The organism is Hyphomonas polymorpha PS728, from assembly GCF_000685315.1.
Taxonomy (GTDB): Bacteria; Pseudomonadota; Alphaproteobacteria; order Caulobacterales; family Hyphomonadaceae; genus Hyphomonas; species Hyphomonas polymorpha.
The window spans coordinates 52431-106531 of sequence record NZ_ARYM01000001.1 but is presented as its reverse complement, the minus strand read 5'-3'; the positions used below and the strand labels follow the sequence as shown (position 1 = coordinate 106531).

The window sequence follows — 54101 nt, the reverse complement described above, 5'->3', positions numbered from 1 at the left end:
TTTCGGAGCAGATGTGCCAGAAGTTCCATTATTGCGTGGAAGTGGCCGAAGCCGCCGGTGCTGGCGCAGCCGCTGCAGAAGAAGTGTTCGACCTGGGCGCGGCCCTAGCCAGCGCGGACCTGACGCGCGGCGAGCGCCTGTTCGCCAGCCAGTGCTCCACCTGCCACACCATCAACCAGGGCGGCGCAAACGGCACTGGCCCCAATCTTTACAACACTGTAGGCGCCGACAAGGCCCACATCCCCGGCTTCGCCTATTCGGGCGCCATGAACAATGCCGAGGGTACCTGGACCTATGAGAACCTCGACGAGTGGATCAAGAACCCGGCCGCCTATCTGCGCGGTACGTCGATGTCCTTTGCCGGTATCCGCCGTGACAATGACCGCGCTGCCGTGATTGCCTATCTGGCCGCCAATACCGCAAACCCGCCTGCCTTCCCGGAGCCGCTGCCGGTGGCTGATGAAGACATCGATGCTGTTCCGAGCGATGGCGAACTGATCGACGGGGAAGCTGTTCCTGTTGAAGGCGCTGTTGTTCCGGCCGAAGGCGAAGCGGCACCGGCTGAAGAGGGCGCCGCCCCTGCCGAAGCCCCGGTGGAACCGGCTCCGGTGGAAGAAGCCCCGGCCGAGTAATCTGGCCAGCCAATACCCCATCAAACGTCAAACCCCGGCCTTGGCCGGGGTTTTTCGTTTGGGAACAAGGGGATACACTTCAGTCTGCGAGCCAGGCCGGGCGTTTGCCGCGTTCGGCCGCCAGATCGATCCGCCGCACGCCGGTGACCGGGCCTGCGATCTTGCCAATTCGCTCAACGGCCTCGGCCAGGGGTTCTTCAGCAACGGCCATGTGATGGGCGTTGGCGTGCAGCAGCGTGTCAGGCGCGATCAGAATACCGGCATGGCCATCCCAAAACACGACATCGCCGCGACAGAGCCGGACATTTCCGGACACTTCGGTACCAACCCAGGCCCCCTGCATGTCAGAATCGCGCGGCAAGAGGACACCGCACGCCTCAAACGCCTGCTGGAGGAGCCCCGAACAATCGAGCCCCAGACTTTCCCGCCCGCCCCAGAGATAGGGCGCGCCGAGAAAGCGGAGGGCGACGGCGGCGGGGTCATCCTCAAAGCTGCCGGGACTGGCAAGATGCCGCTCATGGACCCAGCCGGCCCGGGCGCACTCCACCCAGGGGCCTTCCCGGCGGCCAGTGGCGGCGACCCGGGCGCCGAGGCTGAGCATGAAATGCGGGGCGGATTTGAGATCGGCCTGCGAGAAGGCATAGGTGCGCAGGGCAGAGACCTTATGGGTGACCGGGCGGATGGGCGCCGAAAGGGCCTCCATCAGCGCCCAGCCGACATACCTGTCCCGCTGGCACTGGACGAGGCCGAACTCGCCCTCTTCCCGGAACACCTCAACGGCTTCCCCATGCAGGGCGAAGGTGGAGACGAGGCCATCCGGGGCGGGCGTTTCGCGGAGGGCGAGCGCGCCGGCGGTGACCTGGAAGGGCGCCCCTTCCCCCTGGGGGCGGGCGAGGCGCTTGTCACTGAAAACCGGCATGGCGGGCGGCCTCCCTGAGGGGCAGCCCGGCCTCAGGCCACCGCAGAATTGCGGCGGGAGGGCTTGCCCGAGCCTGTTTCTTCGCCGGAAGCGGCCGCCAGCACAAGCCGGGCGAAGGCGCGCAGATAGCCCATGCCCTCAGGCGTACGCTCGACGAAGATCGAGCGCAGATCTGTGTCGTCCGGCAGGCGGCGGATGAAATCGAGGCGCTCCAGCGCATCGAGCGCGCGGGTGACCGCCGGCTTGGCAATGCCGAGATGTTCGGCAAGGCCGCGGACGGTGTGCGGGCCGGGGGTGAGCGCGATGGTCATCAGGACCGCCTGCTGGCGCGCGGTGAGATCGGGCGCATCCGACCGGACGGAGGCCGTGACCGCTTTGCGCCAGAGTTCCAGACCATCCCGCTCCGACAATTGCATCCCGGCCATGCCTCCACGCTACGATTATTCCGCTACGAGACAGAATCTCAGGTGATTTGCCGGTAGCGTCCAGTGCCTCTTGCGGTGTTCCCCCTTCACATTCGGCACAAAACACCAGACATTAGAGCCATGGCCCAGTCACACACTCATGATCATGCTTCCGCCAACACGCCCTGCGCCCCGCAGGATGTGGACGCCTTCCTGGCCGAGGCCGAAGCACTGGTGGTCCGCAAGGGCCAGCGGATGACACGCATCCGCCGCAAGGTGCTGCGCCTGCTGCTGGAGAATGAGGGGCCGGCAAAGGCCTATGACCTGCTGGCCAATCTGGACGGGGAAGGCGCGGCCAAGCCGCCGACCATCTACCGGGCGCTGGACTTCCTTCAGGAGACGGGCCTCGTCCACAAGATCGAAAGCCTCAACGCCTATGTGGCGTGCGGCCATACGAGCCATAATCATTCGGCGGTGTTCCTGATCTGCGATATCTGCCAGAACGCCGAGGAACTTCACGCCGTGGCCACCAGCCAGGCGCTCAAAAAAGAAACCGAAGCCGCCGGCTTCCAGATGACCCGCGCCGTGATCGAAGTGCGCGGGCGGTGCAGGAGATGTCACGCATGATCCCACTCTGGCAGGGTAGCTGTAACCAGTGGGATTGCGATGAGATGGGGCACATGAATGTGCGCATCTATGTCGAAAAACAGCTGGAGGGCCTTGTGGCCCTGGCCCATGAGCTGGGCCTGCCGGAGGCTTTCCGGCAGAATGCGCCCTCGACCATCATTCCCGTGGACCAGCATATCCGCTTTGTGCGCGAGGTGCTTCCGGGCAAGCCGATTTCGATGCGCGGCTGTATCCTGGAAATCGGGGAAAGCGACGCGGTGGTGTATCAGGAGCTGCGCCACTCGGACGGCGCGCTGGCGGCCTCTTTCCGCACGCGGATCCGCCATATCGATACGACCGAAGGCGAAGCCTTTCCCTGGACGCGCAAGACCCGCGCCCGGATGGAAGCCCTGAAGGGCGAGACGCCGGAAGAGGCCCTGCCCCGCAGTTTTGATCCCGATGCGCCGGGAATGCCGGTTTCGGAGATCACGCTGGATTATGCCAAATCCGTTGGCGCGCCGCGCATCGGCATGGGCGCCGTGCCGCCCGGCCATTGCGGCGTACACGGATGGATGGAACCTTCCTGGTTTATCGGGCGCCTGTCTGACATGGTGCCGAACCTGCTTTACGACTGGCGGATGCGCGTGGGCACGAGCAATGGCGGCAAGCGCATGGGCGCGGCCGTTCTGGAATACCGCCTGCGCTACCACCGCTATCCGCGCGCGGGCGACCTGTTTGTGGCGCACTCTTCCTTTGGCGGCGTGGTGGGCAAGACCCATTCCCTTGTTCACTGGGTGATGGACCCGGCCACCGGCGCCCCCTGGGCGACGAGCCAGGTGGTGGCCATCACGCTGGACCTCGACGCGCGCAAGGCCGTGGCCGCCCCGCCCGAGATGCTGGGCGAATTGGAGAAGATCGCGCCGAAGGGCCTGACGATCTGACCGCCCCAACGGCAGGGATTTACAAGCCCCGCCCTCTCCGCCGATGGTGCCGCCTGCACCAAAACGGGAGAGAAACGACATGGCCGCTTATGTAATCCTGATCCGCGAGAAACTGCGCGATGGCGAGGCGATGGCGCGCTATGGCAAGGCCGCCGCCGACGCGCGGGGCGATCACCAGATCACGCCGCTGGCCTTTTATGGCAAGCATGAAGTGACCGAAGGGGCCGATGCCGATGGCGTAGTGATCCTCTCCTTCCCGACCATGGCCGAAGCCAAGGCCTGGTATGAGAGCCCCGCCTATACGCAGGCGCGCGGCCACCGCTATCAGGCGGCGGACTATCGCGTGATCTTCGTCGAAGGCGTCTAAGGGCGCACCCCTTCCCCAATCCTCACAATCTCCGTGAGCAGAAGATCGAGATCGCTTTCCTGCGTGCGGTGATTGGTGAGGTTGATGCGGATGGCGAGGCGGCCCTTGAGCCGCGTGGTGGAAGGGGCCGCCACGCCGCTTTCCTGAAGGCGCAGCACGATTTCCTCGTTCAGCGCGTCCAGCGCGGCTTCCTCCAGCCCTTCCGGGCGCAGACGGAAGCAACAGATATTGAGCCGCGCCGGGGCGAGCAGTTCGAAGCGCGGATCAGCCGCGACCTTGCCTGAAAGATAAGCTGCCTGCGCGCAATTCGTCGCAATGGCGGCGCCAAGGCGCTCCGTGCCAAAGCCGGCAATCTGGGACCAGACCTTCAGGGCACGGAAGCCGCGCGACAGCTCCGGCCCATATTCCACCGGCCAGGGATTGCCCGCGGCGATGCCGCGTTCGGTGCCCTTCAAATAGTCTGGCCGATCCGAGAAGGCGTGGCGGTGATGGGCTTCCTCACGCACCAGAACGCAGCCGGCATCATAGTTTACATGCAGCCATTTATGGAAATCGAAGGCGATGGAATCAGCCTGGCTGATGGCGGCAAAGCGGCTGGCATGTTCGGGCGAGAGGCGGGCGAGCGCGCCGAAAGCGCCGTCAATATGGAACCAGAGACCTTCGGCCTTTGCGATGCCGGAAAGCTCCGCCAGCGGATCGGTTGAGCCGGTGTTGACGGTGCCGGCTGTGCCGATGATGAGGAAGGGCGTGAGGCCCGCGTCCCGGTCTGCCTGAATGGCGGCGCGCAGGGCGCCCGTATCCATCTCATAGGCATCGTTGACGGGAATACGGCGCAGCGCCTCTGTGCCCAGGCCCAGAACATCGAAGGCGCGCGGATTGCAGGCATGGGCCTCAGCCGAAGCATAGCCCACCAGCCTGTCGCCGCAGATACCTTCCTTCCGGCTACGGAAGTCCAGCGCTGCGTCGCGCGCGGTCTTTACCGCGATGACCGTGGCGAGCGATGTGCCCGAAACGATGAGGCCGCTGGCGGTTTCGGGAAAGCCGAACATCTCGCGGCACCAGGCGATGACCTGCCGCTCGACATAAATGGCGCCATGATCGCGCCCGCCGGCATTGGCGTTGAGGGCGCTGGCCACGATTTCGGCCAGCAGGTTCTGCGGCGTGCCCGAGCCATGCACCCAGCCGAAGAAGCGGGGATGGGTGTTGCCCACGCCATAGGGGAGTAGCGCGGCGAGCTGGCTGGCAAGCTCGGCCTCGCCCTGCCCTTCCTGCGGGAGCGGGCGCGCGAAGGCGGCCTTCATCTCCGGCGGAAACGGCGTCCAGACGCGGCCTTCGCGATTGGCGGTCATCTTGTCGATGGCGGCGTCGAGCAGCTCGTGCGCGGTCTGGCGGAAGGCGGCCCAGTCGGCAGGGTCGAGCCCCTGGCCGGGGGCGGGTGATTTGGGGTCGGTCATGGGAGGACAGGCCTTTGGAAACTGGGCGCTTACTGACTCGCCCAGAGGATGCGCGCAATCCAGGCAATCTCGGAGGGCCTGAATTCCCTCGGGTCATAGGCCGGGTTGAGGGAGGCGAGTTCGATGGTGCGGGCGTTGCGCTTGGCCAGCACCTTGGCCATCACTTCGCCGGAGGTGGTTTTGGCGACGACCCGGTCTCCGATCTTCACTTCCGCGCCGGGGGCGACGATGATCCGGTCGCCGGCGCGATAGGCTGGCTCCATCGAATCGCCACTGATTTCAAGGGCATAGACCGTCTCGGCGCCGAGGCCGGGGAAGCGGACTTCCTCCCAGCCGGCGCCGACGGGGAAGCCGGCATCGTCAAAGAAGCCATCCTGGCCGGCCTGGGCGAAGCCGATGAGGGGGGCCGAGCCCCCCCGGCGGCCTTCGACCAGGGCAGCGAAATCGTCAAAGCCGGCGCCGACCGCTTCGAGGGCGCGGGCGAGGCTTTCGGTGCTGGGCCAGCGGGGGCGGCCATCGGCGCCTTCGCGCTTGGACGGGTTGAAGCTGGTAGGGTCGAGCCCCGCCCGCCTGGCCAGGGCCGAGGGGGTGAGGCCGTGATGGGCGGCGAGCTGGTCAAGCCCCCGCCAGATGTCCTTGTGCTGCATCAGGATGCGCCATTTTGAAACGGTGGAATATATTCCTATTGCAGGAATTTTTCCCTATCGTCAACGGGTTGGGGGCGTCCAGTCGGACGGCGGCACATGGCGGCGGCGCAGGCGGATGGCGAGGCCGAGGGCGACGCCCACGCCAATGGCGATGGTGAGGTCAGCGGCGACCGTGAGCACCAGTGTCAGCAGCAGGAGCAGCCGGTCTTCCAGGGGGAGTTTTGCATAATCGCGCCATTTGTCCGGCTCGGACATGTTCCAGGCGGTGAGCAGCAAAAGCCCGGCCAGGGCGGGTAAAACCAGCTGCCCGGCAAGGCCAGAGAGGGACAGCATGATGACCAGCAGGGTCAAGGCATGGACAATTCCGGACACCGGCGTCTGCCCACCGGCCTTCACATTCGTGGCGGTGCGGGCAATCGCGCCGGTCGCGGGCAGACCGCCGAAAAGCCCCGATCCGAGATTGGCCGCGCCCTGGGCGATGAGTTCCGCATTGGGGCGATGGCGCCCACCGATCATCCGGTCTGCCACCATGGCAGAAAGGAGCGATTCGACCCCGGCCAGGAAGGCGATGATGAAGGCCGACGGCAGCAGCTCGCGCAGGCGGGCGAGCGTGATCTCCGGCAGGCCGGGCATGGGCAGGCTGGAAGGGAGATCGCCGAAGCGGCTGGCGATGGTATCGACGGGGAGATGGGCGAAGGCGGCGACTGCCGAGGTGAGCCCGACAGCGGCGATGAGGCCTGGCCAGCGGGGCGCGAGGCGCCGGAAGAGGACGATCAGCAGGATGGTGGAAAGGCCGATGCCGAGGGCGGCGGGATTGAAGCTTTCCCTGCCCTCCCAGAGGGCGGGCAGCTTGTGCAGGAAATCTGCGGGCAGATTATCAATCTGCAGCCCGAAGAGATCCTTGAGCTGGCTGGTGGCGATGATCAGGGCGATGCCGATGGTGAAGCCGTTGACCACCGCTTCGGGGATGAACTGGATGAGGTTGCCGAGCCGCAGGGCGCCGGCCAGCAGCAGGATGAGTCCGGCCATCAGCGTGGCCAGCACCAGCCCGTCAAAGCCGTGATGGGCGATGACGCCATAGACAACCACGATGAACGCCCCGGTTGGCCCGCCGATCTGCACCCGGCTGCCGCCGAGGGCAGAGATGAGGAAGCCGCCGATGATCGCCGTGACGAGGCCGACGCCGGGTTCCGCGCCCGAGGCGATGGCGATGGCGAGGCTGAGCGGGAGGGCGACCATGGCGACCGTGACACCGGCGAAGGCATCTGCCGCGAAGAGTTTAGGCGTGTAGGTCTTGAGGGTGGTAAGGAGTTTCGGGGTCACATCGCTGGCGGGCGCGAGGATTTGCGGGCGTCCGTACTTCAGGAAGATCTAAAGTAAGCCGGGGGCGCGCGCAACTGTGACGGTTATTCGCACCGAAACGGTCAGAGCCGCCAGCCGCCAGAGGCCGCGCCGCCGGGGCGGACATCCGGGATCAGATGTTTGCGGGGCAGCGAATAGACCCTTCCCTCCCCCATGGCAAAAGCCATGCAGCCTTCGGGGAAGACGGCAGAAAAGGCCGTATCCAGAATATTGAGGCCGCCGGCAAAGGCGCCCATGGCGGGCATGACGAGGCGGGCGCCGTCCGACGCGAAGCAGCGGCGGCGGACCGAGCGCCCGCGCCCGGAAACCTTCGCCACGGGGTGAAGGTGGCCGGCAACCTCGCCCGCCTCCCCTTCCGGCTCGTGCCGGAAGACGAGACCATCGAGGCGCAGCACCCTGGCCGCGCGCCCGCCGAGATGGGCCGGGGGATCGGGATCATGGTTGCCCTCGATCCACACCCAGTCATGCGCGGCCGTCAGCGCGCGGATGCGCTGGGCATAGGGCGGCGGCAGGCGATGTTCCGACTGGCGATCATGGAAACTGTCGCCCAGGGAAAGGATGGTTTCCGGCCGCAGGGCGGCGCAGAGGGCTTCGAGCCGCGTGAGGGTGGCGCCGGTATCATAAGGGGGCAGAAGCTGGCCGGCGGCCGCGTAGTTCGAGCCTTTTTCCAGATGCAGGTCTGACACCACCAGCAACCGCCGCGCGGCCCACCAGAGGCCGCCCTCCGGCAGCGGCGTCAGCAGCTCTCCGGCCAGATGGAGCAGCGTTTCACTGGGAAGGGCGCGGGCGGACGTCATGCAGAGGAGGATTGGCGCGGCGCGGGGGCCGGGTCAACAGGGCGGCGGCAGGAGGAACAGGGCAGGAAGATGCCACCCCGGAACAGGGGGGAGGCGCTGGCGAAGCTGGGGCCGGGGCATTAGGCGCAGCGCTTTTGGCCCGAGAGGCGGGGCCTTCGGGGGGTTTTGCTTCGGCGGTTAGGTGGTCCCGGCTCAATCGGCGGCTTTGCCGCCTTTGGCCGGGATAACAGGTTAGGAGGTATCCGTCTGCCAGCGGAGGGAATCCTGGGCGGCGAGGTTCATATCCTGAAGGACATTGCGGAAGGGCGCATAGAGATGGCGCGTGTCGCCGGGGATGCGCGTGAAGGCGAGGCGGTGGGGCGCCCTGCCATCTGCCTCGGCGCGGGCGCAGCGGCGCAGATACCGGCGTGCCTCGCGCCAGGGGTTCAGATAAGCCCGCTCCAGCGCGAAGAGGCGGCGCAGGAGACGGGTCTGGCTGGCAGTTTCAATTTCATCCGCTGACGGACGAGGCTTTGGCGCCGGGAGCGACGGCGTGGGCGTGTCCAGAAAAAGAATGCGGGGCAGCGCGGCCTCCGGCGCCGGGCGCGGGCGTCGGGCGCGCGGCTCTGCCTCTGTCAGGCAGAAGACCGGATAGCGGATGCCCGGCTGCGCCTTGGGCGGAGCTTTCGGCGCAGGGCGCGCAGAAGCGGCCGGGCGCAGGACAGGCTGGGGCAGCGTGCCGGCCAGCAGGAGGATCGCGCGGCGCACAGTCGCCTCGGCCGGCACCACGAACCGGCGCAGGATGAGCCGCGTATAGGCCGCCGGCGGGGGCGCAGCGCCAAACTGGGCAAGCGCCGCGCGCGCCATGGCCATGAGCCCCAGCGCCAGCCCGGTCGCGCGGCGCAGGAGGGCGGCGACGCCTGTTTCATCTTCCGTCTGCGGATCTGTCTCGCTCATGCGTGCAAGTATAGGCATGAGCGAGAGGGGGGTGGACAAGGGGTGGCCCATTTTCTGTCAGCTCCCTGTGTTTGAAAGATTTTTCACGAGCAAACCTGCGGGATAAGCTGGCCGGGGGTTGCCTGAAGGACGGGGGCTGGCTAGGCCTTGCGGCCAATGCCCTGCCCCGGAGGCCTCCTTGCTCGCGCGCCGTAATGATCTGTCTGCCCTGAAGGACCGCTTTGCCCGGACCAGCCGCGTGCTGGTGCCGGGGATTTTTGAGCCGGATTTTGCCAGATCGGTGCTGGACACGGCGAAGCAGCATGATGGCTGGCTGCTGGTGACCCGCATTCAGGGGCAGCACCGGGAGTTTGACGCCGCGCAGATGGCGGCGCTGCCGGCCGAGCGGCTGGCGCCGTTCGAGGAGCTGGTGGCGGCCGAGGCGCGGGCGGGGTTCCAGTACCGGTTTGAACGGCATCTGCTGTATGACAATCTGCGGGCCGGAAAGCTGCCCGATGGGCCCTTGCGGCAGATGGCCGAGACGCTGAACTCGGAAGCCTTCATTGCGCTGCTGCATGACATCATGGGCGCAGACTATGTGGCGGGCGAGACATTCTGCGATGGGCAGCTGACACGCTACCGCGCCGGGCATTTCCTGACTTCGCATGATGACGAGCTGCCCGAGTTCCGGCGGATTGCGGCGTTCGTGGTGAACCTGACGCCAGACTGGAACGCCGATATGGGCGGCCTGCTGATGTTTACCGGAAAGGACGGGCATGTGCAGGAGGCGTTCACGCCGATGTTCAACACGCTCTCCTTCTTCAAGGTGCCTCAGCAGCATGCGGTGAGCGCGGTGGCGCCCTTTGCCAAGGGCGCGCGCCAGGCAGTGACCGGATGGCTGCGGCAGGGGCCCCCGCCCGCCCCTACCCCATAGCGTCGCGGAGGATGGCTGATGCGCGGCGTATAAGCCCCCGGGCGGCGCGGAATTGACGCATTTTCAACCCCAGATGATTACCGGATGATCCTGCCAATAATGGGAACCGGCCATGCGCGACCATTTGACGACGGATCTTTATGTTTATGATGGCGAATGCGCGCTCTGCTCCCGCTTTGTGCGGTTTCTGGTGGCGCATGACCTGGAGGGGCGGTTTGCGCTGATGACGGCGCAATCAGAAGCGGGCCGGGCGATCTATCGCGCTGAGGGGCTTGATCCCGATGCGATGGAGACAGCCCTGCTGCGCATTGACGGGCGGATTTACCGCAATCTGGATGTGTTTACCGAGACGCTGGTGGCGATCGGCTGGCCCTGGAAGGCGGCGGGCCTTCTGCGCGCGCTGCCCCGGCCGGTTGCCGGCTGGCTATACCGGCGGGTGGCGAACAATCGCAAGCTGCTGCAGCGCGGGCAATGCCCCCTGCCCTCAGACGAGATCCGGGCGAGGCTGATTGAATAGGCGTATCCTCATCATCGGCGGATATGGCGTATTCGGCGGAAGGCTGGCCCGCGCGCTGGTCCGGGCCGGGTATACGGATGTTGTCGTCGCGGGACGGAATCTTGCGGCAGCCGAAGCGTTCTGCCGGGAGGCAGGCGGCACGCCCGCGCAACTGGATACGGACACGGAGGATTTTTCCGCGCAGGTGGCCGCGCTGGCGCCCGCCATTCTGATTGATGCGGCGGGCCCTTGGCAGGCCTATGGCAACGCGCCTTATGCCATTGCGCAGGCGGCGATCGCCTGCGGGGCGCATTATCTGGACCTCTCCGACGATGCCGCATTCACCGCAGGCATTGCCACGCTGGACGCGGATGCGGCCGCCAGGGGGCTCACGGTCCTGTCAGGCGTTTCCAGCGTGCCGGGCCTGTCTTCGGCGGCGGTGGAGGCGCTGGCTGCCGGACTGAGTGAAATTGCGCTGATCGACACGGTGATCCTGCCGGGCAACCGGGCGCCGAGGGGGAAATCCGTCATCCGGTCCATCCTCTCGCAAACCGGAAAGCCGTTGGAACAGCGGGAGGGAGATCAGTGGAAATCCGTAAACGGATGGGGGTCAATCCGGAGTGTGACGCTGGAGACGCCCGGCACCGCGCCCCTGAAAGGCAGGTGGGCCAGCCCGATCGGCGCGCCAGACCTGCGCCTGATGCCCGGCCGATATGGCGCAGCCAGTGTGCGCTTCAGCGCAGGGCTGGACCTCAAACTCATGCATGGCGGGCTGTGGGCGTTGGGGCAGCTCGTCTCGCTGAGACTGATCCGGTCTCTGGAAAGCTGGACGGGACTTCTGAAATGGGTGGCCGAACGCCTCGCTGCGTTTGGCAGCGACCGGGGCGGGATGGGCGTGGAGGTGACCGGCTTTACGGCGCAGGGAACGTGCGAGCGCAGAAGCTGGACCCTGATTGCCGAAGCAGGCGACGGGCCCGACATTCCGGCCGTCCCGGCACGGATCATGGCCGGGAAGATACTTGCGGGCGAGACATTGCCAGGCGCCAGGGCGTGCCTTGGCGCGTTTTCGCTGGCGGAAGCGGAGGCGGCCCTGAAGACGCTGCGCGTGACCACCGCGCAGACGGCGGCGGCGCAGCCGATGGTGTTTGCCGCAGCGATGGGGGATGAATTCGGGGCGCTGCCTGTGCCCCTCAAGACGCTACACCGCGTGGCGCATGTACATCACTGGCGGGGCGAGGCAGACATTACACGCGGCGGGGGTCTGCTCTCAAGAATGGCCGGCGCGCTGGCCGGATTCCCCCCGGCTGGGCGCGCGGTGCCCGTGCTGGTGACCATGCAACGGACCCGGACCGGCGAAACCTGGACGCGCCAGTTCGGAGCCCGAAAGTTCCGCTCTCACCTACGCCGGGCGACGACCGATCCGGCGGGCATGGTCCGTGAACGGTTTGGCGTAATGGAGTTTGCCATTCCGCTCACCCTGGAGGGCGCGCGGCTGGCATTTCCCGTGCACTCCGGGCGCGTATTTGGCGTGCCCCTGCCCCGCTTTCTGCTGCCAGTGAGCGAGACATATGAGAGCGTGACAGGGGACGGAGCCTGCCAGTTTGACGTATCGATCCGCCTGCCGATGATTGGCCTCGTGGCGCATTATCGCGGATGGCTGAAGCCTGCGCTCCCTACCCCATAGCGTCGCGGACGAGGTCTTCTTGGGCTTCGCGGAGGATGGCTTCCATGGCGGAGGCGCCGAAGACGGGCTCGCGGCCGACTTCCAGCATGACGGGCACGGCGAAGGGGCTGATCTTCGCCAGGGGCTTGTGGACGATGTGGCCATGGATGCGGGCCAGCATGTCTGACAGGCGGCGCACATCAAGGAGGCCGGTGGCGGCGTCGGCGCGGGTGGCCTGCAGCAGGATGTGATCAGGCTCATGGCTGCGCAGGACATCGAAGATGAGGTCGGTTGAAAAGGTGACCTGGCGGGAGCTTTTCTCCGCCCCCGGAAGGTTCCGGTGGATGAGGCCGGAGATTTGAGCGCAATGGGCGAAGGTGCGCTTCATCAGGGCGCTTTCATCGAGCCATTCTTCCAGATCATCGCCCAGCATGTCCGGATGGAAGATCGCGTCCATATCCAGGCCGCGCATATCCTCCATGCCCCAGACGGCCATGGCATATTCGCTGGCGACGAAGCCGACTGGCTTGGCCCCGGCGCGTTCGAGGCGGCGGGTGACGAGCATCCCCAGCGTCTGATGGGCGAGGCGCCCCTCGAAGGGATAGGAGACGAGATAGTGCCGGTCTGCGCGGGGGAAAGTTTCCACGAGCAGATGATCCGGCGGCGGAATGACCGAGCGCAGCTCCTGGATCTCGAACCATTCGCGCACGGGGTCTGGCAGGTGTTTCCACGCTTCCCGGTTGTGGATCATGTGGCGCACGCGGTCTGCCAGGAAGGTGCTGAGCGGAAACTTGCCGCCATTATAGGTGGGGATGGCGGGGCTGTCTGACTGGGCACGGGCGCAGAGGGCATCCATGCCGTCAATACCCAGCAGGCGGAGGATTTCACCGCCGAAGAGGAAGGTGTCTCCGGGCGTCAGCAGGCTGAGGAAGTATTCTTCCATTTCGCCGAGCTTGCGGCCGGGGCGTATTATTCTATTGCTCGGCGCTGTTGCTCCGCCTGCGGCGGAGCGCGCCTGCGCCTGCGCTTTGCTTGTGGGGGTGGCGACCGTTGGCTTGGCATTGCTGGGCTGCCCCCCTCCGCCCCTGCGGGGCACCTCCCCCGCAGGCGGGGGAGGAGAAGGTTGCCCTGCAAAACTGGCGAGGCGGACGCTGAGCATGGGAGCTTCGACGATGGCGCCGATGTTCATACGGTGGGCCTGTTTGTCGCGCGGGGTGCGGGCGACCCAGAGGCCGTCTGCGCGGCGGACGATGCGGTGGAACCGGTCATAGGTCTTGAGGGCATAGCCGCCGGTAGCGACGAAATCGGCGATGCGCTCGAAGGTTTCCCAGTCGAGATCGCGATAGGGCTGGGCGCGGCGGATTTCGTCATAGAGGGCGGCGAGGTGGAAGCCTTCGCCGCAGGCGCGGCCCATCACATGCTGGGCGAGAATGTCGAGTGCGCCGTTTCGTGGCCCCTCCCCGTCGATTTCGCCGGCCTCGACGGCGGCTTCGGCGGCGCGGCATTCGAGGACTTCAAACCGGTTTGTAGGCACAAGGATGGCCTGGCTGGCTTCGTCCATGCGGTGGTTGGAGCGGCCGATACGCTGGATGAGGCGGGCCGCGCCCTTGGGGGCGCCCATCTGGAGGACGAGATCAACCTCGCCCCAGTCTATCCCCAGATCGAGGGTGGAGGTGCAGACGACCGCTTTCAACTGGCCCGCCGCCATGGCGGCCTCCACCCGCTCGCGCTGGTCACGGGCGAGCGAGCCGTGATGCAGGGCGATGGGGAGGCCGTCTTCATTGGCGGCCCACAGTTCCTGGAAGAGAAGCTCTGCCTGGCTGCGCGTGTTGACGAACACCAGCGTCATCGTGGCGTCGCGGATCGCCTCATAGACTTCCGGCACGGCGAAGCGGCCGGAATGGCCCGACCAGGGGATACGCTCGCGGGAGACGAGGATGGAGATGTCGGGGGTGAGAATGGAGGGGGTCTCTATAATCCGTACACGGTTTTCTGGATTGCTCGCCGCTATTCCCTCGCCCGCGGCGAGGGGCGGCTGCGCCTGCGCTTTGCTTGTAAGCCCCCTCACCCCTTTGGCGGGAGGGGTGGAAGGTTGCGCGGCGAGGCTGCGCACGTCGAGCCAGCCGGCGAGGTGTTCCGGGTCTCGGACGGTGGCGGAGAGGCCGAGGAAGCGGCAGGTAGGGGACCATTCGGCCAGCGTGGCGAGACCGAGGGCGAGGAGATCGCCGCGCTTGGAAGGCACGATGGCGTGGATCTCGTCGATGATGACGCATTTGAGATCAGCGAAGAAGCTGGCGGCGTGATCGGAGGCGATCAGCAGGGCGAGCTGTTCGGGCGTCGTCAGCAGGATGTCCGGCGGGGTCTTGCGCTGGCGCTGGCGAATATGGGGGGCGGTGTCGCCGGTGCGCGTCTCGATGCGGATGGGGAGCGCCATCTCCGACACCGGCGTCATCAGATTGCGCTGAACGTCGGCGGCGAGGGCTTTGAGGGGCGAGATGTAAAGGGTGTGGAGAGAGGGAATGTCAGAGTTGGACTTGGGGCGCTCTGCAAGCTCAATCAGGGTGCCGAGGAAGCCTGCCAGCGTCTTGCCGCCGCCTGTGGGAGCGATGAGGAGGGCGCTGGTGCCGGACAGCGACGCCTCTGCCAAGGCAAGCTGGTGGGGCCGGGGCGACCAGCCGCGCGCGGCAAACCACGCCTCGAAGGCGGGCGGCAGGCGGAAGGGAAGCGGGGCGGTGTCGGCCATGGGAAGATTAAACTAGGGCAAGGCGCGGCGTCTGGCTCTTTCATTTTGCGGCGGAAAAGCAGAAGTTGCACATCGCCTGCAACCTGATGGAGCCAACTGATGCGAACCCGCCTGTTTCTGACCGGACTTTGCGTCATCCCCCTTGCCCTGCCCGCTAGCGCGGACGCGCTGCTGGAAAAGGCGCGCAAGGTGTCCAAGGAGGGCCCGGCTTATCTCTTTGACATGGCGTTTGATGACGGGGCGCAGCGCTTCACCATCAAGGTGGACCAGGCCCAGCCCGAAGGCGCGCGGGTGGTTGCGATGACGCCGGAGCCGGCCTCGCTGAGCGGGGACGCGGCCAAGCGCGGCGAGCGGCTGAAAAGCGAAACCAAGGGCGACATCTGGTGCAGCGGCTTTACCGAAAGCATTCCGGCAGGGGCCAAGCGCGTTTCGGAGACGGGCAGCACGGCGACCTACAACTTCACCCCCCTGCCCGGCGACGACAAGAACATGCGCGCCATGGTGAAACATCTGACGGGCACGGCCGTGCTGGACAAGGCGACGGGCAATGTGCTGGCGTTTGAACTGGCCGCGCCGAAAGCCTTCAAGCCGGCGATGGCGGCGAAGATCGACACGTTCAGCATGAAGGTGGCGTGCAAGGCCGCGCCGGACGGGCGCAGCCATATCGACACGTTTACGATGCAGGTGGCGGGCAACGCCATGATGCAGGACTTCCGCCAGACCGAAACACGCAAGGTGTCGAACCTGAGGGCAGCACCGCAATCGGGCTACGGAGCGCCATAAGGGCGGCAGACGCCGGCCTCCGCGCGTGCGGAGACCGGCGCGGGAAGGTGTCAGCGCAGGCGGCGGGGGGCCGGGGCGTTTTCGGCTTCGGCGGCGCGGCGCAGGTCCTCGGCGGCCAGGCCGCGGTCTGCATCGGCCGCCTGGATTGCGCGGCTGACATCCAGCACGAAGCGCTCAATCTCGAACCGGGCGCCGCCGATCATGTCATAGCCCTGACGCACGATGACCGTGTTGAGGGTGGGTATGATGACGATATACTGGCCGCGATTGCCGGCGGCATAGAAGGTGCCTTCGGGCACGCCGGGCACATTGTTCATCAGCCAGAACTGGGCGCCATAGCCGCCTCTGGAGGCAGCGTCTGCCGGCTGGGCCGGGGCGGGTGTACGGACGAATTCCACCCAGCCTTCCGGCAGCAGGCGCTCACCGGCCCACATGCCATCCTGCAGGTAAAGCTGGCCGATGCGGGCAAGATCGCGCCCCGTGGCCCAAACCTGGCTGGAGGAGATGAAATCGCCGTTCCAGTCGATCTCCATCGTGGTGCGCACGGCGCCGATCTTGTGCAGGACGGCTTCATACGGGAAGCGGTGGAAGCGGGTGTCATCGGCCATCGCCTCACGCAGGGCGCGCATGGCGATGACGGTATCATTATTGGCGTATTTGAAGCGGGAGCCGGGCTCCACTTCGAGGATGCCGGTGGCGGCCTGATCGACCACGCGGCCGCCGCCGAAATACAGGCGATCCGTGCGCGAACCGTTTTCGCCGCTGTCGAGGCCGCTGGCCATATGCAGCAGGTGGCGGAGGGTGATCTCGCGGCGGGGATCTGCGCCCTTGTTCCAGGCGGCGATGACGGCGGGATAGTCAATGTCGATCAGGCCCTGGCGGCGGGCAGCGCCGATGAGGGTGGCGGTGAGGGATTTGCCGACCGACCAGGTGCGCTGGGGCGTTTCATGCTCGACGCCGCGGGCATAGCGCTCGGCCACGACCTGGCCATCGCGCACGACGATGACCGAACTGGTCCGCGTGCCGGCGCCATAGGTCATTTCATCAAAGGCGGAGATGACGGGCATTTCCAGCCGCTCGGCCTCTTCCAGGCGCAGCTCCAGCTTCACATTCGAGCCGATGGCGCTGCCCCGGTCCTGGGTGGTGTATTCGGGCCAGGCGGCAAAGCGGGGCAGAAAGTCGATAGCCTTTTCAGTGGCGCCGACGGGCAGCTGGGTGCAGCCGAAACCGGGACGGTAGGCCGCCATGCGGGGCGGCATCAGCGGGGAATAATCGACCGAGACGGTCTTGCGGGCCTGATCGATCCGCGCCGGGGGCAGCTGGTCGAAATAGCGGGCATAATCGGGATAGATGCCGGAAAGCTCGTTCTGGTCGAGTTCCTGCTGGGTCTGGCGGGCGACGAAGAGGCCCGAACAGGTGAATGTGGCCTTCCATCCGGCGGCCAGGGCGCGCTGCGTCTCCTCGGTGGTTCCACCTTCCTGGGCCATAGCCGGAAGGGCGAGCGGGATCGACAGGGCCAGCGCCGCAAGGGCTGCGCGGAATGTGGGCATGGGCGAGTCTCCTAGGCTGGGCGCAAGTGTAGGCAGGCGGGCGGTTCGGGCAAGCCCGGCGCGGCAGTTTCCGGGCGGTATTCACCACCAGTTGACCGGGGCTGCCCGCCGGGCGTTTATGAACCAACGCGATGCTTTCAGAGGGGACCATTGGAATGCGACGCACCCATTACGCCTATGCAGGCGCTGCCCTGACACTTGGCCTGATCCTGGCGGGCTGTGACCAGGTGAGACTGCCGGGGCTGAACCCGGCTTCCCCCGATCCGGCCAGCAAGGCAGACGGCGCCAGCGGCGGCTATACCGAAGCCGACCTGCAGCCGACGCCCGCGGAGATTGAGGCCGAACGCGCCGAGACGGCACGCAAGGCCGAAGAAGCGGCAGCGGCCGCGGCAGAAGAGATGCCTGCGGCGGGGGCGAGCCGCGAGCCGGGCGAGGCCGCAGCCTCTGCCCCGGATGCGCCCTCAGAGGAGGAGGCGAGACTGGCGCCCGAAACGGCGCTGGCCGCGACGCTGGGCCTCGTCAATGCGACCCGGTGCAGCCTGCCGGCCGGGGCGGCGCCGACGCCAACCGTAGCGATGGCCGCCGGGGCGACCGAGCTGGAAGAACCGATGGCGGGCACCGAAGCGGTGAACGCGCTCGCCGCGACGCTGGGCGCGTTTCCCGGCATCGTGAAGATCGAGCCCCGCCGGGCCGAGCCGACGGGCGCGGTGGCCAGCGGCCATTGCGGGGCCGTGCGGGTGGCGCGCAACTGGTTTGTGACGGCGGCCCATTGCATCGACGAGCCGTTCGACGAGATCCGGGTGATCGGCGAGGCGGCCAATCTGCGCAGCCCGGAGGCCAAACGCGCCTCGGCCGAATATGCCGTGTGCCATGCAGGCTATCAGGGAACGGACAATGGCTATGCCAATGATATTGCCCTGGTGCATCTGAGCGAGGATCAGGTGGCAGGCCTTGGCAATGTGCCGGTGGCGCGGTTTGGCGCAACCAGCCGGCCGCTGGCGCCGGCGAATTATCCCATCGGCGAGATGGCCGGCTGGGGCCTCACCCGGTTTGACGGGCAGCTGTCCAACGACCTTCTGACCACGCGGCTGAAGATCACCCATGCCGGGCCGGCGGCGATCACCGTGGCGAGCGACAATGGCGCGGGCCCGTGCATCGGCGACAGCGGCGGGCCGCTTTATGTGACCGAGGCCGATGGCAGCAAGACGGCGGTGGGGATTCTCTCCGTTGTCGAACAGAACCGCACGACCGGGCATTTCTGCGAGGGGGAATATAACGGCCGCTATACCAACCTGCAGGGCTATGGCGACTGGATCACCTCAGTGATGGCGCTGTGTGACGCCGATCAGGGCGCCTGCCGCTGATCCGGGGATGGACGGAGGGGTGGGCCGGTCTATAGTTGGAAGACAGCGAAAGGGCCGCCCCATGCAAAGCCGGACACTTCCCCTTCTGGTCCTGATCGTGGGCATTCTGCAGCCGCTGGCCGGCGCGCTGGCACCGCTGACGGGCATCGGGATTCCTGTGGGCGACGCCAACCGCGCCGCCCAGGCGCCAGAGCAGCCCATGCCGCTCTTTTTCTCCATCTGGGGCGTGATCTTTGCCGTTTACATTGCCTTCGGCCTGGCCGGGCTGCGCAAGCCGGAGAGCTGGCCGCAGGCGATCGGTCTGCCGCTGCTGCTGGCGGGGGTGGGCAACATCATATGGATGCTGAGCGCCCAGCTGTTGAACCTGCAGCTTCTGAACTTCATTCTTCTGGGGCCGATCTTCCTGTTTGCCTGGCTGGCGGCGCGCAGCGCGCATGACCTGCGCGGCGGGGCAGCCTCTGCCAGCTATTATATCGGGGCGACGGCCAGCGGGCTGCTGGCCGGGTGGATTTCTGCGGCGACGGCGGTGTCGATCCCGCTGACAATCCGTAACCTGACCGGGCTGGGCGAAACGGACTTTCCCTGGCCGATGTTCTGGGCGACGCTGGGCAGCGCCGGGGTGTTTGCCTGGCTGTTTGCCAGCCGCATCAGCGCCAGCCTCTGGTATTTCGCCGCGCTGGGCTGGGGCATCCTGGGCATCGCCTTCCACAACTGGGTGGAGACGGGGATGCACCTTATCGGCCATATCGCCTTTGGCTGCCTCATTCTGCTGCTGCTGGTGAGGCTGACGCGCGGTGCAAAGCCGGTTAGACCGGCGCCATGACGATACCTGCCGACACCACGCGCCTGCTGGCGCAGCTGAACATCGATACGTCCACCTGGCCTGTCTGGCTGGCGGCGTCCTGGCCACATATGGTCAAGTGGAGCCTCGTGCTGGCTTCCGTGGTGCTGATCTGGCTGCTGGCGACGGCGGTGAAGCATATCGTGCGGTTCACCGGCCAGCGGCTGACCCCCAAGGACAAGGAGTTTGAAGGCTCCGCCTGGGATCTGATGGCCTCTGTGGCGCGGGTGTTTGCGCTGATCCTCTTCTCGCCCCTGCCGCTGGGCCTGGCTGGCTATGACTGGCGGACGCTGGTGGAGACACGGGGCCCGGGCGCGATGGCGGCGGTGGCGATCCTGTTCTTTGCGCTGATGGGCGCCAACATGATTGCCCGCTCGCTGCGCAAGTTCGGCGAAAAGGCCCACGCCCATGCCGGGGCCGACGACACGCTGATCGCGTTTTCCGCCTCGCTGATCAAATATGTGATCTTCGCCATCGCCATCGTGATGGCGCTGATCCAGCTCGGCTTTCCGGCCGCCTCGCTGGCCGCCGTGCTGGGCGCGGCGGGCCTTGCGATTGGCCTCGCCTTGCAGGACACGCTGAAATCGGTGGCGGCCGGGGTGATGCTGGCGGTGTTCCGCCCGTTCCGGATCGGGGATTTCGTGACGCTGGCAGGCCTGGACGGGGAAGTGACCAATATCACGCCCTTCACCACCTCGCTGAAGCAGATCGACAACAAGATCGTCTCCATCACCAATGACAAGGTGTGGGGATCGCCGCTGATCAACCACACGCTCCAGCCCTTCCGCCGGATCGATCTGATCTTCGGCATTTCCTATGATGATGACATCGACAAGGCGCTGCAGATCCTGCGCAGCGCGGCGGAGAACCATCCGCAGGTGATCGGCTATATGCCGATCTGGGCGGGCGTGCGGTCGCTGGATGACTGGTCCGTCTCGCTGACCCTGCGGGCCTGGGTGGCCACGCCCAATAATTTCCAGGTGCGCGCCGACCTGATGAAGACTGTCAAACAGGCGCTCGACCGGGCGGGCATCACCATCCCCTTCCCGACCTCGACGCAGTATCAGGTGGAAACACCGCCGCGCGAAAGACGGCCTGAAGATGAGAGCGAGACCGCGCCCTCACCGCCGGCCGGACGCGACACGAGCGGATAAGCCACGCCATAGAACCAACCCCCTTCAGACTGAAAAGGAACACCCCACCGCCCGAACAGCCGTATGCTGAACAATGACAGCAGGCTCACCTCAAAAGGAGACTGACATGGAAGACACAATGACGCCCCAGGCCATCTGGGAGAATTTAGGCCCCTATCTGCTGCCCTTTGGATTGAGGGCGATAGGCGCCCTGGTTCTGGTGATCGTGGGGCTGCGGATCGCAGGCTGGCTGGCCGGTCTGGTGCGAAAGCAGGCGGTTCGCAACCCGCAGATTGATGCGACCCTGTCGAACTTCTTTGCCTCGCTGGTTCAGTGGGCGATCATTGCGGCGGTCGGGATTGCCACGCTGCAGGTGTTCGGGGTGCAGGCCACGAGCTTTGTGGCGGTGCTGGGCGCGCTGACGCTGGCGATTGGCCTGTCGATGCAAGGGGCGCTCGGCAATATCGCTTCGGGCGTGATGATCATGGTGTTTCGCCCCTACAAGCTGGGCGACTATATCGAGGCGGCCGGCGTGGCCGGAACCGTGAAGGATATTTCCCTCTTCCAGACCATCCTGGCGACCCCGGACAATATCAAGGTGATCGTGCCCAACAGCCAGGCCATCGACGATGTGATCAAGAACTATTCCGGCTTCGACCGGCGGCGCGTGGATGTCACCTTTGGCATCGATTATGACGACGACATGGACAAGGCGATCCGCATCATCCAGTCGGTGATTGACGCGGACGCGCGTGTTCTGCGCGATCCTGAGCCATTTGTGCGGGTGGTCAATCTGGGCGACAGTTCGGTGGACATTGCCTCGCGCAGCTGGGTGAATTCGGCAGATTACTGGCCGGTGCGCCTCGACATCACACACAAGGTGAAGGCGGCGTTCGACCGGGAAGGCATTTCCATTCCGTATCCGCACCGCACTGTGGTTCAGAAGGTGGCGGCAGAATAAGGCGCCCTTCCGGGAAACGGGCGGCGGGATTAGACTGGAAACATGATGGACCCGTCTGATCCCCCGCGCCCCGCCGCCACGCCGGAACCCGAGCCGGTGACCGCAGCGCCGCCGCCCCCGCCGGTCGCGCCAGTCGCGCCGCCCGAGAAGCGGCCGCTGCTGAAGCGCCTGTTCGGCATCAGCCTCTGGGGGGCGCTGAAGCTGCTGGGGCTGTGTATCCTCACCGGTTTTTTCGTGATGGCGGCGAATTTTGATCCCGGCAATCCGGACTTCAACCTGGCCGAAGCGCTGCGCGCGATCCTGCGGCAATCCTTTGCGGCGCTGGGCTGGGCGATCACGAATTTCTGGCAGCCGGCGCTGGCCGGGGCGCTGGTGGTGCTACCGGTCTGGGTGATCTGGCGCGTCGTCAGCCTGCCCTGGAGGAAATGAGGGGGCAGCTTCCGCGACGTAGCGGCTGGCGGCGGGATCAGGGCACCTGTACGCTCGTTAAGGACATATGAGGGAGGACCAGAAATGGACGTATCGAAACTGATGTTCCGCGACGGGCTGATGAAGGATGAGCGCATCCTGGTCACCGGCGGCGGCACCGGCCTTGGCAAGGAAATGGCCGAAGGCTTTCTGAAACTCGGCGCTGAAGTGCATATCTGCGGGCGCCGGGGCGGCGTGCTGGAAGAGACCGCGAAGGAATTGATGGACAAGCATGGCGGCAAGGTTGTGCCCCATGCGTGCGACATTCGCGTGGCCGAAGCAATCACCGAGATGAATGACGAGATCTGGTCCAAGCATGGGCCGCTGACCGGCCTGATCAACAATGCGGCGGGCAATTTCATTTCGCGTACGGAGGATCTGTCGATCCGCGGATTCGACGCGATTTCGAACATCGTGTTCCGCGGCAGTTTCTACATGACGCATGACATCGGCAAGCGCTGGATTGCCGAGAAGAGGCGCGGCAATGTCTGCTCCATCCTGACGACCTGGGTGTGGAATGGCGGGCCGTTTGTGGTGCCCTCGGCGATGTCGAAGGCGGGGGTCAATGTGATGACGCAATCCCTGGCTGTGGAGTGGGGCCATTACGGGCTGCGCTTCAACGCGATTGCGCCGGGCCCCTTCCCGACCGAGGGCATGTCGAAACGCCTTTCACCCGACGCTGAGGGCGCCGAGCGGATGGACCGGGGCGTGGCCAATCCGATGGGCCGGGTGGGCGAGATGCACGAACTGGTGAACCTTGCCGTATTCCTGATGGCACCGGGCGCCGAATATGTGAACGGCCAGACGATTGCCATCGACGGGGCGATGTATAACGCTTCGGGCGGCAATTTCAGCATGCTGACGGCCTGGGGCGACGAACAATGGTCCGCCGCCCGCGAAGCCATCGAAGCGACCAACGCCAAGGACCGCGCCAAGCGCACGGTTTGAGGGTTTTTCCGGTGGGCTGAGCATCAGCCCACCGCTTCCTTCACGGCGGCTTCATAGGCGTCCAGCGCGGTCAGCCATTCGGTTTCGGCTTTGGCGGCCTCGGCTTCGAGTTTGCCGCGCTCGATGGAGAGTTCGGTCATCTTCTGCGGGCTGAGGCCGGTTTTTGAAAGCTCGGCATCGATCGTCTTTATACGGGCGTTTGCCTTCTCGAAGGCTTTTTCGGCGGCGTCTGCCTTTTTCTTCAGCGGGGCGGCCGCTTCGCGGGCCTGGGAAGCGCGGCGGCGCTGCTCGGCCTTGTCGGCGGGGGCCTCTTCGATGACCGCAGCCTTGGCGGGGGCAGCTTTTTCGCGGTCTGAACTCATCACCAGAACGCGGTAGTCGGCGAGGTCTCCGTCATAGGGGGCGACCTTGCCGGCTTTGACGAGCCACAGTTGATCGGCGGTGGCCTCGGCGAGATAGACATCGTGCGTGATGAGCAGGACGGCGCCGGCGAAATCGTTGAGCGCGTAGATCAGCGCTTCGCGGCTATCGATATCAAGGTGGGAGGTCGGCTCGTCGAGGATCAGGATCTGCGGTTTCTGCAGGCCGATGAGGCCAAGGATGAGGCGGACTTTCTCGCCGCCCGAGAGCTTCTCGACCTTGGTTTCGACCTTCTCATGGGAAAAGCCGAGCTGGGCGGCGACCGAGCGCTGTTTGGCGACCGGCGTGTCTGCGGGCAGCGCGCGCATGACGTGTTCGAGGACGGTATCCCCGATGGTCAACTCGTCGAGCTGGTCCTGCGAGAAGTAGCCGATCTCGACTTTCTTGGGCATCCGGCGCTTGCCGGCCAAGAGGGGCAGGCGTTCGGCGATGGATTTGACCAGCGTGGTCTTGCCCTGCCCGTTGGTGCCGATGATGGCGACGCGGTCATCCGGATCAATGCGCAGGCGCACGCCGCGCAGAATGACCGCCTGCGGACCATAGCCCATATCGGCGTCTTCGATCTCCAGCAGCGGCGGAGCGAGCACGGTTTCCGAAGCGGGAAAGTTGAAGGGCGCGGTGCGCTCTTCCAGGGGAATGGAAATCTCCTGCATCTTTTCCAGCATCTTGATGCGGGATTGGGCCTGACGGGCCTTGGACGCCTTGGCGCGGAACCGGTCGACGAAGGATTGCAGGTGGGCGCGGTCCTTGTCCTGCTTGGTTTTCTGGCTTTCAAGCTGGGCAAGCTTGGCCGCGCGCAGCTTCAGCCAGTCATCATATCCGCCCGGCGTGATCGTCAGCTTACGGTGTTCCAGCGCCATCGTGTGGGTGACCGAGCGGTTGAGCATTTCGCGGTCGTGGGAGACGATCAGGACGGTGTTGGGGTAGCGGCGCAGATAGCCTTCGAGCCAGGCGGCGCCTTCCAGGTCAAGATAGTTGGTCGGCTCGTCCAGCAGCAGCAGGTCTGGCTGGGCGAAGAGGGCGCCGGCGATGGCCGCGCGCATGCGCCAGCCGCCCGAAAACTCGCGCGTGGCGCGGGAGAGATCGGCATGGGTGAAGCCAAGGCCCATCAGGATTTCCGAAGCGCGCGCCTCGGCAGACCAGGCGTCGATGTCCAGAAGGCGGGCGTGGATGTCGCCGATCCGGTCCGGATCGGTGGCGGTTTCGGACTCCAGCATCAGCGCGTGGCGTTCGGCGTCAGCTTCGAGGACGACATCGAGGATGGTCTGATCGGTGGGGGCCACTTCCTGGGCGACCCAGCCGAGGCGGGCGCCGTTTTGCAGGCGGATGGCGCTGTCCCTGGCGGGGGCGGCGATTTCCTCGCGGATGAGGCGCAGGAGCGTGGATTTGCCCGTGCCATTGCGGCCGATGAGGCCGACTTTCCAGCCGGCGGAGATCCGCGCGGAGGCCGCGTCAAACAGCGGGCGGGCCTCAACCCGGTAATCAAGGTTCCTGATCTCAAGCATGCGGCGGGCTTTACCCTGCTGCGGCGCAAAAGGCACCCCGTTTTTGCAACGCAGCCATATCGTCGCATAAGTGTTTTCCGTCCTTTTCTTCTCGTTGTGCAGTGCACAAATTCCCCTCATGAACACGCACACCTTCTCGACCCGCCTGAAATCCGGGGATGCGGTGTATCTGCGGCCCATCGGGCCGCGTGACCGTGCCCGGGAAGTGGCGCTGATTGCCGGATTTTCCGATCATTCGCGGTATCTGCGCTTCTTTACCGGGGCCAAAACTGTTCCGGAGGCCGTGATTGACCAGCTGGTCAATGTAGATGGCTATCATCACATTGCCTGGGGCGCGCTGGACCTGGAGACGGCGGGGGCGCCGCTGATGGGCGTGGTGCGCGCGATCCGCCGGGATGGCAGCGATGTGGCCGATCTGGCGATGGGAGTGCTGGATGCCCACCATGGCAAGGGGCTTGCCCGGCTGCTTATGGCGGCGGTGGTGCATGACGCAATCGAGGCGGGCATTACGCGCTTTGCCGCCGATACGCTGGCGGAAAACCATGCGGCGCGCGCGCTGTTCCGGGCGATGGGCGGCCATGCTGCCGGGCGCGACGGGCTGGTGGTGACGTTCGAGTTTGATGCGGCAACGGCCGCAGAGCGCCTGGACGAGATGGTAGCGCCCGAAGCGCTGGCCGATCTGCGCGAGGCGCTGGGGCCGAGGCGCCCTGCCCCGGCCCGCGCGCCGTCAGATCAGAGCGCCTGAGCCTCAGGCAGCGCCGTCGAGAATATCCTTGAAGCCGCTGGGCGCGTGCTTGCCGAGGAAAAGCTGCTCATAGGCGGCGACACCGACCGAGGATTTTCCATCGGGGCCCTTATGGGTGGCGCGGACGATTTCCTGGATGTGGAGGTTTTCGATCTCGTGCCAGGGGGATTTGGCCACGTCATAATCTTCGCGCGCGGTCATCAGCTGGTCGCCATGGAAGACGCCGTGGCGGTATTTGGCGTGGTTGTAGCCGATGCCTTTCATGAGGAAGGTGCCCATCGGCTCGTAATCCACCGTGTGCGGACGGCCTTCATGATCCTTCGCGGTGAGGGTGGCCGAGGCCATCCGGCGGGTGCCCTTGGCGTAGCGCACATCCATGTTCACGTCGCCCATATGCATGCCTGCGCCCTGGGGCGCGCCATCCATGACGATGGAGGTGCGCGTGTTCCAGGGCTCGCCATGCTCGTCATGGTTCACATGGTAGAACATCGAGAGGTTCTGGAAGTTTGTCGGCACCCAGATCCAATAGAATTGCGGCGGCACGGGCGGGTGCATCGGCTGGGGATCGGGCGCGCCGATGGGGCGCACGCCCCAGCTGCGATCCCGCGTGCCGGTGAAGCTATCCGGCGTGACGGCGATTTCCTGGCCATCGATGCGCAGCTTGCCCGACCATGTGCCGTTCTGCGTCATGCGCGTGAGGTCCATCATCATGCGCGGGCCGATGCGGCGGGTGAAGCGCGGCTCCTCGATCGGGAAAGCGCGGCCGGTGAACTCGACATCCAGCGCGATGCCTTCGGTCTCTTCCAGCTTCAGGCGGATGCGTTTCAGCGGCTCCAGCACGGTGACCGAGAGGCCGCCGACATAGGTGTCCATCCGCTCCATGTTGAGCGGGCGGGAGAAGAAGACCGAGGATTGCTTGCCATCGCGCAGCACGGAGACGGCGCCATCGATGACGTTAAGATGGGGGTAGACCCCCATGGCGGCGGCGAAGAAGGTTTTGCCGTCGGCGCTGTAGCCGTTGAAGAAATACCGGTCATAGAAGTTGCGGTCCGAGCCCGAGAAGGCCACCGGCTCCGGCGTCTGGTGGATGGGGTATTCGTCTCCGGCAGTCAGCATGGGGCGTTCCTTCCTCTGGGTGACCTCTTGGCGGGTGGGTCTCAGCGGGTAGGTTTGCAAGGCGGCGCGCGCGGATCAAGCGGTGCCGCGACGGGAGGGGCCCATGACAAAGTTCACCGCCGATGAGGCCAATGCATTTCTGAGCCAGGCGTTTCCGGGCCGCGGGCACCAGAACCAAGTGCTGGTGATGGAGACGGGCCGAGCCGTGATCCGGCTGGAAGCGGACGAGACGCATCTGCGTCCGGGCGGCTATATCTCCGGCCCGACGCAGATGAGCCTGTGTGACACCGCCGCCTATATGGCGATCATGACGGTGACAGGCTTTGAGCCCATGACCGTGACCAGCAATCTCAACATCAACTTCCTGCGCCCCTGCATCGGCAAGGTGGTGATTGCCGAAGGCAAGCTGATGAAGATTGGCCAGGCGCTGGCGATCATTGAGGTGGATGTGCGGATTGAGCACGCTGACAAGCCGGCGAGCCACGCTATCGTGACCTATGCCCTTCCCCGGAAGGGCTGACCGTTCCTGATCCCGTGCGAAGGTTTGCGATGAACCGGCTTATCCCTGCTGCGGCGCTTGTTGGTTTCCTCTCCGTCGCCTTGGGCGCGTTTGGCGCCCATGCGCTGGATGGCCGGCTGACGGCGCAGGGCGCCGAGTGGTGGCACACCGCAACGCTTTACGGGCTGACGCATGCGGGCGCGGCGCTGGCGGCCGGGCTATCCGGCCGGGGCGGCAAGATTGCCGCAGGCGGATGGATGATCGTGGCAGGCGCGGTGATCTTTGCCGGGACGCTCTATGCCATGGCGCTGGACGCGCCGCGCTGGCTGGGGGCTGTCACGCCGGTAGGCGGGATCAGTCTGCTGGCAGGCTGGGTGATGATCGGGCTGGGCGGGCTGAGCGCCGCCCGCACGGCTCAGGACGTTGTGCCGTAAGAGCCGGTATAGCGTTCGGCCAGATCATCGGCGACGCGGCGGGCATCATCGATGGCATCGGAGAAATTTCCAAGCTCGGCCTCGATGGGGCTGACATCCAGATCGGCGCGAGCCGAAACAATGTCCAGCGCCTCACGGAAATTGCGGTGGGCCATCTGCGCACGGACGAGTGCGCGCTCATAGGCGATCACATCATTGCGGTTAGAGGCATCGCTGCGCGAATTGTCGAGCACTTCGCGCGCTTCCAGGGTGACGCCTTCCAGACCCTTGCGGGCTGATTCGCTGTCAGCGGAAATCTTGGCGAGCACCAGAACCGGGGCACGCGTCCCTGCCCCGATATCGGACGCATAGGCCGGGGGCATCTGCTCCGAAGCGCTCCGTCCCCGGATCAGCAGGTCTGCAAAGCCGGCCAGGCCCTTGTCGGCCTCTGCCCAGCCCTTGGCGGCAAGATGGTCGCAATAGGCATCGGATGATTTGCGCAGCTGCGACTGGCTCTTGGTTAATGCGGTTTCAACCGTGGTTTCGCCGGGCACAACCGAAACAGTTGCGCATCCCGCCAGAAACCCTAGGGATACACAAACAAGAACGATACGCATCAATTCGCCAACCGCCAAAAGCCAGTTTCCCCAAGTGTTGTTAACACTATGGGTGTGAATAAGATAAGTCCAGTCACGAGCGTCATTGTGGCAGACCATAAGTGAAGAGCGCATGAACAGACGCCAGTCTCGCCGTATATTGTATCACCGGCATGAACCTCATGCCTCCGGACGGCTTCGCGTCTCGGATCTGCATGAAATCTACTGGGAAGAATCAGGGAATCCGAAGGGCATTCCCGTGGTCGCCCTGCATGGCGGGCCCGGCGGGGGCTCCAGCCCGGAAATGCGCCGCTTCTTCGATCCGGACCGCTACCGCATCTTCCTGTTCGACCAGCGCGGATGTGGCCGCTCGACGCCGCATTCGGAGCTTCGGGAGAACACGACCTGGGATCTGGTGGCCGATATCGAGGCGCTGCGCGAACATGTGGGGGTGTCAAACTGGCTGGTATTTGGCGGCTCCTGGGGCTCAACCCTGGCGCTGGCCTACGCGGTGACGCACACCAGCCGCGTGCTGGGCCTCGTGCTGCGCGGGATTTTCCTGGTGACCAAGGCCGAGATCGACTGGTTCTACCAGTCCGGGGCGAGCCGTCTGTTCCCGGATGCTTACGATATTTATGTCGCCCCCATCCCGCATGAGGAACGGGGCGATCTTCTGCATGCGTTCCATAAGCGGCTGACGGGCAGCGACCCGCGCGCCCGGATCGATGCGGCCCGCGCCTGGGCACAATGGGAGGGCCATACCCTCTCAATCAAGGGCCCGCTGACGACGCCACCGCGCTTCAATGAGGATGATTTCGTTGACGCCTTTGCCCGGATCGAATGCCATTATTTCGTCAATGGCGGCTTCTTCGAGAAGGATGGCTGGCTGCTGGAACAGGCGAGGCTGAAGCTCGGCCGGGTGCCCGGCGTGATCGTGCATGGCCGGTATGATGTGGTCACCCCGCTCTCAACCGCCTGGGAGCTGACCAAGGCCTGGCCGGCGGCGCAGCTGCATGTGGTGCCCGATGCCGGGCATTCCTCCATGGAGCCCGGCATCATCGACCGCCTGGTGCAGGCGACCGATGATTTTGCGGACAAGCTGAGCGCGCGAACGAAGGCTTAGGGGCTGAAGGGCGAGTTCCAGCGGCCCACAGATCAGAGGGCGCTTTCCATATTCTGTTTCAGGGCAAGCGCCCCTGCCCTCATCAAGGGGCCGACGTCATCGATGGCGGCGTGCGGTAACAGGTCGGCCGTCCACACGAAGCGGCAGGTGCCATCATCTGCCGCCACGACCTGCATCGACGCGTTGTGATGGACAAACGCGCTCTCAATCACGGCATAGGCGATCCGCATGCGGTCTGCATCGACGTCAATGATCCGTTCCTTGACGACCATACCGTTGGCAAAAGTTGCGATGCGCACATCGGCCGACTCCAGCCGGCAACCGGACAGGACGGGCGCAAAGATCTTGTGCGCCTCTCCAGTTGAAGCCAGCGCGGACCAGACGGCATCAGCCGGCGCGTTAATCCCGATATCCAGGTGAACCGAAGCCATCAGCGACCCTCCCCCATACATACGGCTTCGACATTGTTGCCGTCCGGATCGATGAGGAAGGCCGCGAAATAGCCGGAGCCATAGTCTGGCCTCAGGCCGGGCGCGCCATTATCGCGGCCACCGGCGTCGAGCCCGGCCTTGTAAAACGCGCTGACGGCGTCGCGGCTGGCGCTCTTCAGGGCGATATGGGCCGCGCTTTGACCTGGGCCTGCCGAAAGCCACAGACAGGGTTTGCCGGGTGGGCCGAGACCCGCGCTGGACGCGTCCTGCGCACAGATTTCCACGCCCAGCGGAGCGAGGGCTGCAGAATAGAACCTGACACTTGCACCAATATCCCTGACCTTCAGGCCAATATGATCAAACATGAGCACTCCCTTTCAGAAGGGCTCACCCTAGCGCTGACGCTGCCTGCCAGACTTGGAGAATCTTGCGGTCGCCTTCGGACATCCTTCGGAATGCGCCGGGCGTTACGCCGGCCGCACGCTTGAAGGATCGCTGAAAATTGGAGAGGTCTCCGAAACCGGCACTGAGCGCGATCTCTGTTACAGACTGATCCGTGCCAAGGAGCATCTCTGCCGCATGACGCAGCCGGCAGCTCACCCAGAACTGGTTGGGCGTTGCGCCCACGACCTTCGAGAAGATGCGCAGGAAATGAAACGGGCTGAGCCCCGCCTGCTGCGCGGCGGCGTCCAGGCTGAGTTGGCCTTCGTGATTGGCCTCTATCCACTCCGTCGCCCTGATGACGCGGACCCGGTCAAGGCTGGACGGGGAAAGACGGGCCCGCGCATCGCCGCGCATAACATCGACGAAGCGGGCGGCGAGCAGCATGCCCGTCTCGGCCAGCGACAAATCGGTGGTGCGGGCCGCTGTCGCCTGCGCCAGCGCGCCAAGTGTGCTGAGCGCAGAGATGGGGGGCACCGAAACCCGGCTCCATACTGCCCGGTCGCCGCCGATTTCCTCTGCGAGCGCGGCCGAGAACTGGAAGGACAAGCATTCGTCCCCGCCATGATGGTGATCATGAGTGCAGGCAAACACGTCGCCGGGCGCGCCTACAAAGAACCCGCCCGCAAAAAGCTCGTGGCGCTGTCCCCGGGCCTGGCAACCGAAACTCCCCCGGCGGACAAAAGACAGCGAATACCGCTCGTGCACTTCCTCGAACGGCGCATCGCCGGAAGAGGCCGTGCACACATAGTCTATGACCCTGAGGTTCTGGTCTTCAGAAAGCGTAGTCATTGTTGAAGCGGCGCGGCCAAAAGCTGATGTGGCAGCTGAGACTGCCACTCGCTTTTTATGAATTCGCCGCGCCCGAATGGCAATGACCGGTGGATTTCCCGCCGTCACTCCGTGTCTCAATGCGCGACGTGCCTACTCCTGCAGCGTCAGATCGTAGTTCGGGCCGAGGAGCATCTCGAGCGCGCCGGGGAGCTGGACGTGGTACTGGTCCTGGATCTTGTCGAGGAAGCCGAAGACCAGGACGAGGCCGATGAAGGGCGGCACGAACCAGCGCATCAGGAAGCGCCAGAGGTTCATGATCGTGCCCTCCCCCAGTTCCGAGGTGAGCATGTCGCGGCTGAGGATCCAGCCGGCGAAGATGGCCGCGAGGAAGCCGCCGAGCGGCAGCAGCAGGCCCTCGGTCATGAAGTCCATGAAGTCGAGATATTCCAGCGAGAAGACGTAAGCCGCGCCGACCATGAAGAGGACGAAGCCGACGCCGATGGCCGCGCCGAAACGGGTGACGCCCTGGCGTTCCTCAAGCCACGACACCGACACTTCCATCAGCGAGATGGACGAGGTGAAGGCGGCAAAGAGGGCAAGCGCGAAGAAAACGATGGCGAAGATCGCCCCGCCGGGGATCGCCTCGAACGCCACCGGCATGGAGACGAAGAAAAGGCTGGGCCCGGCATTTTCCGGCAGGCCAGCGGCAAAGACGATGGGGAAAATCGCAAAGCCCGCGATCAGCGACACAAACGTATCCGACCCGGCCACGATGGCGGAGGATTTGGGAATGTTGGTCTCGCGGTCGAGATAGGCGCCATAGGTGATCATCAGGCCGACGCCGACACCGATGGAGAAGAAGGCCTGGCCGAGGGCGGCCAGGAAGGTCTTGAAGCCGACATCCTCCCATTTGGGCTCGAAGATGAAGGCGACCGTGCGGGCAGTGTCGCCGGTGGCGACGGCAAAGCCGACGACGACAATGAGCATGACGAAGAAGGCCGGCATCAGGATAGTGGCGGCCCGTTCGATGCCGCCCTTCACCCCGCGCCCGACGATGAACACGTTGGCGGCCAGGAAGACGCCCAGAAGAGCGAGGATGTACCATTTGGACGGCATGGGATCTTCGCCCTGCCCGATGGTGTTGGCGAAGTTCTGGCCCGATTCGGCCGCTGTGGTGCCGTGCAGGTCTCCGCCGATGGCCTGGATCAGATAGGCCAGAAGCCAGGCAGAAATGACGACATAGAAGCTGAGGATGAAGAAGGCCGTCAGCGAGCCGATCCAGGTGACCAGGCCCCAGTTCTGGCTGCGGCTTTCGGCGCGGGCGAGCGACTGGACGCCCTCAATGGCCGACATGCCGGACTTCCGGCCCATCGAATATTCCGCCATCAGCAGCGGCAGCGCGATGAGCAGGACGCAGAGGATATAGATGAGAATGAAGGCGCCGCCGCCATTCTCGCCGGCCGTATAGGGAAACCGCCAGAAGTTCCCCAGCCCGACGGCAGATCCGACCGAAGCCATGATGAAGCCGAATCGCGAGCTGAAAGTGTCTGACTTGCGGCCAATATCTGCCATGAATCCCGCTCCCCGTGGAAATGTTTGGCGGGACCGTAGCGTCAAGCGGTGAGAAATCAACGCAATTGGCGCATCAGGGGGTCAAATGGGGCCGTGGGTGGTCATCTTCTCATCCCGGTGAAGATGGGCCGACAGGATCAGGCCGAAACAGGCCATGACCGTGATCAGCGCCGTGCCGCCATAAGAGATCAGCGGCAGGGGCATACCCAGCACCGGCAACAGGCCCAGAACCATGCCGCTGTTGAAGATGGTGAAAAAGGCGATGGTGGAGGTGGCCCCGATGGTGGCGAGGCGGCCAAACCAGCTGCGATTGCGCGCCGCGACCCGGAAGGACCAGACAAACAGGAAGGCAAAGACCGTGAGCAGGCCCACCGTGCCGATGAAGCCGAACTCTTCCGCGATCACGGTGAGGATGAAGTCTGTATGCTGTTCGGGCACATATTCCTGCTGGGACTGGATACCCTGCAGATATCCCCTGCCGCTGACCCCGCCTGCCCCGATGGCGATCTTGGCCTGCTCGATCTGGTAGCTTTCCCCCAGACCGTTTGTGGTCTGGCCGGTGATGCCGGCGATCAGCGTATCGACGCGCTGGCGCTGATAGGGCTCCAGCACGAAGGCGTAGATGGCGGGGACGGCAGCGATCCCGGCGAGGATGGCGCTGACCACATAGCGGTAGCCGATGCCGGCGAAGAAGACGATCATCATGCCGGAGGCTGTCAGCGCCAGGGCGGTGGAGAGGTTGGGCTGCTTGAAGACCAGCGCGGCGGGAATGAGGATGATGGCGAGGGCGCCCAGATGCACCCAGAGCGGCAGGCTGCGCCCGTTGAGCGGCATCATGCGCTGGTAATAGCTGGCGACCGCCAGGGTGACGGCGAGCTTTGCCGGCTCTGATGGCTGCAGCACGATCGGCCCGACCTTGAGCCAGCGCGCCGCGCCCCCGCCCATGATGCCGAAGAAATCGACCAGCACCAGCAGCACGACAACGCCGAGATAGGCGAGCCAGGAGAGCCGCGCCCAGACGCCGAGCGGCAAGAGCGCCAGGAGAACCATCAGTACCCCGCCGATGGAGAGGCGCGTCAGCTGCTCACGCCAGAGGCCCGCCTCCTTGGCCGAGGGGGCCTGGACGACAGGATCCCAGCCGACCGAAAACAGCATGGCGACGCCGACAAGGCCGACGCCGAAAATCAGAAGGACAATGCCCCAGGGCATCCGTGCCAGCTTGCTGAAGGGGCCAAGCTCTGCGAACTGCAGGGTTGAGGCGGCCGTGCGCACGCGCGCTTCGCCCCTGGTAAAACCGGTGAAACCGTCACGGCTCATGCAGGGTCACCCGGCTCCGGTTCCGGCGTGGTGGAGGCGCGCTGGGCATAGGTAGGAGTGCGCCCGCTATTCATCCGGATGGCGGCGGCGAGGATATCGCGCGCCACAGGCGCCGCCGTGCGCGAGCCGCCCTCGCCATGTTCGACGATGACGGAGATGGCGTATTTGGGATTGTCCGCCGGGGCATAGGCCACGAACAGGGCATGGTCGCGCAGCTCGCGCGCGATGGCGTCGCCGCCCCGCACGACCCCGCTTGCGCGTTCTGCAGCCGTGATGCGCCGCACCTGCGCCGTGCCCGTCTTGCCTGCGAGGCGCGGCCCGCCAAGGCCAAGATCCCCCGAGCGCGTGGCCGTGCCGCCGCCTTCGGAGGTGACGCCATACATGCCCGCCTTCATCCGCTCCATGACAGCCGGATCGAGCGGCTCGTCCAGCAGGGCATCATCTTCATCATTGGGGCCAAGGCCGATCATCCGGGGACGTATCGGTGCGCCGGTGGCCGCGATCCGGGCCGTCATCAGGGCAAGCTGCAGCGGCGTGGTGCCGAGCTGCCCCTGCCCGATACCGAAGTTCAGCGTTTCGCCTTCAAACCAGGGCTCACCCCGTGCCTTCTGTTTCCAGGCAGGATCGGGCACAAGGCCGCCCCGCGCGCCCGTCATGCCGAGTACCCAGGTGTGGCCGAAGCCGAACTTGCGGGAGACTTCGGCGATCTTTTCCACGCCCGCGCGCCGCGCGATTTCGTAGAAATACACGTCGCACGACTGTTTGATGGCGTCGTGCATGTTCATGGCGCCGTGCCCCCCCCGCTTCCAGCAGTGCCAGGTGCGGTTGCCGAACCGGTAATGGCCGGAGCAGCGGATACGTTCTTCCGGCTTGATCACACCGGCTTCGAGCGCGGCGGTGGCCACGACCATCTTGAAGGTCGACCCCGGCGGATAGACCCCGCCATGGGCGCGCGGATAGAGCGGCGAACGCGGATCATCCCGCAACACCGCATAATCGGCGCCGGAGATGCCGTTGACGAAGCTGTTGGGATCAAAGGCGGGTGTGGAGACCATGGCGAGGACATCGCCATTCTCGATGTCGATCACCACGGCTGCGCCGCTTTCGCCCTCGAACCGGTCAATTGCCGTGCGCTGAAGCTCGGCATCGATGGTGATGTAAAGATCCTTACCCGGAACAGCGGCCTGTTTGGGATCCTGCTCCAGTTCCCAGAGCGGGCGGCCATGAGCGTTGGCCACGACGCGGCGGCGACCGGGGCGGCCCCGCAGCCAGTCTTCGGCAAAGCGTTCCATACCCTGGCGGCCGGTGCGCATGTCCGGATGGCGGAACATTTCCTGATAGATGCGCCGGTCTTCGGGCACGAGGCCGTCGGTCATACGCTCAAGATCCTCGGCGCTGGCGCGGGCAACATAGCCCAGCACATGGCCGAAATCGCGCCCGCGCGGATAGGACCGGGTGGACGCCATCTGCACGTCGACACCCGCCATCTCCACGGCATGCACCTGCATGCGGGAAAATTCCTCGAAGGTCAGCTCCTGCGCAACAATCACCGGCAGGAAGGCTGCGTTGCGGCGGCGGGCGTTGCGGATTTCCTCGACCAGCCTTTCGCGGCGCGCGTCGGGCAGATCAATCAGGTTGGAAATGCGATTGAGGACCGTTTCGGGATCGCTCATCTGCTCGGGAATGACGGAGACGCGGCCTGCCTGGCGCTGGGACGCGAGGGGGCGCCCGAACCGGTCGAGGATCTGGCCACGCTCGGGCGGGGCCATCACCAGTTTCACATGGTTGGCCTCGGCCAGATCCTGATAGCGCTCTGCCTCCAGGAACTGCAGCTGGAACAGGCGGCCCACCAGCGTGGCCCAGACAATTCCTCCGACCCCGGCCGCCATGAACATGCGGCGGTCGAACATCTCATCGGCATTCTTGCTCTTGCGGCTCATGTCGTCTGCCCCGGTGGTTCACCTGGCCTGCGCCCGAGATCGAACATGCGATATCCCACGAGATACACAAGCCCTGTCGTGATGATGGAAGCCAGGATCGGCGTGGAACGCACAAGATGATCGCTTGTGACGCTGGCGAATATCCAGATCAGCACCAGCGCCACGAGCAGCATGACCACGGGGCCCAGCACCGCCACGAAGGCATCGCGCATGCCGTCTGTCTGCTGCGTAAAGCCCGCGCTCAGTCCGTACACGGCCAGATTGATGACCGCAAAGCATCCCAGCGGCGCGTTGGATACGATGTCCTGCATCAGGCCGAACAGCAGCAAGAGGATCATCGGGCGAATGGCGAGCCCCACCTTGCCCCAGCCCATCGCGCCCCAAAGGGCAGCAAAGGGCCAGGCAATGGCAATGCCGAAAATTTCACGCGGCAGCATGCCGATGGCGCCGGTCAGCACGATGAAGAAAGCACCGAAGGCGAGCCGGGCACTTGGCGCTGTCTGGCTCCACAGGGACTTCTTCCGCCGTCTGAGCTTTCCGCTGGCCATGTCTATTGCCCCCCGGGTGTGGGGCTGGCCTCGGGAGGCGCGGCCTGGGCGGCGCCGTCATCCGGCGGGCTGGCAGCGGCGGAGGGCTCAGGCTGCGGCGCGGGCGCCGGCTGGGTTTGCGGGGCGCGCGCCGGGGCGGCCTCCGCGGAGGGCTCTGCAGGCGTTTCCTGCGGCGGCGGCGCTTCGGTAATGGGCGCCAGGATGACCGGCGGCTGGATCATGCGGACATAGGTGCCGCCATGATCGCGCATGGCGAGGCGGACACGCCAGCCACTGGTATCGTTGCGGGCCGAGCCGACCACCAGGCCGCGCGGATAGGCGCCGCCATCCCCGGAGGTGAGGATGCGCTCGCCTTCCACGAAATCGGCGTCTTCGGGCAGGTCGCTGAGGCGGCCGCCTTCCCGGTCCTGGCCATACATGATGGCGCGTACACCGGAGACCTCTCCCAGAACCGGCAGGCGGCTGGAGTAATCGCTGATCAGCAGGATGCGCGAGGACCGCTCGCCCAGATGCACGACGCGGCCGACCAGCCCGCCTTCATTGACAGCCACCGCGCCCGGCTCAACCCCCTGAAGGCGCCCGGCATTGGCCAGCAGCGTCTGGGAGAACGGCCCGTCGACTTCGGTGGTCACCCGCGCGGTGACCCCCTTCTCCGGGGGCTCGCCCATCAGGTTGAGGATGCGCTCATAGGCTTCGAGGCGATCAGCCATGGAGATGGCGGCGGCCTTGTAGCGGGCGAGATCGCGGACTTCGTTTTCAAGCTCGCGGATGCGGCGCTCGCGCTCGGCCTGGCCGGTGACCCGGGCCCAGAGGCTGATCTCGCTGGGCGCGCGCAGCCGGTCGCTGACCGTGGTGCGGGCGGGGACGAAGAAGGCGGAAATCTGCGGCGCGGTCTGGGCGAGCACCAGCGCAAACGCGGCCGCCATCAGCACGCCAAGCGTCAGCCGGCGCGCCCCGCGAGCCGCAGTTTTCTGACCTGATGGTCCGAAGCGCGCCATCTATTCTGGCTCCCTCGCCGTCCGCGCTGCCCGCGACTCAGACTTCCGGGCAGAGGACGCTTTTCATTTTTGAATAATTTTCGAGGACATGGCCACAGCCATTGACCACACATTTCAGCGGATCGTCCGCGATCATCACAGGCAATTGGGCCTGGTTGCGGATCACCGCGTCGAGATTGCGCAGGAGCGCGCCCCCGCCGGTCAGCACGATACCCCGGTCCACAATGTCAGCGGCGAGTTCCGGCGGCATGGCTTCGAGCGCGATCTTCACGGCATCGACGATGTCGGTGACCGGCTCCTTCAGCGCTTCGGCGATCATCGCTTCGGTGATCTCGGTTTCCTTCGGAACGCCGTCCAGCGTGCCGCGGCCACGGACGGTGAGCGCCATGCCGGTGCCGTTTTCCGGCGGCATAGCGGTGCCGATCTCTTTCTTGATCCGCTCAGCCGACATTTCGCCGATGAGGATTTTCTGCTCGCGGCGCAGATAGTTGACGATGGCCTGGTCCATCTTGTCGCCGCCCACGCGCACGGAGCGCGAGTAGACGATGCCGCCGAGCGACAGCACGGCGACTTCCGAAGTTCCGCCGCCGATATCAACGACCATCGAGCCGGCCGGATCATCGATCGGCAGGCCGGCGCCGATTGCGGCAGCCATCGGCTCTTCGATGAGTTCAACGTGACGGGCACCTGCTGCCAGGGCCGACTGGTGGATGGCGCGGCGCTCAACGCTGGTGGCGGAGCTGGGCACGCAGATGATGATGAGGGGGGACACGAACGCCCGGCGGTTATGAACCTTCCGGATGAAGTGCTTGATCATTTCCTCGGCGACTTCGAAGTCTGCAATCACCCCGTCGCGCATGGGGCGGATCGCCTCCATGTTAACAGGTGTCTTGCCGAGCATGTTTTTCGCCTGCTCGCCGACCGCATAGACGATCTTGCGGCCGCCTTGCGTCATGTAGGCGACGACGGAGGGTTCATCGAGCTGGACGCCCTGACCCTTCACATAGACGAGTGTGTTTGCGGTCCCGAGGTCAATGGCCATGTCTGTGGACAACAGGCCGAGGAGGCTACCGATCATGCTGTTCTCAAGCTCTTTCTGAAACGGTCCGGATCGTTCCGTCCGACAACGCGCGCATTCCTGATATCAGCCCCATACATCATGTGCCGTTAACGCCGCTTTAAAGCAAGGTCCGCTCATCACATAATCGGAACGAACCGTTCTTATATTGGGGATGCACTGATTCCAAAGGCCGTGAGCGCTGCCTTGGCCGTTGCCTGCGCAGCAGGCATGGAACGCAGCGTACACTAAATGTAAACAGTTTGCGGAATTTTGTTAACCTTTGGCCTCCCGGCGGAGGAGGTCTCGTGAGCCTGAGCGGAAGATGAACGGTTCGTTCGGATGGCGTTTGCCTGGCATGTGGGAAGGTGATCCTGCAGCGCCGGAGAAGGCAAGCGCACCACGCTTCAACCCCTCTCCCAGCCGTAATGCGAGTGTTCGCCGGACGCCCCCTGCCCTCCCCGGGCGCCGGCTTCAGCCTCCCGGCGCTGCAAACCTCCTGAAGCTTCGGATCAGGCCTTTGTGACGAAGGTAGCGATCACCTTCTTGCGGCCTGTCTTGTCAAAATCCACCGTCAGCTTGTTGCCCTCGGTGAAGGCGACGCGGCCATAGCCGAACTTGTCATGGAAGACGCGGGCGCCGGTGATGAAGCCGGAGGTGCCCGACGCCGTGGCAGTGAGCCCGGCGGCGTCGCGCGGGGGCGTGCCTGTGGGTTTGCCGGCGTTTTCCTTCAGGCGTTTCCAGCCGGGGCTCTGATAATCGGAGCGTTCGCCCAGATCCTCGATCGTGCCGGTGAAGGCATCTGAGCCTGCCGGGAGGCCGGAATAGCCGGTTTCGGAGACGGCATCGACATGTTCGGGCGGCAGCTCGTCAATGAACCGGCTGGGCATGACGGCCTGCCAGCGGCCATAGATCTGCCGGTTGGCGACGAAGGAGATGTAGCAGCGCTGCCGGGCGCGCGTGATGCCGACATAAGCGAGGCGGCGCTCTTCCTCGAGGCCCTTGAGACCGCTTTCATCCAGGCTGCGGCGGGAGGGGAAGACCTCTTCCTCCCAGCCGGGCAGGAACACCATCGGCCATTCGAGGCCCTTGGCGCCGTGGAGGGTGAGGATCTGCACCTGATCTTCGCCGCTGCCGCCGGCGGCGGCATCCATCACCAGTTCGATGTGTTCGAGAAAGCCTGCGAGCGAGTCGAACTCGCCCATGGCGCGGACGAGTTCCTTGAGGTTATCGAGCCTTCCCTGCGCCTGCGGGCTGCGGTCTTTCTGCAGCATGTCGGTATAGCCGGACTCTTCCAGGATCATCTCGGCGAGTTCGGTATGGGGCATGCCGCCGGCGAGCTTGCCGCGCCACATGTTGATCTGGTCGATGAACTGGGTGAGGCCGCGTTTGGCGGCGCCTTTGATCTCGTCGGTCTGCAGGACCATGGGCGTCAGCACGAAAAGGCTGCGCCCATCGGCGCGGGCATAGGATTGCAGCTTGGCGAGGCTGGCGTCCCCCACCCCGCGCTTGGGTTCGTTCACGACGCGCTCGAAGGCAAGGTCGTCGTCTGGTGAGCGGATGAGGCGCAGATAGGCGAGCGCGTCGCGGATCTCGGCGCGCTCGAAGAAGCGCGGGCCGCCGATCACGCGGTAAGGGATGCCCAGAAGGATGAAGCGTTCCTCGAAGGCGCGCATCTGCCAGGAGGCGCGCACCAGCACGGCGCAGTCATCATGCTTGCCGCCCGAGCGGACCCAGCTTTCAATGTCATCCGCGATCAGGCGGCTTTCCGCCTCGCCGTCCCAGAGGCCGCGCACCTTGACCTTGGGCGCGTCGGCGTCCTCGTTCACTGCGCTGTCATTGCCGACATAGAGCGCCTTGCCGAGGCGGCCCTTGTTATGGGCGATGATGCTGGAGGCGGCGGCCAGGATATGCCGGGTGGAGCGGTAGTTGCGTTCCAGCCGGACCACCTTGGCGCCGGGAAAATCCTTCTCGAAGCGCAGGATGTTATCCACCTCCGCCCCGCGCCAGCCATAGATGGACTGGTCGTCATCGCCCACGCAGCAGATGTTGCGGGAGCCCTGCGCCAAGAGGCGCAGCCAGAGATACTGGGCGACGTTGGTATCCTGATACTCGTCGACCAGAATGTAACGGAAGCGCTGGTGGTATTCCCGCAGGATGTCCGGATTTTCCTGGAAGATCGTGATATTGTGGATGAGCAGGTCGCCGAAATCGCAGGCGTTCAGCACTTTCAGGCGCGCCTGGTAGATCTCGTAGCATTTGATCGCCTTGCCATTGCCGAAGAGCTCCGCCTCTTCCGGCGGCACACGGTCCGGTGTCAGCGCGCGGTTTTTCCAGCCATCGATGAGGCCGGCGAGATAGCGCGGTGTCCAGCGCTTGGGGTCAAGGTTTTCGGCCTGGACGATCTGTTTGCAGAGGCGGATCTGATCGTCGGTATCGAGGATGGTGAAGCTGGATTTGAGACCCACGAGCTCGGCATGTTTGCGCAGTATCTGGGCGGAGATGGAGTGGAACGTTCCGAGCCATCTCAGCCCCTCGCCGGCGTCTCCCAGGAGGTGCAGCGCCCGCTCGCGCATTTCGCGGGCGGCCTTGTTGGTGAAGGTCACCGTCAGTGTCTGAGAGGGAAAGGCAAGCCGGGTGGCGATGATATGGGCGAGGCGCGTGGTCAGCACGCGGGTCTTGCCGGTGCCCGCGCCTGCGAGCACGAGCAGCGGGCCATCGGTGTGCAGCACAGCCTCGCGCTGCTCCGGGTTCAGCCCCTTGAGATAGGCGGCGCCCTCCCCCGCTGCGGCAGGCGGACGGGCGGCGGCCATCTGGCTGATCGAAAGACGATTCGGATTGGAACTCATCAGGAACATATAGCAGGCCCTGACATAATGGGCAGGCCAGACTGCATTTTGTGAACCCGATTGTATGTGATGCGTTAGGTAAGAATGCCGGACCTCAAGCTCCCCCGCGCCGTTACCGTTGCGTTTTCCGTGATCGTTACCCTGATAGGGGCGCTGGTGCTGCTGCTGGCATTGATGACCTTTCCGCCCATCGGCACGCCGGTGACCAATATGGCCCTGGGCGTTGCCGGACCTGACGGGGCCTCCGTGAGCCGCGCCCATACAAGATTTTCGTCGCTGAACACGGTTGTCTTTCAGGGACTTGAGGCGGACCGGGCCGAGATTTCTTCGGGATCCGTGCGGCTGAATTTCTTGGGGTTTCTGCCTCGTGTGGCATGGATTTCCCGCGCCGAGGCACGCGACGGGTTCATTGCGGTGGAGCGGGGACAGGACCGGGATGAAGGCATCACGATCCCGCAGGTGCGGCGGCTGATCGACGAAGTGGCGCTGACTGATATTGACGTGCGTTATACCCGTCGCGGCGAAACCAACGTGATCAGCATCAGTGAGGCGTCCGGCTCCCTTCGCGCGGGCTCTGTGCAACTGAAAGCGGCTGGTGGGCGCTCGGAACTGGAGTTTGCAGGCAGCGCCGAGGCCTCCACCCTGAACGCTCTGGCTGGCCAGTTGCGCCTGCGCGGCGAGAATTTTGCCGATTTCGCCTGGGTGGCCGGCTTTGCTGCGCCGAACACGCCGCCTTATGACGCGGTGGCCGACATCCGAATTGAGCGGAACCTCTGGACCATCGATTTCCAGCCGGACACGAGGATCGGGGATAGCGACCTTGCCGGGCCACTGACCATACGCACGGGCCAAGACACGCCGATGATCGAGGCGGACCTGCGCTCAGCCAATCTCGACTTTGACGATCTGGGCATCCTCTTCGGCATCCCGATCGGCGTGGGGGCAGATGAAACCGCCAATGAAGAACAGGCCGAAGCCCGCGCCGCACTCGACGCCAGCGGGCGGCTGATCCCCGACGCAACCATCGATTTCACGCGGTTGGATGCCGTTGATGGCACGATCCGTTTCGCAGCCGATGAGGTGAGCGATGCGATCTTTGATATCCGGGGCCTGAAGCTCGAATTCGAGATCGAAGGCCGGGTGGTGCGCGCGCCGGTTCTGGAGCTGAGTTTCGCCGAAGGGCAGCTGGCCGCCTATGTGACGCTGGACGGGTCGCAATCGCCGGCCATGACGACCGCCGAGGGCGAGCTTACCGGCGTGCCGTTCAACAATCTTGCCGCCGATCCCTATGTGCGCGGCACCGCCTATGGGGAGTTCAAGCTGGAGGGGCGCGGCGATGGCTTCCGTGATACGGCGGCCACCCTGGACGGACGGGTCTCACTCTGGTCGCAGAACGCGCAGTTGCTGGCGCTGGTGGCCGAGGCCTCCGCGCTCGACATTCCCAACACGCTTGCGCTGCTGGACGAAAACGAAGGCGAGCAGACCTATGCGCCGACAAGCTGCGCGGTCGCCTCCCTCGCGCTTCAGGAGGGTGTAGGGCGGGCCGATCCCGTTCTCTTTGATACCGAGAAGCGGCTGGTGGTGGTGACGGGGGACGTAAATCTCGGCAATGAAACCATCGATCTCAGCGTTCAGTCTGACTCCAAGGATCCGTCCTTCGCGACGCTTGCAGTGGACGTTAAGGTGGGGGGCACGTTCCGGTCGCCGGAGCTGTCTGCTCTCGGCCCGGAAACGGTTCTGCAGATCGGGGCGGCGGCCGTGCTCGGCAGTATTACCGGTGGCCTCGCCGCCCTGCCCTTCATCGAACTGGGCGAAGCCTCGGATGCGCCGTGCGCGGATATTGTCGCCCGCGCAGAACAGACACGGGAGTAAGTGTTCCGTTTGCCCGCCCCCTCGTTCGGGGGAATTGACCTGTTTGCGGCGATTGTGACGCCTGTAGAGGTAACACACCCGGGCGGCGCCATGCACTCTTCCCCTTCCAGGACAGACTTCCGCTTCAGCCTGGCCGACCGGCTGGGCATTGCCCTTGCCACGGCACTGATCTGGCTGATGCTGGTGGGCATGGCGTGGGCGGCAACTGTCCTCCTGCTCAGCGGCGAAGGAGCGGCAGCGCTGGCGCTCGGCGGGGCCGCCCTCCTGTTCTTGCTGCTGGGCAACATCATCCTGCGGGACTGCCTGATGCGGTGGCGCTGGCGGATCCTGCTCGGCGACGCGCAGGCAGCGCTGCTTCTGCCGCCCGGACGTTTGCTGTTCGGCCCGGTCCCGGCCGTGATGGAGACGCTGAGCTCTGCCGCCATCCGGCAGATCGAATGGCGCGAGGAAGTCACTTCCAGCCTGGGGCTGACGACCATCAACCGCGTCTACGGTGTGCGGCTCAAGGATGGGCGCGTGATCCTTCTGGGCGAAGACCGGCCGATCCCGAAGACCAGCAGCTACACCAAGCTTATGAGAGACGCCGCGGACGCGCTGGCGAAGGCGGCCGGCGTGCCGGTGCGCCAGCTTGAGAAAGCCCGGGGAGACGGCGGCTTCCTGACGCTGTGGGGCGCGCGCCGGCCGGACTGGCCGGGCACCCATGCAACGCCCTGACCCACCCGGTGGCCATGCCGGAAGCCGGCGCGATCAAACCACCTCTGCGACGGCACGCGACAGCGCATCCGGCCCGAGACCGCGCCGCCTTGCCTCAGCCAACCAGTATTGCTGGCGGATTGCAGGATGCTTCAGATCGATAGTTCCTGCAGGCGTCCTGAACAGGAAAGCGAGATATTTGTAGTATCCAAAAGCCATGGCACCGCGCACGTCGATGTCTTCTTCCCGAAGCGCCGCGACACTTACCTTTCTTTCGGTGAACCGCACGCCGTCCTTGCCGACATGGGATATGCCGACAAGCACGGGCGACACCTCAGGTGTCAGGCCTAGAAGCTTCGGAAAGAGCCGCTCCTTGATATCAGCCACCTCGCGATAGGCCCGCTTGCGCGCCGTGAGGGCGCCCAAGGGGCCAACGATGTTGGCGAGCGCGCCGGAGAACAAGGAACCGAAAATGAAGATGAAGAAAATGCTCAGAGAAAGAATGGAGCCCAAGAGAAAAAAGCCGAGGACCGCAGTGGCTATATAGAGCCATGGCAGGCGAGCCGTGGTTTCCGCGATCATGCGCCGCTTTATGTCGATGAGCTTTAGCTCGTGAGAGATGTCTTCCAGAACATCATCTATTGTGCGCACGCGCGGCGTTCTTTCAGCCCCGGCTTCCCCGCCGCTGCGATATTGTGACCGTCTCGACATACTGCCCCCTTCAGCCTCGGAAAGCAGTAGAACAGCGGCGGACCTCCCTGCAAGCCCTGAGATTGCAGAGATCAGCCCTTCCTGAACGCAATGGTTACCTGGCCGATTTCGATGCCGTAGCGGGTGACATAGGCGCGGTTGAGAAGCACATCGTCCTGCATCAGGAACATCCAGTCATTGAAGCCGACATTCCAAATGCTGCCGCCGACCTTCAGGTCGACCTTGTATTTCCAGTTGAAGGCATTGCCGGAGACTTGCCCTTCGGCGATGCCGGTGACGTCCCCTGCCGTACCGCGATACCGTCCGTCGCCGAGGACATCGATTTCCCAGATGCGGGTTTCCCGCTCACCATCATCATAGAAAAACTCTTCGGTGAGCGTCAGGCGGTCGCCTTCCAGCTCACCCACAATGTCCACCTTGAACTGGCGGCGGACCTTGCCGAACCGATCCTCGAACAGGCCGTAGGCGGTCGTCTCGCCGAGAAAGTATTCCTCCAGCACGAGCTGGCGCGGGGCGGCCTGGAATTGTTCGAGGGAGGAAGAAGAGGCGCAGGCTGTGGCCGTTGCCGAAGCAACGCCGGCAGCCAGCACATTCGCAACGCGGCGGGCATTGGGCATGAGTCAGGTCCGGTCTGCGGGTTGAACTTGTTCTCCCTTACGCAGACCGGACCCGACTGGATTTCCCGGCAGAGGCGCCGTCTCAGAAAAGCGTGGCAAGCGCCTTGCCGTTATAGTCGGCAATCTCGGCGAAACGGCCTTCCTTGATCTTCCTGGCCCATTCGGGGTCTTGAAGGATGGCGCGGCCGACGGCGACGAGATCAAATTCTCCCCGGTCGAGGCGTTCTTCGAGGTCGCCCAGCGAACGCTGTGACGCGCCCTCGCCGGCGAAGGCCTTCTCGAAATCACCATTGAGGCCGACCGAGCCGACCGTGATGGTGGGCAGGCCGGTCAGCTTCTTGGCCCAGCCGGCGCCATTGAGGCCGTTTTCGCCGTCGACATCCGGGAATTCCGGTTCCCAGTAGCGGCGCTGGGACACGTGGAGACAGTCAACGCCCGCGTCCACGAACACTTTCAGGAAGGCTTCCAGCTCCTGCGGGGTGGGGGCGAGGCGTGCGGTATAATCCTGCTGCTTCCACTGCGAATAGCGCAGGATGATCGGATAATCCGGGCCGACTTTCTTGCGGATCTCGCGGATGATGTCGCCGCCAAAGCTGGCGCGGTCGGCCAGGCTGCCGCCGTATCTGTCGGAGCGCTTGTTCATCGCGTCCCAGAAGAACTGGTCGATCAGATAGCCGTGGGCGCCGTGGATTTCGAGCGTGTCAAAGCCCAGACGCTTGGCGTCTGCCGCGGCATCGGCATAGGCCATCACCATATCGTCGACCTCGGCGGTCGTGGGCTCGGGCAGGATCTGCTTGCCGGTATGGGTGATGCCGGAGGGGCTGTCGGTCGGCGCGTCCGGCTCTGGCCCTGTGCCGGTCTTGCGCACCATGCCCTGGTGCCAGATCTGCGGAGCGATCTTGCCGCCTTCGGCATGCACCCTGGAGACGACGCGGGCCCAGCCATCAAGGGCGTCGGCCTTGTAGAAGTTGGGAACGTTGGGGTCGTTGGAGGAGCCGCCGCGGCGCACGGTGGTGCCCTCGGTGACGATCAGGCCGACATCGGCCGCCGCCCGGCGCGCATAGTAATCCGCCACATTGTCCCCCGGCACACCGCCCGGCGAATAGGAGCGCGTCATTGGCGCCATCACGATACGGTTGGGCAGTTCCAGGTTTTTCAGCCGGAAGGGCGTGAACAGGGTCCGGGTCATCAGCTATTTCCTTGCGCTTTTGCAGGCGATGAGTTGGGCAAGTGTCCGGTCTGCGTCAACCATTGACGTTAAAGGAATGCAGGGGCACGCCTGAACGGACGCTTTAGTGGGGATAATAATGCGACATCTGTTTGTTCTGCTCGGAGTTCTGAGCGCTGCGGCCGCCTGCCAGACGCCGGGATATGATTATGCCGCCCGCGCCGCGCCAAACTATGCCGAAGCGCTGAATTATACCGATGTCGGCGTGGGCCGGTTCCGGGGGCCGGCGGGCGATGTGGCCGAGGCAGAGTTCCAGGCGCTGATCGACAATACCCGGCTGGAGGGCGCGCCCTGGTTTACCGTGATCGACCCCGGCCGCCCCCAGGGCATCTATGAAGGCGAAGTGCTGATCGCCGGCTTCAACCGCGAGACCAGCTTCAAGCGGGAGCGGCGCTGCGACAAATACAAGGGGCTGTTCGACTGCGAGCGGCATGTCGTGATCGAGATGCGCTGCCCGAAAGACATCGTGGATGTGACCGTGAGTGCCACGCTGGTTGATTTCCACACGGGCCGGGCCGTGTTCACCTCCACCCAGGGCGGCGCCACCGAGCGCGAAGACTGCTATGATGTGGCCGAATATCCCGACACGGATCAATCCACAGGGCCGTTCGGAGAGGTCATCCGCGAACCCCTTCCCCAGTGGGATGCGCCGATCGGCATGATCGCCGACGCTGTGGCCGCGGCCATCCCCGGCTTCCGCCGCGACATTGCCCCCTACATGACAACATTGCGGGCAGAGATCGTGGAGAAGCCGCTGGTGCCCGAGGAGGCGGGCGATCCGCGCTTTGCCGCTGCCGTGAAGGCCACGCGCCGCGGCGAATACATCGGCGCCTGCGCGCAGTGGCAGGAACTGGCCACTGCCTATCCCAAGGCGCCCGGTATCCTGCATAATCTTGCCGCCTGCACCGAGGCGCGCGGCGATCTGGCCGGGGCGCACCTGCTCTACGCGCAGGCAGCCGAAATCGCGCGCGGCATTCCCCTGCTCAAGGACAAGGATGCCCAGCCGATCTTCGACGCGCTCGGGCGCATCTCACAGGGACGGTATGAAAACAGCCTGATTGATCAGGTTCAGAACCCGCGCAGGTATTGATTTGTCCCGGAAGGGATCAGCCCTGAAAGAGGCCAATCAGAGGGATGCCTGCGGCGCTTGCTTCAGCCGCGATGCCCCAGATGACGCCTGAGCCAAAGGCCGTAAGGGCAAAGACCGTCTTGAGCATGACACGCTTGAACATGGACGGCCCTCCCGCACTGATACAGCCGGTGATTTCAGTGCAAGTTCCGGGCCTGTCAACGCTTTTTTAACCTTCCTTGCCAGGATCTTGACGGCGGTGCGCATCCGTTAACTTTTTGAGCTTCTCTGTGCGGGCTTGGTCCAGCGTTTTCTCAGCCTTGGTGCGGCCGAATTTGGCGCGGTTTTCCTTCGCGCGCTGTTCCTTGCCAGCCTTCTCTTTAGCCTTGCGGAACTTGTTAAGATTGACCGGATCGCTCATGCGCGCGCTGCCACGTCAGCCGGGAGGCGCGCGTCCAGCCTGGCTTTCACCTCTGGCCACTCCGTATCCAGAATGGAGAAGAAAGCCGTATCGCGCACAAATCCGTCGGGCAGCGTCTTGTGATTGCGCAGCACCCCTTCCAGCTTCGCGCCAAGTTTCAGCACAGCCGCCTTGGAGCGCTCATTCCGGTTATCGACCTGATATTGAACCCGCCGCGCGCCCCAATCCTCGAAAGCATGACCCATCAGCAGCCGTTTGCAGGACGGATTGATCACCGTACCCTGAGCTTCCGGGGCATAGCAGGTCATGCCGACCTCGACGCTCTTGTTCCCCTCGCTGGGGTCCAGAAAGCTGGTGATGCCGAGGAAGGCGCCGTCTTCTGGCCGCGTCACGGCGAAGGGGATCATTGTGCCCGATTCTGTCCGCTTGCGGATGGCTTCAATCCATTCGCCCACCCAGTCTCCAGGGCCTCGATGTGACCACAGCCGGAAGATTTCGGGCGCGCGCTCAGCCAGCGCGTAAAGTTCCGGCCGATCCGCCCCGGCCACAAAAGGCCGCAGGCGGACAAACCGGTTTTCCAGCGTCAGCGCGCCGAGGCTCATTCCTTGTGGCTTTCCCGCCATTGTTCCATGGCCAGCGAGATGGCGAAGGTTTCCCGGTATTTCGGGCTGGAAGCCGGGCGCGGCGGGCGCACTGCCGTCATCGCCATGATCTCGGCCAGCTTGTTGTGCGCCGCGCCGGACTGCCCTGCCCCGATATAGGCGTGCAGTTCCACCAGCGCGGACGAGAGGGGGTCATGCGCGCGGATGACGAAATAGGGCTCATCCTCTGCCAGCTTGCCCAGCACATCGAACTGAGAGGGATTGGACTTCGAGCCGACGGGCGACTTGGACATGGGGCCTGACCTTTCTGGACGCAGGTGATTCTATTCCTGCATCCTACTCCCGGCCTGGCGCCCCGTCAGCCCGGACATACCGCCGCCTCAGCGGCCAGACCGGTCCACGCGCACGACGGCGCCGGTCATGCCGTCCACTTCGACGGTCATTTTCTGTCCCTCGGAGCTGCGGCCTTCGACGCGCCAGACGCCCCGGCGGGCTTCCACGCGCAGCACCTCCTGGACGCCCTGTGCCCGGGCGATGTCCACCGCCGTCGCGCGGGAAACCTGAAATCCGGCAAATGAGCGGTCATCGCCCCCGCGCTGGGCAATCGCGGGTGCGGCTGAGCCGGACGCAATGAGAAGGGCTGCAAAAAGTATACGGAGCCGGGACATGACAGAGTCCTCCCAAGTTTCAGCCCCTCTTATCAGCGCGGGGCCAAACGGCGGATGAACAAAGGGCAGTCTGACTGCAAGAAGTCAGATGCCGAAGAAGAGGCGATTGATGGCCTTGGCGATGGGGTATTCATAGGCAGCCAGACTCGTTTCGGCTGCCCCGAGATCGCCCCGATGCACGGCCGCCATCAGATGGGTTGCCACGAGAAACGCTTCACCGCCGATTTCGACCCTGGGCGTAACGACTTCGAGTTCCAGCTTTGCCTCTGCCGGGTAAAGCGGCGCGACCATCAGGGCCGGCCCCGTATCGAGTCCCGGATATTGCAGCACGACAACGCGCTGAGCCGTTTGCCTGATCCGATGAACGCTAAAGACCGCCATACCCTCAGAACAGCCTGAGCCCGTCAGACCAGAGGCCTTCTTCCTCGATCTTCCGGTGCCATGCCTCGATGGCAGCGCTGTTGCGTTCACGCCAGAGGCGCATTTCCTCGGCGCGGGTGGCAAGGCGGATCGCCTCTTCCGCCACGGCCGAAAGGTTGATGCCCACCGCCTTCGCCTCGGCCACGAGAATTTCGTCGACCGTGATGCTGACACGGGCCTTGGAGCGGTTGGGCGGGCGATAGGGCGAGTTCATACGCACAACTTATACGCATAAATGATGCGCAGGACTACCCCCGCCCGCCTCCGGCGCCTTATGCGGGGTCGGGCCCGATCATTTTTTCCGGGCGCACGATGGCGTCGAAGTCTTCCTCGGAGATGCCGAGGGCAAGGGCTTCGATTTTCAGGGTGGTGCCGTTCTTGTGCGCTGTCTTGGCGACCTTGGCGGCCAGATCGTAGCCGTATTTCTCCTTCAGCGGCGTCACCAGCATCAGCGAGTTTTCAAGGCCGCGCTGGATATTGTCGAGCCGCGGCTCAATGCCGACGACGCAGTTCTCGGTGAAGGACACCGCCGCATCGGCCAAGAGGCGGACGGACTGGAGGAAGTTGTAGGCCATCATCGGGTTGAACACGTTGAGCTCGAAATGGCCCTGGCTGCCGGCGAAGGCGATGGCGGTGTTGTTACCGGCGATATGGGCGGCCACCTGGGTGATCGCTTCGCACTGGGTGGGGTTCACCTTGCCCGGCATGATCGACGACCCCGGCTCATTCTCCGGCAGCGCCAGCTCGCCAAGGCCCGAGCGCGGGCCCGAACCGAGGAAGCGGATATCGTTGGCGATCTTGAAGCAGCTCATGGCGACCGTCGTGATCGCGCCATGGGTGAACACCATCGCGTCATGGGCGGCCAGCGCCTCAAACTTGTTGGGGGCGGAGGTGAATTTCAGACCCGTGATCTGCGCGATCTTCTGCGCCACCGCTTCTGCAAAGCCAGCCGGCGAGGCAAGGCCCGTGCCGACCGCCGTGCCGCCCTGGGCGAGTTCCATCAGCATCGGCAGCGTCATCTCAATGCGCTTGATGCCGTTCTCGATCTGCTGGGCGTAGCCGGAGAATTCCTGGCCGAGGGTGACCGGGGTGGCGTCCTGCGTATGCGTGCGGCCGATCTTGATGATGTCTTTCCAGGCGTTTGCCTTGTCGTTCAGCGCGTTGCGCAGCACCTGCAGCGCCGGGATCAGCCGGTGGACGACCTCTTCGGCGCAGGCGATGTGCATCGCGGTCGGGAAGGTGTCGTTGGACGACTGGGACATGTTCACATGGTCGTTCGGGTGAACCGGCTTTTTCGAGCCCATCTCCCCGCCCAGCATCTCGATGGCGCGGTTGGAGATCACCTCATTGGCGTTCATGTTCGACTGCGTGCCCGAGCCGGTCTGCCAGACGACGAGGGGGAAATGCGCGTCGAGCTTGCCCTCGATCACTTCCTCGGCGGCCCTGACGATCACCTTGCCCAGTTCGGGGTCCATCTTGCCGAGCGCCATGTTGGCTTCGGCGGCGGCTTTCTTGACGATGCCGAGGGCGCGGATGATCGGGGCGGGCTGCTTCTCCCAGCCGATCTTGAAGTTCCCCAGCGACCGCTGCGCCTGCGCGCCCCAATACTTGTCCGCCTCGACCTCGATGGGGCCGAAAGTGTCCGATTCTGTCCGGGTATTGGTCATGGGGTGGCTCCTGAAGCTCAGCTGAAGCAATGTCGCCGGGCGGTTTAGCCCCCCAATCCCCTGCCATCAAGCGGTGAGCCCGCCTCTTTCCCTCGGAGAATGGACGAGGCACGGCAGGTCTAGGCATCGCCACCGATCAAAGCTATCTTTGGTCTATGGCCGACACAGCTTCTCCGTCGAATGATCCGCTAGATGCCTTCCGGGCGCTGGAAGCAGATTTCACCGTCACGCCCGAGCATGATGCCTGGATGCAGGCAGAGATCCGCAAGACATTGAAGGCCAAGACAGATAGCCAGATGACGTACCGGCCTCTGGAAGCCGTGGCGCGCAGGTTCCTCCCCGATGCACATTAGGCTTTCGGCCGATGCCGAAGCCGATCTGGAACAGCTTGCTGAATGGCTCCAACCCCGCAGCGCGCAAGGCTTGGACCGCCTTCTAACCGCCGTCTTTACAACACTTGCGCAACTGGAGGGCTTTCCCCTGCTGGGCAGGGAAGGCCGTGTTGAAGGCACACGCGAACTTGTGGTGCCTCGAACCTCGCTGATCGTGATCTATACCCTGCCTGACGCCTACCATTTGGACGTCGAGCGCATTCTCGACGCCCGCCAGAAATATCCTCCGGAAGAGGATGGTTCTTTGAAATGATTTCAGACTGGATTTCCTCCGGCAAAGTCCGCGCGCGCATCACTGAGGATGGAGCGCTCGAAGTCTCCTGCACGGGGCTCACCACCCAGACGAAATACTATAAAACCCTGCTGAAGGAGTTCTTCCGCAAGGACTTCCCGCGCCTGCGGCCGGGGTATGGTGATTACAGCGTGCATATCGTGATGGAATATGCCGGCACGGCGCCCTGGATGGACCTCGACAATCTGGCCAAGGCCCTGCTCGACAGCCTCTGCGGCAATGTGTTCGAGGACGACCATCAGGTTGCCCGCCTGCTGGTCGAGCGGCGGCAGGCGGAGCGCGACGGGATCTGGATGCTGGCCGAAGCGATGGACGGCTAGAGCGCCCTCACCCCTCCACGATCAGCGTCTCCAGACCCCGGAAGAAGGGCAGCGGCCGCCAGGAAAGATCCTGCCCGGCAAGCTTGAGGTTGGGATACCGCGTCAGCAGTTTCAGATACACCTGCCGCGCCTCGATCCGCGCCAGCGGCGCACCGATGCAGATGTGCGCGCCGCCGCCGAAGGCGACATGGCCCGTGCGCTTGACGGCAATGTCAAACACTTCCGGCGCCTCGAAGATTTCCGGATCGCGATTGGCCGCCGGCAGCATCATCCAGACCGGCTGCCCCTGGCTCATCGGGCAGCCGCCCACCGTGCGTGCGTCCGGCACAATGCGGGACGACATGGTGACCGGCGCCTCATAGCGCAGCACTTCCTCCACCGCCTGCGAGGCAAGCTGGGGCTGGGCACGGAGCAGAGCCGCCTGGTCCGGATGGGTGAGGAACAGCCAGATGCCATTGCCGATCAGGTCTGTGGTCGTCAGGTTTCCGCCAACGAGCAGCCCCAACAGATTGGAGCGGAGTTCCTCGTCGCGCAGGTCTGCTTCGCCGCTCCCCTGCATCTGGACAAGGTCCGTAACCAGATCATCCTTCGGCGCGGCGCGGCGGGCTTCCATCAGTTCGGTAAAGTAGGCCATCAGCGCCATGCCGCCGGAGAACAGCTGCATGTCTTCTTCCGGCGTCCGCGTGGGTTTCAGACCGAGAATCACCTGTTCAGACCATTTTCGGAATTCAACCAACCGGTCTTCATCCACGCCCAGAATGCGCGAAATAACGAGAATGGGGATCGGCACCGCGATCAGCTCCATCAGGTCAAACCGGCCAGCCAAAGGCGCCGCATCGATCACCGAATCGATCATCGCCTCGATGTCCGGACGCATGCGGTGAATGCGGGCATAAAACGCTTTGGCAATCGGCAGGCGGACGCGGGAATGATCTGGATCGTCCAGGAACAACATGCTCAACGGGGCTTCCTGGGGAGGTTCCTGATCCTCGCGGGCGGCGCCCCCACCCGCCAGCGTGCCCCGCTCCGCCTTTGAGGGATGGCGCACAAAGCTGCGATCGTTCGAGGTCTCGCGGATGTCGCGATACCGCGTCAGCAACCAGGTCTTGATCGTCTCATCCCGCATCACGGGGCAGCTTTCCCGCAAGGCCTTGAGCAGAGGATGTGGATTGTCCCGCGCTGCCGGATTATCCGGCATCAGTTCCAGAATGGTTTGTGTCACGCCTTCCGGCGGCCGGTTCCCGTCAGCCATGGCCGGTTTCCTCCCAATGACTCTATGGGACTAGTGTAACCGATATCCGGAAGGTTGGCGCCCCATCACGCGGGGGCAGGCCCTATGGCTGGTGATTCCTGGCGTCTGCATCGCCCAGCGGCACCGCGCGCGGGATGCAGCTGGCGGTGGCCTGAGCCAGCAGCGTGCCATCTTCAAGACGCAACCAGCCTTCGGTAAAGATCGCCTGACGCCCCCGGCGGATGACCTCTCCCCGGCCGAGAATGCGCCGGCCGACCGGAACCGGGCGGATGAAGCTGATCGTCATCTGCAGCGTCGGCGCCATGGCTGGCCCATCCTGCACCATGGAGCCGGCAAGGCTCATCACCTCATCGAGCGCGGCGGTGACCATACCGCCCTGAGCGTCGCCTGCCGGATTGGAAGCCTCACGCGGCAGGAGGAATGCAGCCTCGCACCATCCGGCATCAACGTCCCAGCCAAGGGGCTCAAAGCCGAGAAACTGCGTGGCCGGCGGCATGTGGGAGGGATTGGAAAAAATCGCCTGCCAGTAGGCTGCCTTGTCGAAAGCCATGGACACTCAGAGCCGCTTGAAGGCCATCGGGATCGCGGTGGCCGTGGCGCGCGCA

60 protein-coding genes (2 of these 60 cut by a window edge) are annotated in these 54101 nt (G+C 64.7%); 24 read left to right on the top strand and 36 right to left on the bottom strand.

The features are described 5' to 3' along the window. A protein-coding gene (locus tag HPO_RS00605; protein WP_051612119.1) for a c-type cytochrome crosses the window boundary here: on the top strand, positions 1-632 show its 3' portion. Its footprint begins 142 nt before the window's first position; only the last 632 of its 774 coding nucleotides appear in the window; its start codon lies beyond the left edge, outside the window; its stop codon occupies positions 630-632. A gap of 79 nt (positions 633-711) precedes the next feature. Here the strand turns inward: HPO_RS00605 and HPO_RS00600 are convergent, their stop codons facing one another. Further along, positions 712-1551 (bottom strand): C40 family peptidase, encoded by an 840-nt coding sequence (locus HPO_RS00600; protein WP_035593202.1) that lies wholly within the window; start codon positions 1549-1551, stop codon positions 712-714. Between the two features lie 32 nt (positions 1552-1583). Next, the gene (locus HPO_RS00595) at positions 1584-1976 is read right to left on the bottom strand and encodes a MarR family transcriptional regulator (RefSeq protein WP_233349244.1); all 393 of its coding nucleotides are present in this window, start codon (positions 1974-1976) and stop codon (positions 1584-1586) included. Between the two features lie 120 nt (positions 1977-2096). Between HPO_RS00595 and HPO_RS00590 the strand changes: the two genes are divergently transcribed. From HPO_RS00590 to HPO_RS00580, 3 genes are all read left to right on the top strand, one after another. Continuing rightward, a complete protein-coding gene (locus tag HPO_RS00590) occupies positions 2097-2582 on the top strand; it encodes a transcriptional repressor (RefSeq protein WP_035593197.1) in 486 nt (161 codons plus the stop codon). Continuing rightward, entirely contained in the window at positions 2579-3502 is a 924-nt protein-coding gene (locus tag HPO_RS00585) for a thioesterase family protein (RefSeq protein ID WP_051612118.1), read from the top strand. Before HPO_RS00590 ends, HPO_RS00585 begins: the two co-directional genes overlap by 4 nt. 79 nt (positions 3503-3581) lie before the next feature. Beyond that, positions 3582-3869, top strand: a complete 288-nt coding sequence (locus tag HPO_RS00580) for a DUF1330 domain-containing protein (protein WP_035593193.1) — start codon at positions 3582-3584, stop codon at positions 3867-3869. Here HPO_RS00580 and HPO_RS00575 read toward each other — a convergent pair. From HPO_RS00575 to HPO_RS20445, 5 genes are all read right to left on the bottom strand, one after another. Beyond that, the gene (locus tag HPO_RS00575) at positions 3866-5323 is read right to left on the bottom strand and encodes a pyridoxal phosphate-dependent decarboxylase family protein (RefSeq protein WP_035593180.1); all 1458 of its coding nucleotides are present in this window, start codon (positions 5321-5323) and stop codon (positions 3866-3868) included. The two genes, HPO_RS00580 and HPO_RS00575, sit on opposite strands and share 4 nt — an antisense overlap. A gap of 29 nt (positions 5324-5352) precedes the next feature. Beyond that, entirely contained in the window at positions 5353-5970 is a 618-nt protein-coding gene (locus HPO_RS00570; RefSeq protein ID WP_035593177.1) for a S24 family peptidase, read from the bottom strand. A 60-nt stretch (positions 5971-6030) separates the two neighbouring features. Then, the gene (locus tag HPO_RS00565) at positions 6031-7293 is read right to left on the bottom strand and encodes a SulP family inorganic anion transporter (protein ID WP_035593174.1); all 1263 of its coding nucleotides are present in this window, start codon (positions 7291-7293) and stop codon (positions 6031-6033) included. A gap of 101 nt (positions 7294-7394) precedes the next feature. Continuing rightward, a complete protein-coding gene (gene pdeM / locus HPO_RS00560) occupies positions 7395-8129 on the bottom strand; it encodes a ligase-associated DNA damage response endonuclease PdeM (RefSeq protein WP_051612117.1) in 735 nt (244 codons plus the stop codon). 231 nt (positions 8130-8360) lie between these two features. Continuing rightward, complete coding sequence (locus tag HPO_RS20445; protein WP_157532582.1) at positions 8361-9116, bottom strand: hypothetical protein; 756 nt, start codon at positions 9114-9116, stop codon at positions 8361-8363. Between the two features lie 127 nt (positions 9117-9243). Here HPO_RS20445 and HPO_RS00550 point away from each other — a divergent pair, with 127 nt between their 5' ends. The 3 genes from HPO_RS00550 (at position 9244) to HPO_RS00540 (ending at position 12158) form a co-directional block, all read left to right on the top strand. Then, positions 9244-9978, top strand: coding sequence for a 2OG-Fe(II) oxygenase (locus tag HPO_RS00550; protein WP_035593168.1), 735 nt, complete (start codon positions 9244-9246; stop codon positions 9976-9978). A 112-nt stretch (positions 9979-10090) separates the two neighbouring features. Further along, positions 10091-10495 carry a thiol-disulfide oxidoreductase DCC family protein gene (locus HPO_RS00545; RefSeq protein ID WP_035593166.1) on the top strand — a complete coding sequence of 135 codons (405 nt, stop codon included), beginning with the start codon at positions 10091-10093 and terminating at the stop codon, positions 10493-10495. After that, positions 10488-12158, top strand: coding sequence for a saccharopine dehydrogenase family protein (locus HPO_RS00540; RefSeq protein WP_035593165.1), 1671 nt, complete (start codon positions 10488-10490; stop codon positions 12156-12158). Before HPO_RS00545 ends, HPO_RS00540 begins: the two co-directional genes overlap by 8 nt. On the opposite strand, the gene HPO_RS00535 is transcribed toward HPO_RS00540, so the two are convergent. Then, entirely contained in the window at positions 12148-14880 is a 2733-nt protein-coding gene (locus HPO_RS00535; protein WP_035593163.1) for a ligase-associated DNA damage response DEXH box helicase, read from the bottom strand. The two genes, HPO_RS00540 and HPO_RS00535, sit on opposite strands and share 11 nt — an antisense overlap. Positions 14881-14979: 99 nt before the next feature. On the opposite strand from HPO_RS00535, the gene HPO_RS00530 reads away from it, so the two are divergent. After that, positions 14980-15663, top strand: coding sequence for a hypothetical protein (locus HPO_RS00530; protein ID WP_035593161.1), 684 nt, complete (start codon positions 14980-14982; stop codon positions 15661-15663). 50 nt (positions 15664-15713) lie between these two features. Here the strand turns inward: HPO_RS00530 and HPO_RS00525 are convergent, their stop codons facing one another. Beyond that, positions 15714-17213: a serine hydrolase domain-containing protein gene (locus HPO_RS00525; protein WP_035593159.1), complete on the bottom strand. Its 1500-nt coding sequence runs from the start codon at positions 17211-17213 to the stop codon at positions 15714-15716. Between the two features lie 155 nt (positions 17214-17368). Between HPO_RS00525 and HPO_RS00520 the strand changes: the two genes are divergently transcribed. The 6 genes from HPO_RS00520 to HPO_RS00495 all read left to right on the top strand — a co-directional run bounded on the left by HPO_RS00520 (position 17369) and on the right by HPO_RS00495 (position 22928). Beyond that, positions 17369-18577: a S1 family peptidase gene (locus HPO_RS00520; protein ID WP_162173986.1), complete on the top strand. Its 1209-nt coding sequence runs from the start codon at positions 17369-17371 to the stop codon at positions 18575-18577. 61 nt (positions 18578-18638) lie between these two features. Beyond that, the gene (locus tag HPO_RS00515; protein WP_035593154.1) at positions 18639-19400 is read left to right on the top strand and encodes a hypothetical protein; all 762 of its coding nucleotides are present in this window, start codon (positions 18639-18641) and stop codon (positions 19398-19400) included. Continuing rightward, positions 19397-20572, top strand: a complete 1176-nt coding sequence (locus HPO_RS00510; RefSeq protein ID WP_051612116.1) for a mechanosensitive ion channel family protein — start codon at positions 19397-19399, stop codon at positions 20570-20572. The genes HPO_RS00515 and HPO_RS00510 overlap by 4 nt, the downstream gene beginning before the upstream one ends. A gap of 106 nt (positions 20573-20678) precedes the next feature. Then, on the top strand, positions 20679-21512 hold the full coding sequence (locus HPO_RS00505; protein ID WP_035593152.1) for a mechanosensitive ion channel family protein: 834 nt from the start codon (positions 20679-20681) through the stop codon (positions 21510-21512). Between the two features lie 42 nt (positions 21513-21554). Continuing rightward, positions 21555-21941, top strand: coding sequence for a hypothetical protein (locus tag HPO_RS00500; protein WP_157532580.1), 387 nt, complete (start codon positions 21555-21557; stop codon positions 21939-21941). Positions 21942-22025: 84 nt separating this feature from the next. After that, on the top strand, positions 22026-22928 hold the full coding sequence (locus HPO_RS00495) for an SDR family oxidoreductase (protein WP_035593150.1): 903 nt from the start codon (positions 22026-22028) through the stop codon (positions 22926-22928). Positions 22929-22951: 23 nt separating this feature from the next. Here HPO_RS00495 and HPO_RS00490 read toward each other — a convergent pair whose 3' ends face one another. Continuing rightward, positions 22952-24853 carry an ABC-F family ATP-binding cassette domain-containing protein gene (locus tag HPO_RS00490; RefSeq protein WP_035593596.1) on the bottom strand — a complete coding sequence of 634 codons (1902 nt, stop codon included), beginning with the start codon at positions 24851-24853 and terminating at the stop codon, positions 22952-22954. A gap of 118 nt (positions 24854-24971) precedes the next feature. On the opposite strand from HPO_RS00490, the gene HPO_RS00485 reads away from it, so the two are divergent. Then, positions 24972-25598 carry a GNAT family N-acetyltransferase gene (locus HPO_RS00485; RefSeq protein ID WP_051612114.1) on the top strand — a complete coding sequence of 209 codons (627 nt, stop codon included), beginning with the start codon at positions 24972-24974 and terminating at the stop codon, positions 25596-25598. Between the two features lie 3 nt (positions 25599-25601). Here the strand turns inward: HPO_RS00485 and HPO_RS00480 are convergent, their stop codons facing one another. Then, positions 25602-26714 (bottom strand): Rv3169 family protein, encoded by a 1113-nt coding sequence (locus tag HPO_RS00480; RefSeq protein WP_035593147.1) that lies wholly within the window; start codon positions 26712-26714, stop codon positions 25602-25604. A 103-nt stretch (positions 26715-26817) separates the two neighbouring features. Here HPO_RS00480 and HPO_RS00475 point away from each other — a divergent pair, with 103 nt between their 5' ends. Together HPO_RS00475 and HPO_RS00470 are read left to right on the top strand one after the other, a co-directional pair. Next, the gene (locus HPO_RS00475) at positions 26818-27234 is read left to right on the top strand and encodes a PaaI family thioesterase (RefSeq protein WP_035593145.1); all 417 of its coding nucleotides are present in this window, start codon (positions 26818-26820) and stop codon (positions 27232-27234) included. 29 nt (positions 27235-27263) lie between these two features. Next, positions 27264-27647, top strand: coding sequence for a DUF423 domain-containing protein (locus HPO_RS00470; protein WP_035593143.1), 384 nt, complete (start codon positions 27264-27266; stop codon positions 27645-27647). Here the strand turns inward: HPO_RS00470 and HPO_RS00465 are convergent. Then, positions 27629-28243, bottom strand: a complete 615-nt coding sequence (locus HPO_RS00465) for a hypothetical protein (protein WP_157532578.1) — start codon at positions 28241-28243, stop codon at positions 27629-27631. The genes HPO_RS00470 and HPO_RS00465 overlap by 19 nt on opposite strands. Before the next feature lie 112 nt (positions 28244-28355). Between HPO_RS00465 and pip the strand changes: the two genes are divergently transcribed. Next, positions 28356-29345 carry a prolyl aminopeptidase gene (pip, locus tag HPO_RS00460; protein WP_035593138.1) on the top strand — a complete coding sequence of 330 codons (990 nt, stop codon included), beginning with the start codon at positions 28356-28358 and terminating at the stop codon, positions 29343-29345. Between the two features lie 32 nt (positions 29346-29377). Here pip and HPO_RS00455 read toward each other — a convergent pair whose 3' ends face one another. The 10 genes from HPO_RS00455 to HPO_RS00410 form a co-directional block, all read right to left on the bottom strand. Beyond that, entirely contained in the window at positions 29378-29776 is a 399-nt protein-coding gene (locus HPO_RS00455; protein WP_035593136.1) for an SRPBCC family protein, read from the bottom strand. After that, complete coding sequence (locus HPO_RS00450) at positions 29776-30141, bottom strand: VOC family protein (protein ID WP_035593135.1); 366 nt, start codon at positions 30139-30141, stop codon at positions 29776-29778. Before HPO_RS00450 ends, HPO_RS00455 begins: the two co-directional genes overlap by 1 nt. A 22-nt stretch (positions 30142-30163) precedes the next feature. After that, positions 30164-31009 (bottom strand): helix-turn-helix domain-containing protein, encoded by an 846-nt coding sequence (locus HPO_RS00445; protein ID WP_035593133.1) that lies wholly within the window; start codon positions 31007-31009, stop codon positions 30164-30166. Between the two features lie 132 nt (positions 31010-31141). Further along, positions 31142-32563: a sodium-dependent transporter gene (locus HPO_RS00440; RefSeq protein WP_035593130.1), complete on the bottom strand. Its 1422-nt coding sequence runs from the start codon at positions 32561-32563 to the stop codon at positions 31142-31144. 81 nt (positions 32564-32644) lie between these two features. Next, positions 32645-33880 (bottom strand): rod shape-determining protein RodA, encoded by a 1236-nt coding sequence (gene rodA, locus HPO_RS00435; protein ID WP_241767841.1) that lies wholly within the window; start codon positions 33878-33880, stop codon positions 32645-32647. Then, positions 33877-35820 (bottom strand): penicillin-binding protein 2, encoded by a 1944-nt coding sequence (gene mrdA, locus HPO_RS00430; RefSeq protein WP_035593128.1) that lies wholly within the window; start codon positions 35818-35820, stop codon positions 33877-33879. Before mrdA ends, rodA begins: the two co-directional genes overlap by 4 nt. Beyond that, entirely contained in the window at positions 35817-36368 is a 552-nt protein-coding gene (locus HPO_RS00425; protein ID WP_035593126.1) for a hypothetical protein, read from the bottom strand. The genes mrdA and HPO_RS00425 overlap by 4 nt, the downstream gene beginning before the upstream one ends. A 2-nt stretch (positions 36369-36370) precedes the next feature. Further along, complete coding sequence (gene mreC, locus HPO_RS00420; RefSeq protein ID WP_051612113.1) at positions 36371-37366, bottom strand: rod shape-determining protein MreC; 996 nt, start codon at positions 37364-37366, stop codon at positions 36371-36373. Between the two features lie 37 nt (positions 37367-37403). After that, entirely contained in the window at positions 37404-38444 is a 1041-nt protein-coding gene (locus HPO_RS00415; RefSeq protein ID WP_035593124.1) for a rod shape-determining protein, read from the bottom strand. Positions 38445-38935: 491 nt separating this feature from the next. After that, entirely contained in the window at positions 38936-41281 is a 2346-nt protein-coding gene (locus HPO_RS00410) for an ATP-dependent helicase (RefSeq protein ID WP_035593122.1), read from the bottom strand. A gap of 75 nt (positions 41282-41356) precedes the next feature. Here HPO_RS00410 and HPO_RS00405 point away from each other — a divergent pair, with 75 nt between their 5' ends. Then, positions 41357-43144 (top strand): AsmA family protein, encoded by a 1788-nt coding sequence (locus HPO_RS00405; protein ID WP_241767840.1) that lies wholly within the window; start codon positions 41357-41359, stop codon positions 43142-43144. A gap of 90 nt (positions 43145-43234) precedes the next feature. Continuing rightward, a complete protein-coding gene (locus HPO_RS00400; RefSeq protein ID WP_035593120.1) occupies positions 43235-43858 on the top strand; it encodes a hypothetical protein in 624 nt (207 codons plus the stop codon). 33 nt (positions 43859-43891) lie between these two features. Here the strand turns inward: HPO_RS00400 and HPO_RS00395 are convergent, their stop codons facing one another. From HPO_RS00395 to HPO_RS00385, 3 genes are all read right to left on the bottom strand, one after another. Then, complete coding sequence (locus tag HPO_RS00395) at positions 43892-44419, bottom strand: hypothetical protein (protein WP_162173985.1); 528 nt, start codon at positions 44417-44419, stop codon at positions 43892-43894. A gap of 200 nt (positions 44420-44619) precedes the next feature. Further along, positions 44620-45165, bottom strand: a complete 546-nt coding sequence (locus tag HPO_RS00390; protein WP_035593116.1) for a DUF3833 domain-containing protein — start codon at positions 45163-45165, stop codon at positions 44620-44622. An 82-nt stretch (positions 45166-45247) separates the two neighbouring features. After that, on the bottom strand, positions 45248-46354 hold the full coding sequence (locus HPO_RS00385) for an NADH:flavin oxidoreductase (RefSeq protein ID WP_035593114.1): 1107 nt from the start codon (positions 46352-46354) through the stop codon (positions 45248-45250). A 118-nt stretch (positions 46355-46472) separates the two neighbouring features. Here HPO_RS00385 and HPO_RS00380 point away from each other — a divergent pair, with 118 nt between their 5' ends. Next, positions 46473-47483 carry a hypothetical protein gene (locus HPO_RS00380; protein ID WP_035593113.1) on the top strand — a complete coding sequence of 337 codons (1011 nt, stop codon included), beginning with the start codon at positions 46473-46475 and terminating at the stop codon, positions 47481-47483. A 16-nt stretch (positions 47484-47499) separates the two neighbouring features. Here HPO_RS00380 and HPO_RS21075 read toward each other — a convergent pair whose 3' ends face one another. From HPO_RS21075 to fumC, 8 genes are all read right to left on the bottom strand, one after another. Continuing rightward, positions 47500-47625 (bottom strand): hypothetical protein, encoded by a 126-nt coding sequence (locus HPO_RS21075; RefSeq protein WP_255417580.1) that lies wholly within the window; start codon positions 47623-47625, stop codon positions 47500-47502. Positions 47626-47691: 66 nt separating this feature from the next. After that, on the bottom strand, positions 47692-47883 hold the full coding sequence (locus HPO_RS00375; RefSeq protein ID WP_035593111.1) for a DUF4169 family protein: 192 nt from the start codon (positions 47881-47883) through the stop codon (positions 47692-47694). After that, positions 47880-48485: a GNAT family N-acetyltransferase gene (locus HPO_RS00370; protein ID WP_051612112.1), complete on the bottom strand. Its 606-nt coding sequence runs from the start codon at positions 48483-48485 to the stop codon at positions 47880-47882. Before HPO_RS00370 ends, HPO_RS00375 begins: the two co-directional genes overlap by 4 nt. Then, positions 48482-48778: a hypothetical protein gene (locus HPO_RS00365; protein WP_035593107.1), complete on the bottom strand. Its 297-nt coding sequence runs from the start codon at positions 48776-48778 to the stop codon at positions 48482-48484. The genes HPO_RS00370 and HPO_RS00365 overlap by 4 nt, the downstream gene beginning before the upstream one ends. A gap of 87 nt (positions 48779-48865) precedes the next feature. Beyond that, positions 48866-49153: a PepSY domain-containing protein gene (locus HPO_RS00360; RefSeq protein ID WP_035593105.1), complete on the bottom strand. Its 288-nt coding sequence runs from the start codon at positions 49151-49153 to the stop codon at positions 48866-48868. Between the two features lie 84 nt (positions 49154-49237). Continuing rightward, positions 49238-49534, bottom strand: a complete 297-nt coding sequence (locus HPO_RS00355; protein ID WP_051612111.1) for a CcdB family protein — start codon at positions 49532-49534, stop codon at positions 49238-49240. Between the two features lie 4 nt (positions 49535-49538). Then, on the bottom strand, positions 49539-49787 hold the full coding sequence (locus HPO_RS00350) for a type II toxin-antitoxin system CcdA family antitoxin (protein ID WP_035593102.1): 249 nt from the start codon (positions 49785-49787) through the stop codon (positions 49539-49541). A gap of 58 nt (positions 49788-49845) precedes the next feature. Further along, entirely contained in the window at positions 49846-51240 is a 1395-nt protein-coding gene (gene fumC, locus HPO_RS00345; protein ID WP_035593100.1) for a class II fumarate hydratase, read from the bottom strand. Positions 51241-51395: 155 nt separating this feature from the next. Here fumC and HPO_RS00340 point away from each other — a divergent pair, with 155 nt between their 5' ends. The 3 genes from HPO_RS00340 to HPO_RS00330 are packed head-to-tail and all read left to right on the top strand — an operon-like array spanning position 51396 to position 52244. Then, a complete protein-coding gene (locus HPO_RS00340) occupies positions 51396-51593 on the top strand; it encodes a hypothetical protein (protein WP_035593098.1) in 198 nt (65 codons plus the stop codon). Beyond that, positions 51583-51885 (top strand): type II toxin-antitoxin system RelE/ParE family toxin, encoded by a 303-nt coding sequence (locus tag HPO_RS00335; RefSeq protein ID WP_035593096.1) that lies wholly within the window; start codon positions 51583-51585, stop codon positions 51883-51885. Before HPO_RS00340 ends, HPO_RS00335 begins: the two co-directional genes overlap by 11 nt. Continuing rightward, positions 51882-52244 carry a RusA family crossover junction endodeoxyribonuclease gene (locus HPO_RS00330; protein WP_035593094.1) on the top strand — a complete coding sequence of 121 codons (363 nt, stop codon included), beginning with the start codon at positions 51882-51884 and terminating at the stop codon, positions 52242-52244. Before HPO_RS00335 ends, HPO_RS00330 begins: the two co-directional genes overlap by 4 nt. 7 nt (positions 52245-52251) lie before the next feature. Here the strand turns inward: HPO_RS00330 and HPO_RS00325 are convergent, their stop codons facing one another. The 3 genes from HPO_RS00325 to HPO_RS00315 form a co-directional block, all read right to left on the bottom strand. Continuing rightward, positions 52252-53496: a cytochrome P450 gene (locus HPO_RS00325; protein ID WP_051612110.1), complete on the bottom strand. Its 1245-nt coding sequence runs from the start codon at positions 53494-53496 to the stop codon at positions 52252-52254. Positions 53497-53578: 82 nt separating this feature from the next. Further along, positions 53579-54046, bottom strand: coding sequence for a PaaI family thioesterase (locus HPO_RS00320; protein WP_051612109.1), 468 nt, complete (start codon positions 54044-54046; stop codon positions 53579-53581). 6 nt (positions 54047-54052) lie between these two features. Further along, positions 54053-54101: the 3' end of a PaaI family thioesterase gene (locus HPO_RS00315; RefSeq protein ID WP_035593092.1), read on the bottom strand. It continues 404 nt past the right edge of the window; only the last 49 of its 453 coding nucleotides appear in the window; the start codon falls outside the window, past its right edge — the gene reads right to left on this strand; its stop codon occupies positions 54053-54055.

Coding starts and splice junctions, on each gene's coding strand:
- HPO_RS00600 (WP_035593202.1), bottom strand. CDS start 1,551: ATGCCGGTTTTCAGTGACAAGCGCCTCGCCCGCCCCCAGGGGGAAGGG.
- HPO_RS00595 (WP_233349244.1), bottom strand. CDS start 1,976: ATGGCCGGGATGCAATTGTCGGAGCGGGATGGTCTGGAACTCTGGCGC.
- HPO_RS00590 (WP_035593197.1), top strand. CDS start 2,097: ATGGCCCAGTCACACACTCATGATCATGCTTCCGCCAACACGCCCTGC.
- HPO_RS00585 (WP_051612118.1), top strand. CDS start 2,579: ATGATCCCACTCTGGCAGGGTAGCTGTAACCAGTGGGATTGCGATGAG.
- HPO_RS00580 (WP_035593193.1), top strand. CDS start 3,582: ATGGCCGCTTATGTAATCCTGATCCGCGAGAAACTGCGCGATGGCGAG.
- HPO_RS00575 (WP_035593180.1), bottom strand. CDS start 5,323: ATGACCGACCCCAAATCACCCGCCCCCGGCCAGGGGCTCGACCCTGCC.
- HPO_RS00570 (WP_035593177.1), bottom strand. CDS start 5,970: ATGCAGCACAAGGACATCTGGCGGGGGCTTGACCAGCTCGCCGCCCAT.
- pdeM (WP_051612117.1), bottom strand. CDS start 8,129: ATGACGTCCGCCCGCGCCCTTCCCAGTGAAACGCTGCTCCATCTGGCC.
- HPO_RS20445 (WP_157532582.1), bottom strand. CDS start 9,116: ATGGGCCACCCCTTGTCCACCCCCCTCTCGCTCATGCCTATACTTGCA.
- HPO_RS00545 (WP_035593166.1), top strand. CDS start 10,091: ATGCGCGACCATTTGACGACGGATCTTTATGTTTATGATGGCGAATGC.
- HPO_RS00535 (WP_035593163.1), bottom strand. CDS start 14,880: ATGGCCGACACCGCCCCGCTTCCCTTCCGCCTGCCGCCCGCCTTCGAG.
- HPO_RS00530 (WP_035593161.1), top strand. CDS start 14,980: ATGCGAACCCGCCTGTTTCTGACCGGACTTTGCGTCATCCCCCTTGCC.
- HPO_RS00525 (WP_035593159.1), bottom strand. CDS start 17,213: ATGCCCACATTCCGCGCAGCCCTTGCGGCGCTGGCCCTGTCGATCCCG.
- HPO_RS00520 (WP_162173986.1), top strand. CDS start 17,369: ATGCGACGCACCCATTACGCCTATGCAGGCGCTGCCCTGACACTTGGC.
- HPO_RS00515 (WP_035593154.1), top strand. CDS start 18,639: ATGCAAAGCCGGACACTTCCCCTTCTGGTCCTGATCGTGGGCATTCTG.
- HPO_RS00510 (WP_051612116.1), top strand. CDS start 19,397: ATGACGATACCTGCCGACACCACGCGCCTGCTGGCGCAGCTGAACATC.
- HPO_RS00505 (WP_035593152.1), top strand. CDS start 20,679: ATGGAAGACACAATGACGCCCCAGGCCATCTGGGAGAATTTAGGCCCC.
- HPO_RS00500 (WP_157532580.1), top strand. CDS start 21,555: ATGATGGACCCGTCTGATCCCCCGCGCCCCGCCGCCACGCCGGAACCC.
- HPO_RS00495 (WP_035593150.1), top strand. CDS start 22,026: ATGGACGTATCGAAACTGATGTTCCGCGACGGGCTGATGAAGGATGAG.
- HPO_RS00490 (WP_035593596.1), bottom strand. CDS start 24,853: ATGCTTGAGATCAGGAACCTTGATTACCGGGTTGAGGCCCGCCCGCTG.
- HPO_RS00485 (WP_051612114.1), top strand. CDS start 24,972: ATGAACACGCACACCTTCTCGACCCGCCTGAAATCCGGGGATGCGGTG.
- HPO_RS00480 (WP_035593147.1), bottom strand. CDS start 26,714: ATGCTGACTGCCGGAGACGAATACCCCATCCACCAGACGCCGGAGCCG.
- HPO_RS00475 (WP_035593145.1), top strand. CDS start 26,818: ATGACAAAGTTCACCGCCGATGAGGCCAATGCATTTCTGAGCCAGGCG.
- HPO_RS00470 (WP_035593143.1), top strand. CDS start 27,264: ATGAACCGGCTTATCCCTGCTGCGGCGCTTGTTGGTTTCCTCTCCGTC.
- HPO_RS00465 (WP_157532578.1), bottom strand. CDS start 28,243: ATGCGTATCGTTCTTGTTTGTGTATCCCTAGGGTTTCTGGCGGGATGC.
- pip (WP_035593138.1), top strand. CDS start 28,356: ATGAACAGACGCCAGTCTCGCCGTATATTGTATCACCGGCATGAACCT.
- HPO_RS00455 (WP_035593136.1), bottom strand. CDS start 29,776: ATGGCTTCGGTTCACCTGGATATCGGGATTAACGCGCCGGCTGATGCC.
- HPO_RS00450 (WP_035593135.1), bottom strand. CDS start 30,141: ATGTTTGATCATATTGGCCTGAAGGTCAGGGATATTGGTGCAAGTGTC.
- HPO_RS00445 (WP_035593133.1), bottom strand. CDS start 31,009: ATGACTACGCTTTCTGAAGACCAGAACCTCAGGGTCATAGACTATGTG.
- HPO_RS00440 (WP_035593130.1), bottom strand. CDS start 32,563: ATGGCAGATATTGGCCGCAAGTCAGACACTTTCAGCTCGCGATTCGGC.
- rodA (WP_241767841.1), bottom strand. CDS start 33,880: ATGAGCCGTGACGGTTTCACCGGTTTTACCAGGGGCGAAGCGCGCGTG.
- mrdA (WP_035593128.1), bottom strand. CDS start 35,820: ATGAGCCGCAAGAGCAAGAATGCCGATGAGATGTTCGACCGCCGCATG.
- HPO_RS00425 (WP_035593126.1), bottom strand. CDS start 36,368: ATGGCCAGCGGAAAGCTCAGACGGCGGAAGAAGTCCCTGTGGAGCCAG.
- mreC (WP_051612113.1), bottom strand. CDS start 37,366: ATGGCGCGCTTCGGACCATCAGGTCAGAAAACTGCGGCTCGCGGGGCG.
- HPO_RS00415 (WP_035593124.1), bottom strand. CDS start 38,444: ATGATCGGTAGCCTCCTCGGCCTGTTGTCCACAGACATGGCCATTGAC.
- HPO_RS00410 (WP_035593122.1), bottom strand. CDS start 41,281: ATGTTCCTGATGAGTTCCAATCCGAATCGTCTTTCGATCAGCCAGATG.
- HPO_RS00405 (WP_241767840.1), top strand. CDS start 41,357: ATGCCGGACCTCAAGCTCCCCCGCGCCGTTACCGTTGCGTTTTCCGTG.
- HPO_RS00400 (WP_035593120.1), top strand. CDS start 43,235: ATGCACTCTTCCCCTTCCAGGACAGACTTCCGCTTCAGCCTGGCCGAC.
- HPO_RS00395 (WP_162173985.1), bottom strand. CDS start 44,419: ATGATCGCGGAAACCACGGCTCGCCTGCCATGGCTCTATATAGCCACT.
- HPO_RS00390 (WP_035593116.1), bottom strand. CDS start 45,165: ATGCCCAATGCCCGCCGCGTTGCGAATGTGCTGGCTGCCGGCGTTGCT.
- HPO_RS00385 (WP_035593114.1), bottom strand. CDS start 46,354: ATGACCCGGACCCTGTTCACGCCCTTCCGGCTGAAAAACCTGGAACTG.
- HPO_RS00380 (WP_035593113.1), top strand. CDS start 46,473: ATGCGACATCTGTTTGTTCTGCTCGGAGTTCTGAGCGCTGCGGCCGCC.
- HPO_RS21075 (WP_255417580.1), bottom strand. CDS start 47,625: ATGTTCAAGCGTGTCATGCTCAAGACGGTCTTTGCCCTTACGGCCTTT.
- HPO_RS00375 (WP_035593111.1), bottom strand. CDS start 47,883: ATGAGCGATCCGGTCAATCTTAACAAGTTCCGCAAGGCTAAAGAGAAG.
- HPO_RS00370 (WP_051612112.1), bottom strand. CDS start 48,485: ATGAGCCTCGGCGCGCTGACGCTGGAAAACCGGTTTGTCCGCCTGCGG.
- HPO_RS00365 (WP_035593107.1), bottom strand. CDS start 48,778: ATGTCCAAGTCGCCCGTCGGCTCGAAGTCCAATCCCTCTCAGTTCGAT.
- HPO_RS00360 (WP_035593105.1), bottom strand. CDS start 49,153: ATGTCCCGGCTCCGTATACTTTTTGCAGCCCTTCTCATTGCGTCCGGC.
- HPO_RS00355 (WP_051612111.1), bottom strand. CDS start 49,534: ATGGCGGTCTTTAGCGTTCATCGGATCAGGCAAACGGCTCAGCGCGTT.
- HPO_RS00350 (WP_035593102.1), bottom strand. CDS start 49,787: ATGAACTCGCCCTATCGCCCGCCCAACCGCTCCAAGGCCCGTGTCAGC.
- fumC (WP_035593100.1), bottom strand. CDS start 51,240: ATGACCAATACCCGGACAGAATCGGACACTTTCGGCCCCATCGAGGTC.
- HPO_RS00340 (WP_035593098.1), top strand. CDS start 51,396: ATGGCCGACACAGCTTCTCCGTCGAATGATCCGCTAGATGCCTTCCGG.
- HPO_RS00335 (WP_035593096.1), top strand. CDS start 51,583: ATGCACATTAGGCTTTCGGCCGATGCCGAAGCCGATCTGGAACAGCTT.
- HPO_RS00330 (WP_035593094.1), top strand. CDS start 51,882: ATGATTTCAGACTGGATTTCCTCCGGCAAAGTCCGCGCGCGCATCACT.
- HPO_RS00325 (WP_051612110.1), bottom strand. CDS start 53,496: ATGGCTGACGGGAACCGGCCGCCGGAAGGCGTGACACAAACCATTCTG.
- HPO_RS00320 (WP_051612109.1), bottom strand. CDS start 54,046: ATGGCTTTCGACAAGGCAGCCTACTGGCAGGCGATTTTTTCCAATCCC.